The 55,679-nt window shown below is 71.8% G+C and carries 54 protein-coding genes and 2 pseudogenes (1 of these 56 running past the window's edge); 30 read left to right on the top strand and 26 right to left on the bottom strand.

Going from position 1 to position 55,679, the window contains the following annotated elements:
• A protein-coding gene (locus tag AB0G63_RS29120) for an SDR family oxidoreductase (RefSeq protein WP_360756091.1) crosses the window boundary here: on the bottom strand, positions 1-325 show its 5' portion. Its footprint begins 422 nt before the window's first position; the window shows 325 of its 747 coding nt (coding positions 1-325); the start codon lies at positions 323-325; its stop codon lies off the left edge, out of view.
• Positions 326-461: 136 nt separating this feature from the next.
• Between AB0G63_RS29120 and AB0G63_RS29115 the strand changes: the two genes are divergently transcribed.
• The 3 genes from AB0G63_RS29115 (at position 462) to AB0G63_RS29105 (ending at position 2,022) form a co-directional block, all read left to right on the top strand.
• Positions 462-1,415 (top strand): LysR family transcriptional regulator, encoded by a 954-nt coding sequence (locus AB0G63_RS29115; RefSeq protein WP_360756088.1) that lies wholly within the window; start codon positions 462-464, stop codon positions 1,413-1,415.
• 114 nt (positions 1,416-1,529) lie between these two features.
• Positions 1,530-1,805 (top strand): glyoxalase, encoded by a 276-nt coding sequence (locus AB0G63_RS29110; protein ID WP_360756086.1) that lies wholly within the window; start codon positions 1,530-1,532, stop codon positions 1,803-1,805.
• Positions 1,806-1,887: 82 nt separating this feature from the next.
• The gene (locus AB0G63_RS29105; protein ID WP_360756084.1) at positions 1,888-2,022 is read left to right on the top strand and encodes a hypothetical protein; all 135 of its coding nucleotides are present in this window, start codon (positions 1,888-1,890) and stop codon (positions 2,020-2,022) included.
• Positions 2,023-2,057: 35 nt separating this feature from the next.
• Here the strand turns inward: AB0G63_RS29105 and AB0G63_RS29100 are convergent, their stop codons facing one another.
• Positions 2,058-2,534, bottom strand: a complete 477-nt coding sequence (locus AB0G63_RS29100; protein WP_360756082.1) for a putative immunity protein — start codon at positions 2,532-2,534, stop codon at positions 2,058-2,060.
• Positions 2,535-2,658: 124 nt separating this feature from the next.
• On the opposite strand from AB0G63_RS29100, the pseudogene AB0G63_RS29095 reads away from it, so the two are divergent.
• Positions 2,659-2,868, top strand: a pseudogene (locus AB0G63_RS29095) (PaaI family thioesterase); the annotation flags it as partial.
• A 271-nt stretch (positions 2,869-3,139) separates the two neighbouring features.
• Positions 3,140-3,775 carry a hypothetical protein gene (locus AB0G63_RS29090; protein ID WP_360756080.1) on the top strand — a complete coding sequence of 212 codons (636 nt, stop codon included), beginning with the start codon at positions 3,140-3,142 and terminating at the stop codon, positions 3,773-3,775.
• A gap of 110 nt (positions 3,776-3,885) precedes the next feature.
• Here the strand turns inward: AB0G63_RS29090 and AB0G63_RS29085 are convergent, their stop codons facing one another.
• The 4 genes from AB0G63_RS29085 to AB0G63_RS29070 are packed head-to-tail and all read right to left on the bottom strand — an operon-like array spanning position 3,886 to position 7,819.
• The gene (locus AB0G63_RS29085; protein WP_360756078.1) at positions 3,886-5,331 is read right to left on the bottom strand and encodes an aldehyde dehydrogenase family protein; all 1,446 of its coding nucleotides are present in this window, start codon (positions 5,329-5,331) and stop codon (positions 3,886-3,888) included.
• A gap of 24 nt (positions 5,332-5,355) precedes the next feature.
• Positions 5,356-6,873 carry a carotenoid oxygenase family protein gene (locus AB0G63_RS29080; RefSeq protein WP_360756076.1) on the bottom strand — a complete coding sequence of 506 codons (1,518 nt, stop codon included), beginning with the start codon at positions 6,871-6,873 and terminating at the stop codon, positions 5,356-5,358.
• Positions 6,839-7,438 carry a hypothetical protein gene (locus AB0G63_RS29075; RefSeq protein ID WP_360756073.1) on the bottom strand — a complete coding sequence of 200 codons (600 nt, stop codon included), beginning with the start codon at positions 7,436-7,438 and terminating at the stop codon, positions 6,839-6,841. Before AB0G63_RS29075 ends, AB0G63_RS29080 begins: the two co-directional genes overlap by 35 nt.
• 3 nt (positions 7,439-7,441) lie before the next feature.
• Positions 7,442-7,819: a hypothetical protein gene (locus AB0G63_RS29070; RefSeq protein ID WP_360756070.1), complete on the bottom strand. Its 378-nt coding sequence runs from the start codon at positions 7,817-7,819 to the stop codon at positions 7,442-7,444.
• Between the two features lie 189 nt (positions 7,820-8,008).
• On the opposite strand from AB0G63_RS29070, the gene AB0G63_RS29065 reads away from it, so the two are divergent.
• From AB0G63_RS29065 to AB0G63_RS29055, 3 genes are all read left to right on the top strand, one after another.
• Positions 8,009-8,560, top strand: a complete 552-nt coding sequence (locus AB0G63_RS29065) for an EF-hand domain-containing protein (RefSeq protein WP_360756067.1) — start codon at positions 8,009-8,011, stop codon at positions 8,558-8,560.
• Between the two features lie 258 nt (positions 8,561-8,818).
• Complete coding sequence (locus tag AB0G63_RS29060) at positions 8,819-10,177, top strand: GH25 family lysozyme (protein WP_360756064.1); 1,359 nt, start codon at positions 8,819-8,821, stop codon at positions 10,175-10,177.
• A 34-nt stretch (positions 10,178-10,211) separates the two neighbouring features.
• Positions 10,212-10,982, top strand: coding sequence for a D-Ala-D-Ala carboxypeptidase family metallohydrolase (locus AB0G63_RS29055; protein WP_360756061.1), 771 nt, complete (start codon positions 10,212-10,214; stop codon positions 10,980-10,982).
• 4 nt (positions 10,983-10,986) lie between these two features.
• Here the strand turns inward: AB0G63_RS29055 and AB0G63_RS29050 are convergent, their stop codons facing one another.
• The 4 genes from AB0G63_RS29050 to AB0G63_RS29035 form a co-directional block, all read right to left on the bottom strand.
• Positions 10,987-11,931, bottom strand: coding sequence for a 3-carboxyethylcatechol 2,3-dioxygenase (locus AB0G63_RS29050; protein WP_360756058.1), 945 nt, complete (start codon positions 11,929-11,931; stop codon positions 10,987-10,989).
• Complete coding sequence (locus tag AB0G63_RS29045) at positions 11,928-13,634, bottom strand: bifunctional 3-(3-hydroxy-phenyl)propionate/3-hydroxycinnamic acid hydroxylase (RefSeq protein ID WP_360756056.1); 1,707 nt, start codon at positions 13,632-13,634, stop codon at positions 11,928-11,930. The genes AB0G63_RS29050 and AB0G63_RS29045 overlap by 4 nt, the downstream gene beginning before the upstream one ends.
• Before the next feature lie 19 nt (positions 13,635-13,653).
• The gene (locus tag AB0G63_RS29040; protein ID WP_360756053.1) at positions 13,654-14,514 is read right to left on the bottom strand and encodes an alpha/beta hydrolase; all 861 of its coding nucleotides are present in this window, start codon (positions 14,512-14,514) and stop codon (positions 13,654-13,656) included.
• A gap of 112 nt (positions 14,515-14,626) precedes the next feature.
• Positions 14,627-15,307 carry a helix-turn-helix domain-containing protein gene (locus AB0G63_RS29035; protein WP_360756051.1) on the bottom strand — a complete coding sequence of 227 codons (681 nt, stop codon included), beginning with the start codon at positions 15,305-15,307 and terminating at the stop codon, positions 14,627-14,629.
• A 145-nt stretch (positions 15,308-15,452) separates the two neighbouring features.
• On the opposite strand from AB0G63_RS29035, the gene AB0G63_RS29030 reads away from it, so the two are divergent.
• The 5 genes from AB0G63_RS29030 to AB0G63_RS29010 all read left to right on the top strand — a co-directional run bounded on the left by AB0G63_RS29030 (position 15,453) and on the right by AB0G63_RS29010 (position 19,996).
• Positions 15,453-16,175, top strand: coding sequence for a TetR family transcriptional regulator (locus AB0G63_RS29030; RefSeq protein WP_360756048.1), 723 nt, complete (start codon positions 15,453-15,455; stop codon positions 16,173-16,175).
• A gap of 158 nt (positions 16,176-16,333) precedes the next feature.
• Positions 16,334-17,914: an MDR family MFS transporter gene (locus AB0G63_RS29025; RefSeq protein ID WP_360756045.1), complete on the top strand. Its 1,581-nt coding sequence runs from the start codon at positions 16,334-16,336 to the stop codon at positions 17,912-17,914.
• Positions 17,915-18,452: 538 nt separating this feature from the next.
• Positions 18,453-19,079 (top strand): hypothetical protein, encoded by a 627-nt coding sequence (locus AB0G63_RS29020; protein ID WP_360756042.1) that lies wholly within the window; start codon positions 18,453-18,455, stop codon positions 19,077-19,079.
• A 237-nt stretch (positions 19,080-19,316) separates the two neighbouring features.
• On the top strand, positions 19,317-19,493 hold the full coding sequence (locus tag AB0G63_RS29015; protein WP_360756039.1) for a hypothetical protein: 177 nt from the start codon (positions 19,317-19,319) through the stop codon (positions 19,491-19,493).
• A gap of 155 nt (positions 19,494-19,648) precedes the next feature.
• Entirely contained in the window at positions 19,649-19,996 is a 348-nt protein-coding gene (locus AB0G63_RS29010; protein ID WP_360756037.1) for an antibiotic biosynthesis monooxygenase, read from the top strand.
• 14 nt (positions 19,997-20,010) lie between these two features.
• Here AB0G63_RS29010 and AB0G63_RS29005 read toward each other — a convergent pair whose 3' ends face one another.
• The 3 genes from AB0G63_RS29005 to AB0G63_RS28995 all read right to left on the bottom strand — a co-directional run bounded on the left by AB0G63_RS29005 (position 20,011) and on the right by AB0G63_RS28995 (position 22,261).
• Entirely contained in the window at positions 20,011-20,391 is a 381-nt protein-coding gene (locus AB0G63_RS29005; protein WP_360756035.1) for a VOC family protein, read from the bottom strand.
• A 200-nt stretch (positions 20,392-20,591) separates the two neighbouring features.
• On the bottom strand, positions 20,592-21,179 hold the full coding sequence (locus tag AB0G63_RS29000; RefSeq protein ID WP_360756032.1) for an XRE family transcriptional regulator: 588 nt from the start codon (positions 21,177-21,179) through the stop codon (positions 20,592-20,594).
• Between the two features lie 29 nt (positions 21,180-21,208).
• Complete coding sequence (locus AB0G63_RS28995; RefSeq protein ID WP_360756029.1) at positions 21,209-22,261, bottom strand: 2-oxoglutarate and iron-dependent oxygenase domain-containing protein; 1,053 nt, start codon at positions 22,259-22,261, stop codon at positions 21,209-21,211.
• A 458-nt stretch (positions 22,262-22,719) separates the two neighbouring features.
• Here AB0G63_RS28995 and AB0G63_RS28990 point away from each other — a divergent pair, with 458 nt between their 5' ends.
• A complete protein-coding gene (locus tag AB0G63_RS28990; RefSeq protein ID WP_360756027.1) occupies positions 22,720-23,820 on the top strand; it encodes an NADH:flavin oxidoreductase/NADH oxidase in 1,101 nt (366 codons plus the stop codon).
• A 151-nt stretch (positions 23,821-23,971) separates the two neighbouring features.
• Here the strand turns inward: AB0G63_RS28990 and AB0G63_RS28985 are convergent, their stop codons facing one another.
• From AB0G63_RS28985 to AB0G63_RS28970, 4 genes are all read right to left on the bottom strand, one after another.
• The gene (locus tag AB0G63_RS28985) at positions 23,972-25,609 is read right to left on the bottom strand and encodes a hypothetical protein (protein ID WP_360756025.1); all 1,638 of its coding nucleotides are present in this window, start codon (positions 25,607-25,609) and stop codon (positions 23,972-23,974) included.
• 345 nt (positions 25,610-25,954) lie between these two features.
• A complete protein-coding gene (locus AB0G63_RS28980) occupies positions 25,955-26,413 on the bottom strand; it encodes a DUF5709 domain-containing protein (protein ID WP_360756111.1) in 459 nt (152 codons plus the stop codon).
• A 117-nt stretch (positions 26,414-26,530) separates the two neighbouring features.
• Positions 26,531-27,781 (bottom strand): aromatic ring-hydroxylating dioxygenase subunit alpha, encoded by a 1,251-nt coding sequence (locus tag AB0G63_RS28975; protein ID WP_360756023.1) that lies wholly within the window; start codon positions 27,779-27,781, stop codon positions 26,531-26,533.
• A gap of 244 nt (positions 27,782-28,025) precedes the next feature.
• A complete protein-coding gene (locus AB0G63_RS28970) occupies positions 28,026-28,862 on the bottom strand; it encodes an alpha/beta hydrolase (RefSeq protein WP_360756021.1) in 837 nt (278 codons plus the stop codon).
• A 349-nt stretch (positions 28,863-29,211) separates the two neighbouring features.
• Between AB0G63_RS28970 and AB0G63_RS28965 the strand changes: the two genes are divergently transcribed.
• From AB0G63_RS28965 to AB0G63_RS28935, 7 genes and pseudogenes are all read left to right on the top strand, one after another.
• On the top strand, positions 29,212-29,937 hold the full coding sequence (locus AB0G63_RS28965) for an alpha/beta hydrolase (RefSeq protein WP_360756019.1): 726 nt from the start codon (positions 29,212-29,214) through the stop codon (positions 29,935-29,937).
• Between the two features lie 153 nt (positions 29,938-30,090).
• Positions 30,091-30,285 (top strand): annotated as a pseudogene (locus tag AB0G63_RS28960) (pirin family protein); the annotation flags it as partial.
• 430 nt (positions 30,286-30,715) lie between these two features.
• Positions 30,716-31,897: an MFS transporter gene (locus AB0G63_RS28955; protein ID WP_360756108.1), complete on the top strand. Its 1,182-nt coding sequence runs from the start codon at positions 30,716-30,718 to the stop codon at positions 31,895-31,897.
• 183 nt (positions 31,898-32,080) lie between these two features.
• Positions 32,081-34,825 carry an AAA family ATPase gene (locus AB0G63_RS28950; RefSeq protein ID WP_360756017.1) on the top strand — a complete coding sequence of 915 codons (2,745 nt, stop codon included), beginning with the start codon at positions 32,081-32,083 and terminating at the stop codon, positions 34,823-34,825.
• Between the two features lie 88 nt (positions 34,826-34,913).
• Positions 34,914-35,696: an alpha/beta hydrolase gene (locus tag AB0G63_RS28945; protein WP_360756014.1), complete on the top strand. Its 783-nt coding sequence runs from the start codon at positions 34,914-34,916 to the stop codon at positions 35,694-35,696.
• A gap of 117 nt (positions 35,697-35,813) precedes the next feature.
• Positions 35,814-36,113: a hypothetical protein gene (locus AB0G63_RS28940; RefSeq protein WP_360756012.1), complete on the top strand. Its 300-nt coding sequence runs from the start codon at positions 35,814-35,816 to the stop codon at positions 36,111-36,113.
• 113 nt (positions 36,114-36,226) lie between these two features.
• Positions 36,227-37,255 carry a helix-turn-helix domain-containing protein gene (locus tag AB0G63_RS28935; protein ID WP_360756009.1) on the top strand — a complete coding sequence of 343 codons (1,029 nt, stop codon included), beginning with the start codon at positions 36,227-36,229 and terminating at the stop codon, positions 37,253-37,255.
• Between the two features lie 83 nt (positions 37,256-37,338).
• Here the strand turns inward: AB0G63_RS28935 and AB0G63_RS28930 are convergent, their stop codons facing one another.
• Together AB0G63_RS28930 and AB0G63_RS28925 are read right to left on the bottom strand one after the other, a co-directional pair.
• Positions 37,339-38,076, bottom strand: a complete 738-nt coding sequence (locus AB0G63_RS28930; RefSeq protein WP_360756006.1) for a YoaK family protein — start codon at positions 38,074-38,076, stop codon at positions 37,339-37,341.
• Complete coding sequence (locus AB0G63_RS28925; protein ID WP_360756004.1) at positions 38,057-38,263, bottom strand: hypothetical protein; 207 nt, start codon at positions 38,261-38,263, stop codon at positions 38,057-38,059. Before AB0G63_RS28925 ends, AB0G63_RS28930 begins: the two co-directional genes overlap by 20 nt.
• Positions 38,264-38,656: 393 nt before the next feature.
• Between AB0G63_RS28925 and AB0G63_RS28920 the strand changes: the two genes are divergently transcribed.
• Positions 38,657-39,634, top strand: coding sequence for an alpha/beta hydrolase (locus AB0G63_RS28920; protein WP_360756002.1), 978 nt, complete (start codon positions 38,657-38,659; stop codon positions 39,632-39,634).
• Between the two features lie 149 nt (positions 39,635-39,783).
• Here AB0G63_RS28920 and AB0G63_RS28915 read toward each other — a convergent pair whose 3' ends face one another.
• The gene (locus AB0G63_RS28915; RefSeq protein WP_360756000.1) at positions 39,784-40,911 is read right to left on the bottom strand and encodes a low temperature requirement protein A; all 1,128 of its coding nucleotides are present in this window, start codon (positions 40,909-40,911) and stop codon (positions 39,784-39,786) included.
• A 50-nt stretch (positions 40,912-40,961) separates the two neighbouring features.
• Positions 40,962-42,329: an NAD(P)/FAD-dependent oxidoreductase gene (locus tag AB0G63_RS28910; protein ID WP_360755997.1), complete on the bottom strand. Its 1,368-nt coding sequence runs from the start codon at positions 42,327-42,329 to the stop codon at positions 40,962-40,964.
• Positions 42,330-42,629: 300 nt separating this feature from the next.
• On the opposite strand from AB0G63_RS28910, the gene AB0G63_RS28905 reads away from it, so the two are divergent.
• From AB0G63_RS28905 to AB0G63_RS28895, 3 genes are all read left to right on the top strand, one after another.
• Entirely contained in the window at positions 42,630-43,208 is a 579-nt protein-coding gene (locus tag AB0G63_RS28905; RefSeq protein ID WP_360755995.1) for a DNA starvation/stationary phase protection protein, read from the top strand.
• 48 nt (positions 43,209-43,256) lie between these two features.
• The gene (locus tag AB0G63_RS28900) at positions 43,257-44,192 is read left to right on the top strand and encodes a LysR family transcriptional regulator (RefSeq protein WP_360755992.1); all 936 of its coding nucleotides are present in this window, start codon (positions 43,257-43,259) and stop codon (positions 44,190-44,192) included.
• Between the two features lie 203 nt (positions 44,193-44,395).
• Positions 44,396-45,112, top strand: a complete 717-nt coding sequence (locus AB0G63_RS28895; RefSeq protein WP_360755989.1) for a hypothetical protein — start codon at positions 44,396-44,398, stop codon at positions 45,110-45,112.
• A gap of 142 nt (positions 45,113-45,254) precedes the next feature.
• Here AB0G63_RS28895 and AB0G63_RS28890 read toward each other — a convergent pair whose 3' ends face one another.
• The 5 genes from AB0G63_RS28890 to AB0G63_RS28870 all read right to left on the bottom strand — a co-directional run bounded on the left by AB0G63_RS28890 (position 45,255) and on the right by AB0G63_RS28870 (position 50,538).
• On the bottom strand, positions 45,255-45,845 hold the full coding sequence (locus AB0G63_RS28890; RefSeq protein ID WP_360755986.1) for an ATP/GTP-binding protein: 591 nt from the start codon (positions 45,843-45,845) through the stop codon (positions 45,255-45,257).
• Positions 45,826-46,224: a DUF742 domain-containing protein gene (locus tag AB0G63_RS28885; protein ID WP_360755984.1), complete on the bottom strand. Its 399-nt coding sequence runs from the start codon at positions 46,222-46,224 to the stop codon at positions 45,826-45,828. The genes AB0G63_RS28890 and AB0G63_RS28885 overlap by 20 nt, the downstream gene beginning before the upstream one ends.
• Positions 46,221-46,667, bottom strand: coding sequence for a roadblock/LC7 domain-containing protein (locus AB0G63_RS28880; RefSeq protein WP_360755981.1), 447 nt, complete (start codon positions 46,665-46,667; stop codon positions 46,221-46,223). Before AB0G63_RS28880 ends, AB0G63_RS28885 begins: the two co-directional genes overlap by 4 nt.
• Positions 46,664-49,108, bottom strand: a complete 2,445-nt coding sequence (locus tag AB0G63_RS28875) for a nitrate- and nitrite sensing domain-containing protein (protein WP_360755980.1) — start codon at positions 49,106-49,108, stop codon at positions 46,664-46,666. The genes AB0G63_RS28880 and AB0G63_RS28875 overlap by 4 nt, the downstream gene beginning before the upstream one ends.
• A gap of 662 nt (positions 49,109-49,770) precedes the next feature.
• Complete coding sequence (locus tag AB0G63_RS28870; protein WP_360755977.1) at positions 49,771-50,538, bottom strand: FadR/GntR family transcriptional regulator; 768 nt, start codon at positions 50,536-50,538, stop codon at positions 49,771-49,773.
• A 129-nt stretch (positions 50,539-50,667) separates the two neighbouring features.
• On the opposite strand from AB0G63_RS28870, the gene AB0G63_RS28865 reads away from it, so the two are divergent.
• From AB0G63_RS28865 to AB0G63_RS28845, 5 genes are all read left to right on the top strand, one after another.
• Positions 50,668-51,783 carry an enolase C-terminal domain-like protein gene (locus AB0G63_RS28865; RefSeq protein WP_360755975.1) on the top strand — a complete coding sequence of 372 codons (1,116 nt, stop codon included), beginning with the start codon at positions 50,668-50,670 and terminating at the stop codon, positions 51,781-51,783.
• Between the two features lie 86 nt (positions 51,784-51,869).
• A complete protein-coding gene (locus AB0G63_RS28860) occupies positions 51,870-53,237 on the top strand; it encodes an extracellular solute-binding protein (protein WP_360755972.1) in 1,368 nt (455 codons plus the stop codon).
• An 8-nt stretch (positions 53,238-53,245) separates the two neighbouring features.
• A complete protein-coding gene (locus AB0G63_RS28855; protein ID WP_360755970.1) occupies positions 53,246-54,154 on the top strand; it encodes a sugar ABC transporter permease in 909 nt (302 codons plus the stop codon).
• A 151-nt stretch (positions 54,155-54,305) separates the two neighbouring features.
• Positions 54,306-55,133 (top strand): carbohydrate ABC transporter permease, encoded by an 828-nt coding sequence (locus AB0G63_RS28850; protein ID WP_360756105.1) that lies wholly within the window; start codon positions 54,306-54,308, stop codon positions 55,131-55,133.
• Between the two features lie 5 nt (positions 55,134-55,138).
• Entirely contained in the window at positions 55,139-55,471 is a 333-nt protein-coding gene (locus tag AB0G63_RS28845; RefSeq protein ID WP_360755967.1) for an L-rhamnose mutarotase, read from the top strand.
• The last annotated feature ends 208 nt before the right edge of the window (positions 55,472-55,679 follow it).

Below are 55,679 nucleotides of genomic sequence, written 5' to 3'. Positions count from 1 at the left end.
CGGCGAGGTCGAGGTCGGCCAGCGGACCGTTCGCGGGCATCGCCGCCGTGGACACCAGATGGTCGAAGGCGCCGGTCTGCCGGGCGAGCCGGGCGATCGAGTCCTCGTCGGCCAGGTCCACCGGCGCCACCAGGGCGGGGCCGGTCAGTTCGCCGGCGGTCCACTCGAGTTTGCGCGGGTCCGGTCCGGCCAGCACCAGGTCGGCGCCGGCGGCCGAGGCCGCCCGGGCGATCAGGCGGCCGGTACGGGAGCCGGCGCCGATGACGACCAGGCGCCGTCCGTCGAGCGCCGTGGAAGAGGACGTGGGGGTGGAAGTTGCGGACATGCAGGTACTCCGTCGCATGATCGGGGAAAGGATCCGCGGTCCGCCCGCGCCGAGCGCGGCGGCCACGGCACGAGCCTCTCCCACCCCGGCTGATGAGTCCAAGGCTTGCTCTTCAGCCCAGCGATAATATTTGTTCATGGCAACGCTGCGGCAACTCGAGTACCTGGTCACGGTCGTCGACACCGGGTCCTTCACCCGCGCGGCGGAGCTGCTGCACGTCACCCAGCCCGCCCTCTCCCACCAGGTCCGCGCCCTGGAGACCTCCCTGGGAGGCCCGCTGCTCGAACGTCTGCCGCGCACGATCCGCCTGACGCCCCTCGGCCGCGCCGTGCTGCCGCACGCCCGCGCCGCCCTGAAGGACGCCGACCGCCTCCGCTCCGCCGCCCGCCGGGCAGCGGGACTCGACGGCGGCGAACTCGAGGTCGCCACCGTCTACTCCGTCAGCCTCGGCGTGCTGCCCCCGGTCCTGCGCGCCTGGCGCCGCCGGCACCCGGGCGTCCGCATCCGGCTGCGGGAGTTCCCGCACGCCGAACGGCTCCAGGCGGCGATGGCCGCCGGCCAGGCCGATCTCGCCGTCGGCCCGACCCCCCAAGGCTGGGAGGGCCCCGTACGCGATCTCGGCGTCGAGGAGTTCGTCGTCGTACTACCCGCCGACGACCCGCTCGCGACCGGCGCATCGGGGGCCGTCGCCCTCAGCGCGCTCGCCGACCGCGACTGGGTCCACTTCGCCACCGGCAACGGTCTCGCCGACCTCCTCGACCAGGCCTGCTCGAAAGCGGGCTTCCAGCCGAAGGTCGCCATCCGCGCCGAACAGACCTCCGCGGTGCCCCTGCTCGCTGCGGCCGGACTGGGCCCGGCGCTGGTGCCCGCCAACATCGTCCCGCGCGAGTTCGACGGGGTCGCACTGCGCCTCGACCCTCCGCTGCACCGCACCCTCACCGCCTACACCCGCACCCGCCCCGACCCGCTCACCACCGCCTTCGCCGAACTCCTGGCCCAGCAGGCCTGCGTCCTTCCCCGGCACCTCAGCGCACGCGCGGCCCGACTGCCCGCTCCGGCCGAAGTGTCCTCCGAGGAACCTGCGAGCTGACGGCTCTACGTGCAGGGCGTGTATCGAAGTGCGTGCGGTGGTCGACGTGTCGTAGTACTCCTGGGGAGACATAGGCACCTTGGTTCTCGTTCGGAGTCGTCGATGGTGTCGTCGATGTCTGTTCGCCGTGTCGTGCCCAACATCCAGTCGGAGGCCGCGCAGGAGAGCCGGGAGTTCTATGGTCTGCTGGGCTTCGAGGAGGTCATGAACCACGGTTGGATCATGACGCTCGCGTCCCCCTCCGGCCCGGCAGCGCAGATCAGCGTCATGACCAGCGACAAGACCGCGCCTGTCGCCCCCGACATGAGTGTCGACGAGGAGTGGGGAGTGCGGCGGTTCTTCGTCCGTGACCCCAGCGGACGGGTGGTCAACGCGCTGGGTCACCGCTGACCGCCCTCCCGCGCCCCTGGTTGGAGGAGGGCTGCCATAGAGGGGGCAGCCCCGGTCCAGCCCGGTCGTCCAACCTCATCGCGTGATCGACTACGACGATGCCGGTCGCCCTGTGGCGCACGTGGGAAACCCCGGGCCCACGCACCTGCCGCTGTCGGAGCCGACCCGACGATACGGAGCCGCCGAAATCCATACGTTCATGGCGAGCGTCGCATGAGATGACGCCTGAGATCCACATGCGATACGCGCCCCTCAGGTGAGGTGAGCGAGCGAAGGTCGGCGTCCAGTGTGCGGATCAACTCGCCGACCGGTCCGCCGCCGTCCGCCGCCGTCCGGCGCCGCCGGGAAACGTTTGAGTACGTCGACCACGACCGGTGTGGCATGTCGCATCGTCTGTTCAAGGTGTTCGGCGCCGACGCTCGTATCGCCGTCGGCGACGAGTTCGGCCGCTCTTGCCGCGTAGGCGCTCGCTCCGAGGATGTGTTTGACCTGGACCTGTGTGGCCTTGGCCAGCGGATGCAGGTAGGCGGCGCCTGCCGCGGACATCGCCGCCCATGCCGCCTCACGCGCGGCCGCGGTGTGCGCGCTCTTGGCTGCCTTGAGGGCCGCCGACGCCGTGTCGCGCAGGTGTTTCCCTCGCTCGCCGCCCCGGGCGAACGCCCACGCGGCACCGATGGCGTCGCGGGGCCGCGAATCGTCCGGCTGATCGGCCTCGAATATCTCCAGCACCCCCTCCGCACAGGCCGCGGCGAACGCGGTGACCGCACGAAGGCCCTCCCTGCCGGCCGGCTGAGGAACCCAGTCCGCTCCACCCGACATGGACCCGAAGGAGAGCACACACGTGGAAGACCGGATGGGGCAGGGACAGGCGAGCCCCGCGGTGCGAAAGCGCGGCCGCGACAGCTTCGGCCTGCAGGGCCTGATGTCCCACCTCGGCGCGCGCCTCGCGCACATCGGTCCCGGCCGGGTTCACATCGTTCTCCCGGCCCGCCCCGAGGTGACCCAGCAGCACGGCTACGTCCACGCAGGTGCCACCAGCGCCATCGCGGACAGAGCCGGCGGCTGCGCCGCCCCCGGTGCGGGGTCGGGCAGCGGCGGCGTCGGCGCACCGCCTGGTGCACAGCACTGTGGTGTGGACCCTCCCCGCGGCAGACGAGAAGACACAGCGCGGCACGAACAACCGGCGCCGTCAGTCCGTACCATCTGTACACCAAGGCCTCTTGCGGCACTTGCGGCGTTCATGTCGGCGCCGACACCTCACCCCGAGAGGGGCGTCACCCCCCATCCGGTGCTGCCCCGCCGCACGGTCATTCGCCGAGGAAAGGTCAGCACCCATGCCCGGGACAACGACTCCCGCCACCGAACTCACCTCGCAGTACGCCGCACAGGTGAGCGGTGACCTCGAACGCAACGTCAAGGAGCGGGAGCGCATCACCGCGGAGATCGCCTCCCTGCAGGAACAGCTCACGGCCCTGCAGCACGACCACGCTGTGCTGTTGAGCATGCGACAGGCCCTAGGCATCACCGAGGCGCCGGCCGAGCCCGCGGCGCCGTCGTCCGAGAGCGCCGCGGTGCCCGCTCCCCGACGGAAGGCCGGTACCGCGCGCAGCGGGAAGCAGAAGGCCCAGAAGTCGCCCGCCACGCAGGGAAGTCCGGCGGCCAAGAAGCCCGCGGCCAAGACAGCGGGTGCGACGGCGGCCCAGCCCACCCTGGTCGAGCTCATTCGCGACCACCTCGCCGCGTCGAAGGAACCGCGCTCCGCCGCGGAGATCTCCGCGGCGCTCGGCGCGGCCCACCCCGGGCGCCAGATCATCACCAAGGTCGTGCGGGGGACGCTCGAGGGACTCGTCGCCAAGAGCCAGGCCGAGCGCACCCGGCAGGGCAAGTCCGTCTTCTACACCGCTCCCGCGCCGGAGTCGGCTTCCGCGTCCGAGTCAGGGACGCAGCAGTCCGAGGACTCCGGCCATTAGGAACGGAACTCCTTGCTCGGGTGAGGCCCCGGCTCGGTGAATTCAAGGAATTCGCCGATGACCGGGGCCTCACCCGTCGTGGCTGAGATCGTGGCCGGGATCGAATCGGATCAGAACGGGTAGCGCTCGATCTCGGACTGGACGGTCACCCACTGCAGGTCGCAGAAGGTCTCCAGGTTGGCCGACATGCCGAAGTGGCCGCCCGCACCGGAGGCCTTGGTGCCGCCGAACGGTGCCACGGCCTCGTCGTCGACCGTCTGGTCGTTGATGTGGACGGCGCCGGACTTGATCCGGCCGGCGAGTTCGACGGCCCTGAACGGGTCGGACGTGAGGATGGCGACCGACAGGCCGTACTCCGAGGAGTTGATGATCTCGATGGCCTCCTCGATCGTCTCGTAGCCGACCACCGGGGCGACCGGGCCGAAGATCTCCTGGCTGAAGGCCGGGCTGTCGAGGGGGACTTCGGCGAGCACGGTCGGCCGGTAGAAGCGGCCCTCGTGGGTGCCGCCGGCCAGCAGCCTCGCGCCTGCGGCGACGGTCGACTCGACGATCCCGTGGACCTTGTGAAGCTGGTTGTCGTCGATGATCGGGCCGAGCGCGTTGGCCGGGTCGGTCGGGTCGCCGACCGGGATGTTCCGGGCCTTGTCCGCGAGCTTGGCGGCGTACTCCTCGGCCTTGTCCTTGGGCACGAGGTGGCGGCCGGTGGTCATGCAGATCTGTCCCTGGTGCAGGAACGAGCCCCACGCCCCCGCCGAGGCGGCGGCGTCGATGTCGGCGTCCGGCAGGACCAGCAGGGCGTTGTTGCCGCCTAGTTCGAGGTGAACCTTCTTCAGCAGCGGGCCGGCGGCCTCGCCGATCCTGCGGCCGGCGGCGGTGGAGCCGGTGAAGGAGATGCACGGCACGTCCGGGTGGGCGACCAGCGCGGCCCCGACGTCGGCCCCGGCAGGCAGGACGTGAAGCAGGCCCTCTGGCAGGCCGGCCTCGGCGAAGAGCTCCGCCAGCGCCAGGCCGCCGGAGACGGAGGTGCGCGGGTCGGGCTTCAGGATGACCGCGTTGCCCAGGGCGAGCGCGGGGGCGACCGAGCGCATCGACAGGATCGCCGGGAAGTTGAACGGGCTGATCACTCCCACGATGCCGACGGGCACATAGCGGGCGAGGGAGAAGCGCGGCTTCATGCTGCGCAGGATCTGGCCGTGGGGCTGCGCGGCGAGCGCGGCGGCGGCCTGGAGTTCGGAGGTGACCAGAGCGGTCTCGAAGGCCGCCTTGCCCTGGCCCGAGCCCGACTCGGGCACGAGCCAGCGGGTGAGGCGCTCGGGGTCCGCCGCCAGCAGCGCGGCGGCCCTGGTCATCACCGCGGCGCGCTCGGTGTAGGGCAGGGCGGCCCAGGTCGCCTGTGCCGTGGTGGCCGCGGCGACGGACTTGTCGAGGTCGCCGGTGTCGGCCCGGCCGACGGTGGCGATCGTCTGACCGGTGGCCGGGGCGGTGACCTCGAGGGTGCCCGCACCGCCGGCGACGAAAGCGCCGTTGAAGATCTTGTTGTCCCAGGTGTTGCTCATGGTTGTGGGTCTCCTGCCGTTGCTTCAGTCGGTGGGCTGGGCGGCGATGGCGGCGTCGAGTTGCTCCGCCTCGGCCCAGGTGCCGTGGAAGGCGAAGGGGACGCGGACGGGGAGCTTGACCCGGGCCAGCGGCTTGCGGGCGAACTCCACGGTCTCATGCACGAGGAGTTCGGACAGCCCGGTGGCCGGGTTCCACCACAGCGACAGCAGGTAGCCGTCGTTCTCCTCCGCGGCGCCGCGCCGCTGCACGAAGACGGGTTCGGAGGGGTTGGTGAGGCCGTCGACGCCCTCGATCACCAGGGTCTGACCTGTCGTGAAGTCGTAGCGGGCCATACCGTCGGTCATGGTCAGCGGCGACAGGCCGCGGGTGGTGGCGAAGCAGCCGTAGCGCAGCGGCCGGCCGAGCCAGGCGTCGTTGATCTTCGGGAACTCGCCCGCGACACCGCTGAGCACCTCGTTGGATGCCTTCTTGGTGGCACGGTCGAGGGTGAACCGCCAGGCCATCGCCGGCGGGAACCAGGTGTGCGAGCTGACCGGGTCGTCGGCGTGGGTCGCAGGGTTGCCCAGTCGCTCGATGACATGCAGGTCGACGACGAAGCCGGCCGGTGTCTCGTGGGCGTTGAAGAAGTGGGTCGGAGCGAGCATGACGCCGGTGTCGTACCAGGTGACCTCGTGGGTACGGCGGTCGAGCACCGCGAAGCGGGAGCCGTCCGGCACCGCCGCGGGGTCCCACAGCACGCCGGGGCGTCCCTGCATGATTCGGTCGATGCGGAACTGCGTCGGCGAGATCAGAAAGATGGCGTGGTGCTCGCTGACGATGTAGTCGTGCACCATCGCCGGACACCCCATCGAGAAGGTGAACGTGTCGACGACCCGTCCGGTGACCGCGTCGGCCTGGTACCAGGTCAGGTTCGGTCCGACGGCGGCGAAGAACAGCATGTCGCCGGTCTTGGGGTCGATCTTGTGGTGTGCCGTGCACAGCACGTCGATGCCGCCGGCGAAGTCGAAGGAGCCCTTGGTGCCGAGGCTGCCCGGGTGCATCTCGTAGGGCAGGCCGCCCTCGAAGTAGACCAGCAGGTGGTCGGCGAAGATCCCGACGTTGGTGTTGGCGACGTTCTTCGCCGGCGGCGCCCCCTCGGGCAGCGGCCGCGGTTCGTTGCCGTTGACGAAGCCGGGGTAGACCGCCTCGCCGGCCTCGACCTCCACCTTCATGGTGTCGGTCATGACCCACTTCATCCGGAACGACGCCTTGCCGTCGCGGATGTACGTGGCGGCGACACCGCCGTCGCCCTCCCACCAGTGGTACCGCTCGAGGTCGAGCGGCGTGAAGCGCGGGTTGTTGGCGATGCGGAACAGGGCGCCCGCCAGGTCGTCCGGGAGCTTGCCGACGACCGGCAGGTCGAAGGCCTCGGTCTCCTCGTGCCAGCAGCGTCCCGGGTAGCGGTGCCGTCGATCCCGGCGAGCGTGCGCCGTACGAAGGCGGCCGCGCCATCCGGGTCCCTCATCATCAGCGCCAGCGCACCGTGCTCGTCGGCGAGCCACACCCGCGGCCGGACCGTGCCGGCGGCGGCGTGCGCCAGCCCGCGGGCGGCGAGCAGCGTCCGGCGGAAGCCGTCGGCGTCGGGCGCGTCGTACCCGAAGGCGCAACTGAAGCCCTCCGGCAGCGGAATCGTCGCCAGTTCCCTGATCGTCCGGGGATCGGGGCGGCGGAGGTCGACCAGACGACGTCGGTCGACCCGTCGGTGCGGGGGACGATCAGGGTCGAGCCGGCGCCGAGCCACTCCTTCACGGTCTCCGTCCACCGGGCCGAGTCGGAACTCCAGCCGGGGTCGGAGGAGACGTCGAGCGGCCACAGCACGGCGGCGAGATGGTACGAGTGGAGCCGGATGCCCAGTACCTCGTCGGCCGACGGGTCGGCCCGGCCGCTTTCGACGATCTCGTCGACGGCCCGGCGGATGGTCGCGGAACGGTGCCGGCCCCAGGCGGCGCTCTCCCGCTCGAAGACGCGGCTCAGCGCGGCGATGAGTGCGGCGACGAAGTCCAGGAGCCCCGCCGAGACGCGCCGTACCTCGTCCGCGAGCCGATCCGCCGGGACACCCGCGGTCATCGCCTAGACGACCGCGGCCTGCACGCCCGAGTGCGAGCGCCAGACCGTGCGCAGCAAGGCGTCCAGCGCCATGCCCTGCCGGGCGGCCCAGCGCACCTGTGACACCGCCTCCTCCGGGGCGCCGAAGGGACGGCCGGTGACCAGTCCGGTCAGCATCGCCAGGACCGAAGCCTCCAGCGCCGACCGCTCGTGCCCGGTGAGCAGCAGCTCACCGTGTTCCTCGGCGGTCAGGAGGTCCGCGTGGACCTGTTCGGCCGTCTGGACGCCCCAGGCCGTGGCTGCCACCCCCGGGTCGGCGAGCGCGGCGTCCCGTGCCCGCGGCGCCTCCGAACGCGCCAAGGCATCCGCGTCCGACGCGATCGTGACAATCCAGTCCGCCACGTGCGCTCCTTCCCCGCAGCGATCGGGCCCGCCGGTGCGGCCCCAGGCAAGGTACTCGGTGCGACGTGCGGCAAGCCGGGGGCATCGATCACCGATTCGGGTGCCATATGCGTGGCTGAACACGCTTTTGAGTAGCTTTTACCCCATCCTGGGAAAGCCACAAGACAAGATCACGGAAGGAGCCGACCCATGACCGCGGCGGCCCAGGACATCATGACCGTCAAGCTCGAACGCACTTTTGACGCCATGGACGCGAACCACGACGGGTATCTGGACTGGACGGATTACCAGAAGCTCGCCGACCGCTACATCCAGGCCTACCGGCTCGACAGGAACGACCGCCGGGCCAGAGCGCTCCAGACCTTCTGCCAGATCTACTGGCTGGAGCTGCTGCGCCACGCGGGCGTGGACGGGGACCGGCTCACGAAGGACCAGTTCGTGACGGCCAACCGCCTCGCGGTCATCGACACCAGTCGGCTCAACGTGACCGAAGGCGGCGGCCACGCCATCTTCGACATCATCGACGCCGACGGCGACAACGAGATCAGCAAAGCGGAGTTCGCCCGCTTCCTCAAGGACGTGTGGAAGACCGACGCCCCCGACGCGATGGACATGTTCACCAGGATGGACACCGACGGGGACGGCGCGATCGGGCGCTACGAGTTCATCCGCATCATGCGCGAGTACTTCCTCAGCAACGACCCCGACGCACCGGGCAGCCTGTTCTTCGGACACGTCTGACCCACCCGCTCGCCACCCGCTTCCCGGCCCCTTCGCCGCTTTCGGCCGGGAGTCCGCGACGACGGCCGCCCCTGGGCTCCGGTTCCCAGCGGGCGGCCGTCCCGTTGGGGCGGCCCCTGGGCGGCAGGGGCGGTGCGGCGAGTGTTCTCTGCGCGTAGATTTGCAGCGGGCCACCTCTTCCCCCCGGCGTCGGACGACTTCTAGGATCCGCATGTCATGTACATGCAGTGATGGCCGTCCCCCGTGCGGAGATACCCCATGCCCGAGAACAGACCGGCCCCGCTCCCCTGCCCCGTCTCCGGCCCGCGCCGGCGCACAGCCGCGTTACTCGCCCCGCTGTTCGCGGGGCTGCTCCTGCTGTCGGCTCCCGGCGCCGCCCTCGCCTCCGCTCCGGGTACCGACGGCCGAGCGGTGACGTCCGCCGGTTCCGCCGCGGCGCTTGCCGGCCAAGACGCGGACGCGCCGTCGCCCCGGCGGGGCACCGCGCACGCCGGCAGCTCGCTCGACGCCAGCGTCTCCGCGGCGCGGACCGCCTCCACCGTCGCCTCCGTGGAAGCCGCCGCCGCGGTCTCCGCCAGCCCGCTCGGCCTGGACGTCAGCGGCCACCAGGGCAACGTCGACTGGACGTCCGTCGCCGCCGACGGCGCCGCCTTCGCCTACGTCAAGGCCACCGAGGGCGTCAGCTACACCAACCCGTACTACAGCCAGCAGTACAACGGCTCCCGCAGCGCGGGACTGATCCGCGGCGCCTACCACTTCGCGCTGCCCGACGTCTCCGGCGGCGCCGCCCAGGCAGACTGGTTCTTCGCCCACGGCGGCGGCTGGACCGCCGACGGCTTCACGCTCCCGCCGGCCCTGGACATCGAGTACAACCCCTACGGCGCCTCCTGCTACGGGCTCGGCCCCAGCGCGATGGTGTCCTGGATCAAGGCGTTCAGCAACGAGATGTACGCCCTCTCCGGCCGCTACCCGATGATCTACACCACCACCGACTGGTGGAGCACCTGCACCGGCAACACCAGCGCCCTCGCCGCCACCAACCCGCTGTGGATCGCCCGCTACGCCAGCAGCGTCGGCACCCTGCCGGCCGGGTGGAGCGCGCAGAGCATCTGGCAGTACGCGGACTCCGGCACCTTCCCCGGCGACCAGGACGTCTTCAACGGCACCACCGCCCAGCTGCAGGCACTCGCCCTCGGCACCGGCGGCTCCACCACGACCGCGTGGCCGACCGTCAAGAAGGGCGCGAGCGGGCAGACGGTGAAGACGATCCAGTACCTGCTCAACGCGCACGGCGCCTCGCTCACCGTGGACGGCGGCTTCGGCACCAACACCTACAACGCGGTCGTCGCCTTCCAGTCCGCGAACGGACTCGACGCCGACGGCGTCGTGGGCCCGCTGACCTGGGCCGCGCTCGTCGTCACCGTGCAGAAGGGCAGCAGCGGGCCGGCCGTCTCCGCCGTGCAGAGCGAACTCAACGCGAGCGGCGCCTCGTTGACGGTGGACGGCAGTTTCGGCACGAACACCTACAACGCCGTCGTCGCCTTCCAGTCCGCCAAGGGGCTCACCGCGGACGGCATCGTGGGCCCGCTGACCTGGCGCGCCCTTGTCGCCTCCTGAACCCCGACGATCACGACCTCGTGAGGAGACAGCCATGACTTCCGACCCCCGGCCCCGCCCCGGCCGCCGCAGTGTGCTGCGCACCGCCTTCGGCCTCACCGCGGCCGTCGGCACCGCCGGACTGCTGGGCGCGGCCGCGGCCGCCCCGGCCGCCGCCTACAGCTGGTCCAGGACGCTGTCCCAGGGCTCGACCGGCGCCGACGTCGCCGAACTCCAGATCCGGGTGGCCGGCTGGGCCGCCGACAGCGCCAAGCAGACCTACGTCGCCGTCGACGGCGACTTCGGCTCCGGCACCGCCGCCGCGGTCAAGCGGTTCCAGTCCGCGTACGGGCTCAGCGCCGACGGCGTGGCCGGACCGGCGACCCAGTCGGCGCTCAACGCCCTGGAGAGCACGGACGGTTCGACCGCGCACTTCGACTTCGGCGAGTTCACCTCGCACGACGGCGCCGGCTTCACCGGCGGCAACGTCTCCTCCACCCAGGTGAAGGAGAACATCCGGCGCCTGATGTACAAGCTGGAGGCGCTGCGCAAGAAGGCCGGCGACAGTGCCGTCACCATCAACTCCGGTTTCCGCAGCGTCTCGTACAACTCCTCGGTGGGCGGCGCCTCCAACAGCATGCACACCTACGGCGTCGCCGCGGACGTGGTGGTCTCGGGGCTCTCCACGCTCTCCGTCTACCGCATCGCCGAGACCTGCGGCTTCTCCGGCCTGGAGACGTACTCGGTGTCGTGGCAGCACGTGGACAGCCGCGTCGAGTACCCCTACGGGTCGCAGTTCTGGTGGTGGCAGGACGGCGTGGCCTGAACCGTCACGGCGCGGTGCGCGCCGTCATGACGCCGAAGCCGGCGATGTACTCCCGCACGGGCCGGTAGAACTCGTACGTCACCTCGTACGGGCCCGCGGCACCGAGCGCCGCGAAGGCGGCGACCCAGGTGCGGACCTCGTGGGAGGAGTTGCCGGCTTCCTCGGCCATCCGCTCGGCCGTCATCGCGTCGATCGGGGAGAGGTCGCCGGAGGCGAGGGTCGCCATCAGGGCCCGGTCCCATTCGGGGTTGAGGTCCCGGATGGTGGCCGTGCCCGCCGCGAAGGCCTTCGCCGTGTCGATGACCCGTTGCTGCCGGGCGTCGCGGGCGGCGGCCGTGGGGTGCCTGCCGTCGAGGAGCATCGCGCGAGCGGTGTCGTCGGCGGTGGCCCACTGCGGCACGGGCGGGTCGTGGGAGAGGCCGCCGGAGCCGATGACGAGCACGCGCTCGTCCGCCAGCGCGGCGAGGTAGCCGCCGATCGCCTCGCCGAGGCGGCGGACCCGGCGCATCGTCACGAAGGGCTTGGCGACGCCGTTGACGAAGACCGGGACGGTCGGCACGGCGGCGAGTGAGCCGAAGAGGATCTCCAGCGGCTGGACCGTGCCGTGGTCGACCTCCATCCGGCGGGAGATCGCCACGTCGATGTCGCGTTCCGCGACCCACTGGGCCAGTTCCTCGGCGCGCTCGGCCGGCACGTTCAGCGGCCCCTCGGCGGTGCCGTAGTCGCCGACGCCCCGCGCCTGGTAGCCGATGCAGAACGGCGGCATCAGGTCGTAGAAGAAGCCGTTGTAGTGGTCGGGGGCGAAGCAGACGACCAGGGTGGGGTCGTAGTCCTCGACGAAGGCCCGCGCGGCGTCGAAGGCGCCCTGGACGGCGCCGGCCACCTCGGCGGGCGGGTCGGCGTACTCCAGCAGGGGGCTGTGAGACATGGTGACGAGGGCGAGGGTCATGCGTGGGTTCCTTCCCGGACGAGCGACCCCGCGGTGACGACGGCGGCGAGGGCCCGGGAGGCCTGCTGGGTGAGGGAGGCGGCGGCCACGAAGCGGTCGGGGCGCAGCACGACCAGGCCGCAGGCGCGGACGTCGAACCAGTCCTTGAGGGCCCCGGTGCTGTCGCCGACGACGGTGACCGGCGCCGGGGAGCCGGCGTACCGCTTCTCGGCCCAGGCGCGCTGCGTCTCGGGCATGAAGGAGACCAGTCGGAACCGGTGCCGGCGGACGAGCGCGAGGTCCGCGGCGGAGAGGAAGGCCGTCGGATCGGTGCCCCAGGTGGCGAGGGTCCACCAGTCGCCGGTGACCTCGTCGAGGAGGACGTCCGTGGCGTCGCAGGTGTTGACCCGCGGCTGGATGAACTGCATGCCGACCGGCGAGAGTTCGCCGGCGGAGTCGGTGAACGGGGCCAGCCGGCCGCGCTTGAACCCGGCTTCCGCCCTGCCCGGGGCGAGGGTGGCCTGGTCGACGACGACGCCCGCGGCGTAGCGCGGCATGGGCTTGAACCGCAGCTCGGTGAAGTACGACTTCCACTTCGGTACGAGGTTGAGCGCGGAGGCGGACACGTCGCGCAGCCTGCCTCCGAGGCGGCCCATCTTCATGACCGTGCCGGCGGCCATGTTCACGTCGATCATGTCGGAGACGTGCTTGCGGCGCTCCTCGGTGTAGGTGTCCAGGAGGGCGTCGCCGGCATCGCCGTCGAGGACGGCGGTGAGCTTCCAGGCGAGGTTGGTCGCGTCGCGGATGCCGGAGTTCCAGCCCTGGCCGAGCCAGACCGGCATCAGGTGGGCGGCGTCGCCGGCGAGGAAGACGCGGCCCTTGCGGAAGTCGGCGGCCACCCGGCCGTGGTGGGTGAAGGTGCGCTGGTTGATGACGGTCAGCGCCGCCGGGTCGGGGACGTGGCGTGCGAGCAGGGAGTGCAGGAAGGCGGGGTCGTCGACCAGCTCGGTGGGCTCGCCGTCGTGCAGCATGAACTCCCAGCGGCGGATGCCCTGCGGGAGACCGATGGACACGTACGGCCGGCGCGGGTCGGCGCCGAGGTAGACCGACGGGGTGCCGACCGGGTCGTTCTCCACGTCGATGACCACCCAGCGGGTCGAGGGCGACTTGCCCTCGAACGGCACGCCCATCCACCTGCGGGTGAAGGAGCTGCCGCCTTCGCAGCCGACGGCGTACCGGGCGGTCACGGTGACCGTCCCGGTGACCTCGTCGTCGGCGCCGAGCCGCTCGGCGGTGACCTCGACGTGGTCGCCGTGGTCCTCCAGTCCCACCACCCGGTGGCCGAAGCGCAGCGAGGTGCCGGGGAACCGGTCGAGCCCGGCGGCGAGTTCCTGGTCGACGAGCGGCTGGATGAAGCCGTGCTTGCGCGGGTGGCCGAACTCCTGCGTCTTCGGATCGTTGGTGGCGAGGACCTGTCCCGCGCCGTTGACCAGCCGGACCACGTGGTGCGGGACCGTGTAGGGCTGGATCCGCTGCCACAGGCCGGCGGTGCAGAGCGTACGGATGGATTCGTCGTCGAGTCCGACGCCGCGGGGGTAGTCGATCAGCTCGTGGCGGGCCTCGAGCACGGTGGTCCGGTGGCCGCGCACGCCGATCAGGTTGGCGAGGGTGAGGCCGACCGGCCCGGCTCCGATCACGACGACGTCGGTGTCGAAAGTGGTCATGGGCTGTGTCCGCTCCGGGTCAGTTGTGCGTCAGGAAGTCGGTGACGAGGCGGTTGAACTCGGCGGCGTGCTCGATCATCGCCCAGTGGCCGCAGCGGTTGAGCAGCACCAGCCGTGAGTTCGGGATGTTGGCCAGGAGCCAGAGGCTGATCTCGTAGTGCAGGACGCGGTCGTCCTTGCCGTGGATCAGCAGGGTCGGCGCCTGGATGCCGGGGATCTTGTCGCGGTCGACCCTGACCGGGATCGGGGCGCCGTGCGCGAGGCCCTCGACGTAGTTCCGGAGGTGGTCGGGGCGGGCGAGCGCCGCCTCGGAGCGGGCCCGGGTCAGCTCCGGCGTCGCGAAGCGCTCCTTGTCGTAGGTCATGATCTCGACGAGCGCCTTCATGTTCTCCGGGCTCGCGTCCTTGTAGGCCCGGACGAGAACTTTCAGACCTTCGCTCGGCCCGTCGCCCGCGCCGAAGAGGGTGGCGGGACCTCGGCCGAGCGAGGCGCCCATCGTCACCAGGTGGGTGACGCGCTCGGGGTGCAGCGTGGCGAAGCGGATCGCGGTGTGGGCGCCCATCGAGTTGCCGACGAGGGCGGCCTTCGGAAGGCCGAGGGTGTCGAGGAACTCCACGAGCGTCCTGTCGTGGTCCATGTCCCGGGTCGCCTGCGCGTCGGAGTCACCCCATCCCGGCATGTCGGGGGCGATCACGTGGAATCCGGCGTCGGCGATCGCGCCGATGTTGCCCGAGAAGTTCGACCACCCGGTCGCGCCGGGGCCGGAGCCGTGCAGCAGGACGACGGGCGCGGCAGTGGCCTGCCCTGCCTCGTAGTACCGCATGCGCAGGCCCGAGGGCAGGGCGATGTCGCGCGCCGCGGATTCCTTCTTGACTGACATGACCTACCTCTCGTGCACTATGTGCACGCTCTAAATCGATAATTGCACGACCGCGGTCATGGAACGCCTGTTACAGAGCAATGTCAAGAGGCGGCCGCGGCCGCCTCCGGCCTCAGCCGAGGTCGCGGCGCAGCCGCTCGGCCGCCGTCATGAGCGTCGGCGCCGCACCTTCGGCGATCTCGGCGCGCGAGGTGATCAGGTTGAGGCAGGCGGCCGGGAGGCCGTCGACCGCGATCGGCACCGCCACTCCGTAGGCGCCGGGCTCGACCTCACCGAACGTCGCGGCGAAGCCGCGCTCGCGGGCCTCGGTGACGTTCGCGGCCTCACCGGGAGAGGGCGACTGTGCCGCGAGCAGCGCGACGCCCGCCGAGCCGCGCCCCAGCGGGTGCCGGCTGCCCGTCTTGAAGCTGAGCCGGTACGACGCCCCCGGCGGCTCGACCACCGCCAGGGCCACCGCCTGACTGCCCTCGATCACCAGGAGCGAGATCGTGGCGCCGAGACCGGCGGCGAGTTCGTGCAGGACCGGCTCCGCGGTCGCGCGCAGGGTCGCGTGGATGCCGACGGCGAGCGCGGCGAGCCCGGTGCCGGTGCGGTAGCGGCCGTCGCCGCCGCGGGTCACGAGGTGGAAGTCCGCGAGGGTCGACAGCAGCCGGGAGGCGATCGACCGGTGGACGTCCAGTTCCTGGGCGACCTCCTGGATGCTCAGGCCGTCGCCCGCCGTGCTGACGAGCTGCAGGGCGCGCAGTCCGCGGGCGAGCGTCTGGGTACCGGTAGCGCGAGGGGAATCCGCCATACGCCGAAGCCTAGAGCCCCTGCCCGCGCGGGCCGTTCCCGGCCGCGTCCGGGCGCTTCCCGCCGAGGGCCGACAGAACGCCGGCGTTGGGGCCAGGGAAACTTGCAGCTTGTGCAATCTTTGCATGATCTGCAAAAATGAGGGGGTGTCTTCCCCTTCCCGCAGCTCCGCTTCCACGGCGTCCTCCGCCGCACCCGAGGATCTGCGCGCCCGACGCCGGCGCGAGACCCGGCACAAGATCCACGTCGCTGCCGTGCGGCTGGTGGAGCGTGACGGGCTGGCGCAGGTGACCGTCAACATGATCAGCGCCGAGGCAGGTGTCTCACCGCGCACCTTCTTCAACTACTTCCCGACCAAGGAATCCGCCCTCGTCGTGGTTCCGCCGCCGCTCTCCGACGAGCAGCGGCACCGGCTCGCCGCCGGGGACCCGCGACCGCGCCGCGTCCTGCACGACCTGGTGGACGTCCTCACCCAGCAGACGGACGAGGACCTCATGCTCCCGGGCGGACGCCACCACTTCCGGGCCATGGTCCGGATCGCGTCCGCCCACCCCGAGCTGGCCGCCCTTCTGCACGCCCGGTTCGACGCCTTCGAGAGCGAACTGACCGGCGTCGTCGCCGACCGCCTCGGTGTCCCCGCGACGGACCCGCTGCCCGCCCTGCTGACCGCCCTGGCCTTCTCCGTGGTCCGCGTCGGCCTCCACCGGTGGTCCTCCGGCGAGGAGCACCCCGACAGCCACAGCCGCGACGACACGCGCACCGGGGCCGGACTCCGCGACACCGACGAGCCGGAGAGTTCCTCCCTGGCCGCGGAACTGCGGCGTGCCGCAGACCTGCTGCGCACGCTCGTCCCCGAACAGCCCGAGTGAGACACGGCCCTTCCCCTCAGGAACGCCCTTCCCCTCTCCGTGGTCTCCACGGGCCCCGCTCAGACGGCCCCTGGCCCGGAGCCGTCCGCCGCCGCGCATCCGGCCGCCGGCTCGCGCCGGGCTGCCCACACCACCCACCGATTCAGAGAGTTCCGGACATGCCCGCTGCCCCCGCCGCGGCCCGCCCCGACCCCGGCACCCCCGGACAGGGCACGGCCGACGAGCCGTCCACCGAACCCACCCGCGTACCGCGCCACTTCGGGCTGATCTACGCCAGCCTCATGATCGCGATGCTGCTCGGCGCCCTCGACCAGACCATCGTCTCCACGGCCCTGCCCACGATCGTGGGAGAACTCGACGGCGTCAGCCACATGGCCTGGGTGACCACCGCCTACATCCTCGCCGCCACCATCGGCATGCCCGCCTACGGCAAGCTCGGCGACCTGCTGGGCCGCAAGGCCGTCTTCCTCACCGGCATAGCCGTCTTCGTCCTGGGGTCCGTCCTCGCGGGCGCCGCGCAGTCGATGGCCCCGCTCGTCGCCGGACGGGCCGTGCAGGGCCTCGGCGGCGGCGGCCTGATGATCACCTCCCAGGCGATCATCGCCGACCTGGTGCCGCCCCGGCAGCGGGCCAAGTACATGGCGCCGATGGGCGCCGTGTTCGGTCTCGCCTCCGTCGTCGGGCCGCTGCTGGGCGGCTGGTTCACCGACAGCTCCGACTGGCGCTGGTGCTTCTGGATCAACCTGCCGCTGGGCGCCCTCGCCCTCGCCATCTGCGCCTTCGGCATGCGTCTGCCGCGCCGCCCGGTCAAGGTCGTCTTCGACTACGCCGGCTTCGTGCTGATGGCCGCGGCCGTCGCCTGCACGGTGCTCGTCGCCACCTGGGGCGGCAACGACTACGGCTGGACCGACCCGCTGATCCTCGGCCTGGCCGCCGGAGGCGTCGTCGCCTGGGTGCTGTTCCTCGCAGTCGAGGGCCGGGTCGCCGAGCCGATCATCCCGCTGAGCGTCTTCCGCAGCCGGATCTTCAACATCTCCACCCTGATCGGCCTGCTCGTCGTCGGGGTGGGCATGTTCGCCGTGGTCGGCTACCTGCCCACGTACCTGCAGATGGTGTACGGGAAGACCGCCACCGAGGCCGGGCTGCTGATGATGCCGATGGTCGTCGGCATCATGAGCACCGCCATCCCGTCCGGCTTCCTGATCAGCAGGACCGGCCGCTACCGGATCTATCCCATCGCCGGTTCGGTCGTCACCGGTCTCGCCGTCTTCCTGATGTCGACGCTCACCATGGACGACTCGATCGTGCTCGTCAGCGCCTACGTGTTCCTCATGGGCGCCGGCGTCGGCCTGCTGATGCAGACGCTCGTGCTCGCCGTGCAGAACGACTTCCCGGCCGCCGAGGTCGGCACCGCCACCTCGTCCAACAACTTCTTCCGGGAGATCGGCGCCACCCTCGGCACCGCCGCCGTCGGCTCCGTGTTCGCCTCCCGGCTCACCGACCGGCTGGCCTCCACCCTGCCCGGCGACGCCACCGCCTCCGTGGGCAGCTCCCGGTCGCTGACCCCGGCCCTGGTCCACGCCCTCCCGGCACCGACCCGGTCCCTGGTCGTCGACGCCTACCAGCACGCACTGACCCCGGTGTTCCTGTATCTCACTCCGGTCTTCGCCGTCGGCCTGGTGCTCGCGCTGATCCTGCCGGAAAAGCCCCTCGCCGAGACCCGGGCAGACGCCCGGTAGGGCTCCGCGTCCACAAGCCGCACCGCGCGTCACCGCGCGTGCGGCCACCTCGCCGACCAGGTGTGCCGGTGGCGTGTGCCTCGCCCGGGTGTCGCCGGCGGCGCCCCGTTCCCCGAACTCGAAGGGGACGAGGGCCCGTTCGAAGGGCCACTGTTCTCCGTCCGGGTCGGCCACGCCCCGCGCGCGGTGCTCCGGGGCCGCGTGACACGGCCCCGCGCGCCGTGCTCCGGGGCCGTGTCACGCGCCACGCCGCCCCGACGCGCGCTCCGCCACGCATGTCGAGGGTTCGGCCGCACGCGCGGGTCCGCGTGTGGGCGACCACCTCACAGGCCGGTTCTCAGCCCGCTCATGCCGGTTCACACGTCGGGTCGGTGACGGCCCGTGCAGCGCCGCATATCGTCGGCGGACACTGTCGATCGCACATGTGTCCCCGCGACGGGGCGCGTCCGCGTGTATTTGCCGCCCTGCCCGGCCTCGGCAGGCTCCTGCGCTCCCAGTAGCATGCGTCGAGTCATCCACACTGAGGGAGTGAACGGCTGTGCCCACCACATCAGCCACCACCACGATCCGGTCACGGTATGCCGAGCAGGCGATCTCCGATCTGGCGGAGAATCGCCGCCGGCAGAAGGAATTGACGCGTCAGCTGGAGGCTCTGCACCAGGAGGAGTCACTGCTCCTGAACATCCTGAAGCTCGCGGGGGCGTCTGACGCGGACTCCGACGCGGCCCCGGACCAGCCGCCCGTACCGCAGCAGGCGCAGAACGAGGCAGAGGTGTCGGCACCCGTCACCCCTGCCACCTCGCCCGATGCCGCCGAAGCCCCGACCGGGCGTCCGCGCGACGCAGGTGCGAGCCCTGACACCCGTCAGCGCAAGACCCGCGCCGGCAGGACGGGCGCCGGCAGGACCGGCGCCAAGGGTGCCGACAAGCAGGAAGAGCGGCCGGTTCTCCTCCAGGACCTGCTGCTGGAACTGCTCGCCGCGCACAGCGAGCCCCGCCTCGCGGCCGAACTGCGCGAGGAGTTGCTGCGCGCACACCCGGACCGGCAGCCCACGCCGCAGGTCGTGCGCAACACCCTGGAGGCGCTGGTGGCCAAGGGGCGCATCCAGCGGCACAAGCAGAACAGGTCGGTCATGTACACCGTGGTGGAGTCGAACGACACCTGAGCCTCCGAACGCACGTGACGGCGGACCGCCGCAGGCGGTCGGGGGGTGACGCGTCGCGCTCCCCCGTTTTCGCGCTTCGTCGAACGACCGGCTTCGGCGGTGATGCCGCGCCACGGTACGGCGGGCTCGGCTGATCCGGCCGACCGCCGGTGTAGCCCGTTCGGCCTCCACAGGAGGCCGCCCCATGCCGGCCGTGCTCGTATGGGAGTGTTCCCCACATCGACCTGGGAGGTGACCATGCACGAAATGTGGCAGGGCGCGGACCCCTCAGGAGAACCGGTGTGGCATGTCCTGACGGCTGACAAGACCTCCACGTTGTGCGGTGTGGAGAAGCCGGAGCAGCCCAGCCGGCAGGAGCCGACGGACAAGCACTGCTTCGCCTGCATGAAGGCGTTTCAGGCAGCCATGGTGTGACTCCCCCGCGCACACGCATCGCCGCCCCGCACGCGCCGGTGTGTGAGGAACCGTGTGTCGGCCACCCCGGGCGAGCGAAACAGGGTTGTGGGTTCGGGTGGGTGCGCGAGATCGTTTGAGGCGGTACTGCCGGTGTCGTCTGTTGGAGGAATTCCGTGACCGATCCTGCGCCCGCGTCGCTGCCCGCCCCGCCCTACTACGCCGTGGTGTTCACCGCCGTGCGGACCGCCGACGACAACGGCTACGGGGAGGCGGACGAGCGGCTGCTGAAACTGGCTGCCGAGCAGCCGGGATTCCTCGGCATCGATTCCGCTCGCCGCGCGGACGGCCTGGGGATCACGGTGTCGTACTGGAGGGACGAGGACTCGATCGCCCCTTGGCGGGAGCACGCGGAGCACGCCCTGGCCCGTGCGCACGGACGCGAGCGCTGGTATTCCTCGTTCGCGCTCCACGTGGCCAAGGTCGAGCGCGCCTACGGGTTCACCCGCCCGGCGGACTCGTAGGCGCCACCGCGCCGTCAGAGCGGGTTGAGGCGAGCCCTGAGGAGGCAGAACTCGTTGCCCTCGGGGTCGGCGAGCACATGCCATTGCTCCTCGCCGGTCTGGCCGATGTCGGCCGGGCGCGCCCCGAGCTTCAGGAGGCGTTCGAGCTCGGCTTCCTGATCGCGGTCGGTGGGGTTGACGTCGATGTGCAGCCGGGCCTTCCCCGGCTCCGGCTCGTCCCTGCGGCTGAGGATGATCGTCGGCTGCGGACCGCCGAACCCCTCGCGCGGCCCGATCTCGATGCAGTCGTTCCCTTCGCGGTCGAGCACGACGAAGTCCAGGACCCCGCACCAGAACCGGGCCAGCACCTCGGGGTCGCGGCAGCCGAGCACGAGCTCACCGATACGACATGCCATGGACGAAACCTGCTCTCGCAACGGGAACTGTCGGGGGCGGCAGCGCGAAGGCCTCGGGCCCCCACCGTGGGAACACGCTCGCGACCGTACCGGGCGGGGCGAGCGGGCGCGAAGGGTTTTCCGGGCCGGCGACGGGGAGCGCCGCCACGGTGAAGGCGGGCCGTAGTCAGCCGTACCCGGCAGTGCATGCGCGGCCGTACTCAGGAGTGCCGTGCGCGGGCGGTGACGTGGAGGACCCTGACGGGCCCGTCCGGGGTGGCTTCCCAGCGGCAGCGTGCCCTGGCGGGGTAGAAGATCGTGTCACGCGGGCCGAGGTGGTACCTGCCGTCGCCTTCGACGTCCACGTCGAGACGGCCGGCGATCAGGTAGGTCGCGGCCGGGGTGGGGTAGTCGAACCACTCGTCGTTGTTCTGGGTGTGGTCGAACTCCATCTCGGAGAGTTCGAAGGAGTGGTGGGCCATACCGGCCATGAAGCGGACCGGGATGGCTGACTCCTCGGTACTCGCGATCCGGCGGCCCTCGTGGGCCCGTACCACGGTGGCACCGGGTCGCGGCGTCACGACCGGCAGCAGGTCTCCCGGCGTGACGTCGAGCGCTGTCGCGATGCGGTACAGGCTCAGCATGGACGGCGAGGCCTCTCCCCGTTCGATCTTGCTCAGGAACGGCTGCCCGATGTCGGCCATGTCGGCCAGTTGCCGCATCAGGAGGCCGCGTTCGGTGCGCCAGTGGCGAATGCGTTCGCCGACGGCGAGGGCGACGGCGTCGGCCACGGGTTCTTCGGTTTCCATCAGTCGGCCTCCGTCAGAGCGAACGCGGCCTACGAACCCTGCTGGGCCGCTAGGACGCGGGAGGCCTCACGCACGGCGGCGGTGTTGGCCTTGCCCTGCCGCGAGCCGGCCAGCTTGGCCGCGATGTGGTCGCGCACCAGGATCGGCTCGTAGGCCATGCCTGCGTCCGCGTCGAGGTGGCTGGGCAGGGTGGCGACGGTCGCGTCGATGTTGCCGTCGTGGAAGAACGCCACCGACCGGCGCCGCTTGATCGTCCCGTCGATCACCGGCGGCTTCACCCGGTGGAGGGTGGACATCCACCGGTCGTTCGTGAGCCGGGCGGTGAGGTCGCCCAGGTTGATCAGCAGAGCGCCGTCGATGGGCTGGACGTCGTGCCAGACGTTGTCACGGCCGAGGACCTGCAGGCCGGCGACCTGGTCGGCCCACAGGACGGTGACGAAGCCGAAGTCGGTGTGCTCCCCCATGCCGGTCAGATCGCCGTCGAGGGAGACGCCGGTGCCTTCGGGAAGGGCGTAGTTGTTCATCCGCAGCACGTCGACGGAGTGGTCGGTGAGGTGCTCGAAGAAGTCGCCGGGGATTTCGAGCGCGTCGGCGAAGACGGTCATCAGGGTGCGGGCGACCCGCGCGGCATGGTCGTAGTAGGCCTCGGCCCTGGGGCGGAAGGAGTCGACGTCGGGCCAGACGTTGATGCCGTAGTCGGCCTCGGAGAGGTCCGGTTCCTCGAACCAGCGCGCTTCGGAACCGATGTTGAACGCCTCGAAGAAGTCGTTCATGCGCGACGCCGGCTCCACACCGAGGCTGAGGCTGAGCGACTCGCTCTTCGGCGGGCTGTAGCCGCGGTTGCCCGGCACCTGGTAGGCCTTCTTCTCCTCGACGCCGAGCGCGAAGAAGCCGTCGAGCGCTTCGGTCAGGCCGGCGATCACGTCGTCGGGCACGCGATGGCCGAGGATCTGCACGAAGCCGACGGTGGCGCAGGCTTCGTCCATGGCGCGGGCTACGGCCGCCCGCTCCTGGGCGCCGCCCTTCTCCGTGTAGGCGGATATGTCCACGACGGGAACGGTGAACGGGCTGCTGTCGGGCATGGGTTCCTCCGGAGGACGTCTGTCGATCGACGAGGACGGCGGGGCGGGGAAGGCTCCTGGTGAGGAGGCGACGTTCAGAGATTCTCCCGAGGAATGCGTATTCCCTCGATGAATGCGTCGTTACGGTCGCGTTGCCCGGCCGACGTACCCACGGCCGGTCAGCGCGGAGTGCGGCGCGGAGTGCGAGGAGATGCCGAGCTTCGCGTCGACGCGGTGCGGGTGCGCCCCCACCGTGCGCGGCGAGATGAAGAGCGGCGGTCATCCGACTGACGCCGCCGTTCGTCGCGGCGGGCGGGCTCGTGGATTGCAGGCGGCCTCGTAGATGCAAGCGCCGGTAGGCAGCGGGAATAAGAAGCCCGCGTATGCAATTGATTCGCAGGGGAGCGTGTTCCGCGTCCGCGGGGTGCGCCACCCGTCCGCCGTCCGCCGTCCGCTCAGGACACTGACAAGGAGTCCGTGTGACCTCCCTCTTCACGCCCTACGATCTCAGGTCGCTGACCGTCCCCAACCGCATCTGGATGGCCGCGATGTGCCAGTACAGCGCCGCACCCGAGGGCGAGGCGGTCGGTACTCCCACGGACTGGCACTTCACGCACCTGGCGGCACGGGCCACCGGCGGGGCAGGACTGATCATCACCGAGGCCACGGCCGTCAGCCCGGAGGGCCGGATCAGCCCGTACGACCTCGGCATCTGGAACGACACCCAGGCCGCCGCGTTCCGCCGCATCACCTCCTTCCTGACCTCGCAGGGCGCCGTCCCCGGCATCCAGCTGGCGCACGCCGGCCGCAAGGCGTCGACCGAGCGGACCTGGGTCGACCGCGGCCGGCAGATCCGCCCGGACGAGCCCTACGGCTGGCAGCCGGTCGCCCCCAGCGCTCTCCCCTTCGACGCCTCCGCCACCACTCCGGCCGAGCTGACCGCGGACCAGATCCGCGACGTCGTCCGGCAGTTCGCGCAGGCCGCCGAACGCGCGCTGGGTGCGGGGTTCCAGGTCGCCGAGGTCCACGGGGCCCACGGTTACCTGATCCACGAGTTCCTCTCCCCGCACAGCAACCACCGCACCGACGAGTACGGCGGCTCCTTCGAGAACCGGATCCGCTTCGCCCTGGAGGTCGTCGACGCCGTGCGCGCGGTGTGGCCGGAGGAGCTGCCGGTGTTCTTCCGGGTCTCCGCCACCGACTGGCTCAGCGAGAATCCCGAGGACGACCGCGAGGGCTGGACCGCCGACGACACCGTCCGCCTCGCCAAGGAGCTGCAGGCCCGCGGCGTCGACCTGATGGACGTCTCCACCGGCGGCATCGCCCCCGGCGCGCGGATCGAGACCGGTCCCGGCTACCAGGTGCCGTTCGCCGAACGGGTGCGCAACGAGACCGGCATGCCGGTCGCCGCCGTAGGGCTGATCACCGAGCCGGCCCAGGCCCAGGAGATCGTCGCCTCCGGCCGCGCCGACGCCGTTCTCCTGGCCCGCGAGCTGCTCCGCGACCCCTACTGGCCGCGCCACGCCGCCGCCGCGCTCGGCGGCCAGGTGCCCACGCCCGCCCAGTACCACCGGGCCTGACCGGCCGGTGGGCGGGACACCGGTTCCCGCCCACCGGCACGGGCCTGCGCCGCCCGCGTGTCCGCTCGCGGCTCGTCACGGCAACGGCATCGTGCCCCCGTTCAGGCATCCCACACGTGTGTCGCCGGCATTCCTGGTCCCCCGTCGCCCCCTAGAGACCGAATCCGCCGATCACATCGCTCATCGGGTAGCTGTAGATCTCCCGCTTGCACGACGAGCAGGCGCTCGACGCGTGCTCGCTCAGTGACCAGAGCTGAGGCGCGAGACCGGTGCCCCTGCCGTGCGTCAGGTACAGGTCCTCGGGGCCGATGGCCGACTTCAGGACGGTCGAAGCGGCGACCAGGCGGTTGGTGCCGTCGACCGTCTGCACGGTCGCCTGCAACAGGCGGCCGGTGCTGTAGCCGTTGCTGCGGTGGAAGTACCACTTGCCCTCGTACCGCATGACCCCCTGGATCTTGTGCCACAGGGGTTCGCCGTTGAACGTCCCCGTGGCCGGCAGGCCGTAGGCCGCGTCCGCGTCGGCAAGGGTGCCCGCCGCGCCTTCGACGGCTGTCGTCAGCGCGGTCATCGGGTAGGTGGCGACCCGGCCGGGGCTGTCGCCGCCGGCGTTGAGGTTGCAGTACTCGCCGATGACCATGTGGTCGGTGCCGGTGCGGTCCAGGGAGACGTACGACACCTTGGGCCGGCCGGTCGAGTAGCACTGGCTGTTGTCCGTGCTCCCGCCGTTCTTCGCCGTCGTCATCTTCAGCGAGGCGACCTGGGGCATGACGTACCGGTAGCCGAAGCTGTACCAGACGTTGCTCTGGCGGCCGATCAGCTTCTTCTCCGTGACGTCGCTCGTCAGCCCGTCGGGCGTCGGGTCGTTGACCGAGTCGTCGTTGTCCGGGTTCAGGTCCAGGATCTGGCGCATGTCGAACACCCGCAGCCCGTTGGCGGTGTCGGCGACGTACAGGTAGTTGCCGTACCAGGCCATGCCGCCCGCGTGGATGCCGTTCTGCGCCGCGCAGGACGACGTCACGACCGACACGCACGAGCCCTCGCGCGCGTGCAGGGCGTCGAACGAGATGTGGCTCTTGGAGTTGACGTACGGCCAGACCAGCAGCACGTGACGGTACTCGTGCGAGGTCGTGTTGAAGAAGCTGACGCGGACGCCCTTTTCGTTGCAGGCGTCGGCGGCGGTGGACAGCAGACAGTTGTTGAGTCCGCCCGAGGCGTAGTCGCTGCGTCCCGGGTTCTGCGCGTCGTAGGAGGCGACGGCCAGCGGGTTGGAGTCAGAGGTCCCCCAGGTCTCGTCCTCCTGGGCGTCCGAGATACCGGTGATGGCCTGCGGCACCCACTCCGTGGACGTGGCGTCGTCACTCTTCCAGCAGACGCGGTGGTAGGGCGCCAGGTCGGAGTCGTAGATCGTCTTGGTGCCGCATCCGTCGTCCCAGGCGGCGTCCCGGTTGGTGTTCTCCACCTTCATGAGGTCGGTGAGGGTCTCTTTGGGCAGTGCGGCGTCCAGCTGCGACACCAGCCCGCTGAGGTCGCCGCCCTTCTTCAGCTGGAAGTCCCCGGCGCGGCCCGCGACCAGCGTGGAGGTCCCGGTCGAGCCGGCGCCGGCGAAGTCGTCCTGCTCCCCGGCGCCCTCGTCGTCGAAGTTGTCGTCCGGCATACCCGCTTCGTAGGCGGTGGTGGGATCGTCCGCCGCCGCGGCGGGGGCGGCGTTCGACACCGGCACGAGCCCGAGCAGCACGCCGGTCACCAACGCACGGACGACGAAGCGCGCCCTGCGGGAGGGTCTTCCCATCTGGAGCCTTTCCGTCAGGCATGGCTGACACTCCATCAGCCGCATGAGGGAAGAACGTTAGCAATCATGATCGGCGGATTGCATGCACCTGTCAGCCACGCGCGGGGCGGGATCCGGCCGCCGTGCCGCGCACGGTGCGCAGCACGCCCCGGGAAGTGGACGTCCTGGAGCGCCAGGCGCAGTGGCCCGTCCCACAAGTCGGGAGGTCAGGTCAGGACAGGTCATCCGACGGTGGCGTGCTGTCGCGAGCGGACTGTGCGCACACGTGTGCCTCCGGCCGGCCGGTGCCGGACAGGCGGTGACGGCCCGCCCGAGGGCGGACGAGCCGTCACCCGGACGCTCTGCTCAGCCTTCGAGGTACGCGTCGGACTCGACGACGAGGTGCATGGCTGCCTCCTCCGCCGAGGCACCGGCGCCGTCCAGGCCCACGTCGGAGGCGAACAGGTCGGATCTTCCGGTCAGTTCATCGCCCTCGTCGGGCGCGAGGAGACGGCCGGCGCGTTCGTCGCCGACCTCCGCGTCCAGGGGTTCGCCGTCGGTGTCCCAGGTGTCCCCGATGCCGTCGCCCAGCCGTATCGCGACGTCGGGTTCCTCCTCGGCCAGACGCTCGTCCAGGCTCTCCCCGCGCAGTCGCTCGGCCGCCGTGACGCCGGTGTGCTGCACGCCCCACGGCCGCTCCGGAGGCGAGTACCCCTCGTCGAGGGCCTCGTCGCCCGCCCGGTAGTCCAGAGTGTCCGAGGCGTCCAGCAATCCGGCGTCGTCCTGCACCTCGGAACCGTCCGGCTGGTAGACGTCGTCGCCCATCGCTTCGTCGGTCAACTGCACTCCTCGTTCCCGGTTAGGCGCGGCGCGACGGTTCAGCCGTCCCGTCCGCGCCTTCGATCCGCCGGCCCGCTCCGGGCGACGGCGAGCGCCCGGCGTTCACTCTCCGTCGTCCGCCCGGCCGCCGTTCCCACCGGCGGACCCGCCCGGTCCCGGGTGGCTGTGGCCGTCGGTCGACGCCGGGCCGTCACACGCCGGGCCGTCGCACGGCGGGGTGGTCCCGCACGCGGCAGGCCCGCGTTGCCCGCATCGGCCGGGAAGCGGGACGCCATTGGCCCGCAGCACTTCGCGGACGTCCAGGATCAGGGGGAAGACCTCCTGGTTGCGGTCCTCGCCCTGCTCGTCCCACGCCCGCTGTTCGGCTTCGACGGCCATGCGGTCCTCGGCGAACACCCGCTCGGTGAAGCGCCTGATCAACGGCCAGGCCAGATGAAGGACGCCGGGCACCCGGGGCTTCTCGATCATGAGCAGCCCGTAGGCGCGACACGTGCGCTGCTCAGCGTCCTCGGGCACGTACGCCGCCCAGAGGCGGAATGCGGGACGCTCGGCCTTCTCCGGGACCAGGTCCAGCGTCTGGTACGGGTATTCGGTCCGGATGGTCATCACGTCGGCGGAATCCCCGCCGCGCAGGCCCTCGCCGGCCAGCAGACCGGCTCCGAGGTTGCGCCTCCCGCCGGCGTGGGTGAACAGGTACCTGGCCTCCACGGACCGTGCGGACGTCCGGTGTTCCAGCAGTTCGGGGTGGAGTCTGCCGACCACGCCCCGGTGGAGGAACTGGTGGTTCATGTCGAGCAGGTTCTCGTGCATGAACGAGTAGTGGCAGCGTACCGACCGGGAGAAGGTCATGGTCCGGTACCGGGGCGAGCCGAACGCCGGCAGCACGGGCAGCGCGGTGGCCGATGCCTTCCGCGGGTCGCCGGGAAACACGTACACCAGGCCGTAGGCCTCGTGGACGGGGTAGCCGCGCACGCCGCGCGGCGGACGTCGGTCGCCCTTGGACAGGTACGGGATCTGGGAGATCCGGCCGTCTCCTCGGTAGGCCCACGCGTGATAGCAGCAGCGGAGCGCCTCACCGTCCACGACGCCCATGCTCAGCGGCACCTGACGGTGGGCGCACCGGTCCTCCAGCGCGTGGACCGCGCCGCTCTCCCCGCGGTAGAGCGCGATGCGCTCACCGGCGAAGGCGGTCGCGATCACCCGGCCCCTGCGCACGTTTCTCGACAGAGCCACCGGATACCAGTGGTCCGGGTTCGCCCCGAGACGTCTCAGGTCGACGGGACCGGGACCCGGGTCCTGGCGTCCTCGGGGGCGCCGACGTCCACCGGCTGCGTCGACGTCGGTGTCGGTCATACGTCTCCCCTCGCCACGGGACGGCACCCGCCCATGCTGACCGTCGCCCGCCGCCATGGCCCGCCCAGCACGTCCGGACGGGTGAGCGGCACGGCCGCGGCGGCGGCCGCGCACCCGAACGTCCCGGCCGCGCACCCGAACCTCCCGGCCGCCGCCCGGACGCACGCGGGGCAGCGTGCTCCGCCCCGCGGACGAGCGGTACCGCTTCAGCGGCGGCGGTCTCTTCCGGTCGTGCTGCTGCCGGTCACTTCCTCAGGAAGGCGAGGAGCGCGGTGTTGACCTCCTCCGCGTGGGTCCACAGCAGACCGTGCGGAGCTCCCTCGATCTCCACGTAGTCGGCGGACGGGAGCGCCTTGTGGAAGGGGCGCGCGGTTCCCTCGACGGGCAGGATGCGGTCGCCGGTACCGTGCAGGATCAGGGCCGGCACGTCGATGGCCGGGATGTCGGCCCGGAAGTCGGTGTACCAGGTGGACGGCGCTGCGGCGGCCGCGAAGAAGCCGCCGCCCGCCGCGACGTTCCAGCTGTTGCGCACGGCCTCCTCGCTGATCCTGCTGCCGAGGTTCTCGTCGAGGTTGTAGAAGTCCTTGTAGAAGTCCGTGTAGTACGCGTAACGGTCCGCCTTGACCGCCGCGACGACGCCGTCGAAGAACTCCTTCGGGGCGACCCCGTCGGGGTTGTCGTCGGTCTTGAGCAGGCAGGGCTCCAGCGAGGCCAGGAAGGCGACCTTGGAGACCCGGGCGGTGCCGTAGGCGGACACGTAGCGGGCGACCTCTCCGGTGCCCATGGAGAAGCCGACCAGGACGGCGTCGCGCAGGTCGAGGGTCTCCAGCACGGTGTTCAGATCGGCCGCGAAGGTGTCGTAGTCGTATCCGGTCGTCGGCTGGCTGGACCGGCCGAAACCGCGGCGGTCGTAGGTGATCACGCGGTAGCCCGCGTCCAGCAGCACGGCGCTCTGCCGCTCCCAGGAGTGGCCGTCGAGCGGGAAGCCGTGGATGAGGACGACCGGCTGGCCGGCGCCGTGGTCCTCGTAGTACAGGTCGATGGTGGTGGAGTTCTCCTGGCCCACGGTGATGTATGGCACGGGTTACGTTCCTTCGTCCGGAGTGGCTGGCGCGCGCAGGACCACGCTTCGTCTCGGCATGCGCGGCGCGGGATGTCCGCACGCTAGGGCGGGCGTCGCGCCGTCTGTTGTCCTCGGGCGCACCGCTTGTTGCCTGGCAGTGCCAGGACACCGCCCTGCCGAGGCGCCCGAAGTCCACGCCTCCTCGCGGGCGCGGACGGACCACAGGTGATGCACCGGCAGACAAGACACCTTCCCGGCCGCTCCTAATGTGCTGTGCACACCCGCGGTCCGTCCCGGTGAGGCACCTCGGTCGAGGCGGTGGTTCCTCACTCGGCCGATCGCCACGACATCCACAGGGAGCTGCCCCGTGCCCCGTTCCGACCGCGCGACCGTCGTCCTGGTCCACGGCGCCTTCGCCGATGCCTCCGGCTTCGCCCGTGTCATCCCGGGCCTGATCGCCCGCGGCCTGGACGTGGTGGCCCCGGCGGTGCCCAACCGCAGCCTGCTGTGCGACTCCGCCTACGTGGCCTCGGTCGTCCGTCAGACACCCGGGCCGGTCGTCCTGGTCGGGCACTCCTACGGCGGTGCCGTCATCACCGTCGCCGGGGTGGAGGACAACGTCAGAGCGCTGGTCTACCTGGCCGGTTACGCCCTGGAGGAGAACGAGAGCCTGGGCGAGCTGCAGGGCGGCTTCCCGGACTCCGACCTCGCCTCCGCCCTCGTGTACACGCCGTTCCCGGCCGACGGTTCGGCCGCCCCAGGCACCGATGTGTCGGTCGAGATCGACAAGTTCGCCTCTGTCTTCGCCGCCGACATCGACCCCGGCCTCGCCTCCGTGCTCGCCGTCTCCCAGCGGCCGCTGGCCGCGCAGGCCTTCAGCGAGAAGGCGCCGAGCGCGGCCTGGAAGACCAAGCCCTCCTGGGGTCTGGTCGCCACAGCCGACCACACCCTCGACCCGGAGGTGCAGCGGTACGGTTACCACCGCGCCGGCATGACCACCGTGGAGGTCGACTCCTCGCACCTGGTGATGCTCGCCCACCCCGAGCGCGTCGTCGAGCTGATCGAGGAGGCGGTGCGGGCCACCGCCCCCTGATCCGGAGCGGGCCCGCGGCCGACCGCCACGGGGCCCGGACCGCAGGCCCGCGGTCGCTCTTCCGAGCCGCCCGGGAACCCCGAAGCGCCCCGCACGCGCGCCCGTCCCCGTCGGTCCGGGCATGTGCCGCCCGCACCGCCCTGAAGGAACTCGATGAACTCACCGATCCCGCCGCAGGTCGACGTGCTGTCCGCACGGGACGTGCCCCTGGGCGGCCCACGAGCCATGACCGTACGGCGCACGCTGCCGCAGCGCGCCCGGACACTGATCGGCGCCTGGTGCTTCGTCGACCACTACGGCCCGGACGACGTCGCCGACACGGGCGGCCTGGGCGTCCCGCCCCATCCAGCCGGCTCACGGTCTGCAGACCGGTGTGGCTGATGCCGTACCCGCCCGTCATCGGCCGCAGCCACGACTGTGTGGCGAAGTTCCTCGAGAGGCACGACGAGTTCGCCGACATCGCCGACCCCGTGACGCCCGAAGTCCTGCGCTGGCTGGAGACCGTGCCGGAGCGGCGTTCGCCCGGCCGGGCGAACGTCGCGGCGTTCATCTCCGGTCGCGATAACCGATATCCCGAACCATCGCAGCGAGGGAGGAAGAAGCAAGGGGCGGGTCACGCTGAGGCCTGTGTGACGGCATCGAGGAAGCTGCCGGCCATTCCACAGCACTCCCGCCCGCGCCGGTCCCACCGGCCCGCTCCTTCAAGAAGGCGCACATGTCCGCATCGTCCGAGCTCAGGACCCCGCACCGGCCCGCGACCGCACCGGCCCCGCACGGCGTGCCGGGGTGGCTGGTCGCGCTCCTGGCCGTCGCCTCCGGCATGACGGTCGCCAATCTCTACTACGCCCAGCCCCTGCTGTCCTCGCTGAGCGGTGTCTTCCACACCAGCACGGGCACCGCCGGCACACTGATCACGCTCACCCAGGTCGGCTACGTGATCGGCATGCTCTTCCTGGTCCCGCTCGGCGACCGGCTGGAGAAGCGCAGCCTGGTCACCGTCCTGCTGACGGTCACGACGCTCGCCCTCGTGGCGGCTGGGCTCGCCACCAGCTTTCCCATGCTGCTGATCGCCTCGCTGGTCAGCGGTGCCACCTCGGTCGTCGCCCAGATCCTCGTGCCGTTCGCCGCCGGCCTCGCTCCCGACCACGCCCGCGGCCGCGTCGTCGGCCGGGTGATGAGCGGGCTGCTCACCGGAATCCTGCTCTCCCGCACGCTGAGCAGCGTGGTGTCCGACCTCGCCGGCTGGCGCGTCGTCTTCCTCGGCTCCGCCGCCCTGATGGCCGTGCTCGCGCTGGCCCTGCGGCTGGCCCTGCCGCGGCACGCGCCGACCACGGCCCTCCCGTACCACCACGTACTGCGCTCCACCGTCCGGCTGGTGCGCACGCACCCGGCACTGACGCGGCGCGGTCTCTACCAGGCGGCGATGTTCGGCGCCTTCAGTGCCTTCTGGACCACGGTCTCCTTCGTGCTGACCGGCCCCCGCTTCCACTACTCCCCGATCGGGGTCGGCGCGTTCGCCCTCGTCGGCGCGGCCGGCGCGGCCGTGGCCCCGTTCGCCGGCCACTGGGCCGACCGTGGGCTCGTCCGCCCCATGACCGGCGCCGCCTTCCTGGCGGCCGCGCTGGCCTTCGCGCTCGCCGGGTTCGGCGGGCACAGCGTCGTACTGATCGCCCTGGCCGCGATCGTCATCGACATGGCCGTGCAGACCACCCTGATCCTCGGCCAGCACACCGTCTACCAGCTCGACCCCGCCGCGCGAGCCCGCCTCAACAGCGCCTTCATCGCCATGTTCTTCGTCGGTGGCGCGGTCGGCTCCCAGCTCGGCTCCGCCGTCTACCACGCCGGCGGCTGGACCGCCCTGACCGTCCTCGGCACCGCCCTCCCCCTGATCGCGCTCCTCTACTGGACCACCGAGCGCCGACCGCGCACGGCGGCCGAGCCGGACACCGCGAACCTGTGACACCGGCCGGCAGCCGGGAAGCCACGGCAAGGGTTCCGTCACGGTGGGCCGGAACAGGGGTCCACGATCCAAGGTCAAGATCATTGCTACTCCGGCGGCCGGATATGCTGCCGCCTGGTGCGGTCACTCGTCGGCATCGGGCGGCGTCCGGCAGACGAGTGCGGGCCGGAAGGGGCGTAATCAATGGGGTCGGGCGAATCGCTGACCCGTAGCGGTCTGCGCGGCCGAGAGGCCGAACTGGAAAAGGTGCGGACACTGATCGCCTCGGTGGCCCGCACCGGAAGCGGCGGGCTCGCCCTCATCCAGGGGGAGCCGGGCATCGGCAAGACCACGCTCCTCGCGGAAGCCGTCACCAGGGCCGGGGCAGCGGGGTTCTCGACCGGCCTGGGCAAGGCCGACGAGCTGCACCGCATCGTGCCGCTGTCGTCTTTGGCGGCCTGCGTCCTGCACGGCGATCAGCCGCTGCTGTCCGGCGACGCCTTCGCCGATCTCGCCCGCAACCAGGATCAGCGGATCTGGCTGGTGGAGCGCCTCGCGGAGGCGATCGAGGACAGGGCGCGCAGTACTCCGGTGCTGATCGCCCTGGACGACGTGCAGTGGGCCGACCAGCTGAGCCTGTTCGCCCTGAAGCAGCTTCCGGCACGCCTGCGGACCTCGCCGGTTGTGTGGATACTGGCCGGCCGCCCGGATCCCGCCGGGCCGGCGGAGGAGATCGTCACGGCCGCCGCCGACGCGCTTCCGACGGTCACGGTGCCCTTGGGACCGCTGTCCGGCGCGGCCATCAGCCAGCTCGCCGACGACGTGCTCGGGGCGGCCGTCGACGAGCGGGTGCGGGACCTGCTCGAGGGGGCGGGCGGGAACCCGTTCCTCGCGGTCGAGATGCTCACGGGACTGGACAGCACCGACCTCGCGGGCGACTCGGTGCCGTCGACGCTCGTGGTGGGAGTGCGCGGCAGACTCAGATCCCTGCAACCCGGCACCCTGCGCTTCCTCCAGATGGGAGCCGTGCTGGGGCGCGCTTTCGGCTTCCCCGACGCCGCCGCGCTGTGCGGCCGGACGCCCGCCGCGTTGCTCCCGGCGCTCGACGAGGCGATGCGCGCCGGGCTTCTGGACGACGACGGCGACCATCTGGTCTTCCGTCATGATCTGCTGCGCCAGGCGGTCTACGTGGGTATCCCGCCGTCCGCCCGGAAGGTGCTGCACCGGGAGGCCGCCGGTCACCTCGTTGCCGCGGGCCTCCGGCCGATCGAGGCGGTGCCGCACATCCTCAGGGGCGCCCTGCCCGGGGACGAGGAGGCCGTGGCGCTGCTGCGGCGGGCCGCCGAGGACGTGCTGCCGGTCACGCCGTGCCTCGCGGCCGACCTCATGACGCGCGCCCTGGAGCTGGTGCCGCCCGGACGGCCGCTGATGTTCGACGTGGGTGAGCAGGCGATCCTCGTCCTGACGCGGGCCGGCCGGAGCCGGGAGGCCCTGGCGACGGGCGACCGGCTGCTGGCCTGCCGGCCGCCGCTGGAGGCGCTCAGCCGGCTGCAGGCCGCCCTCGGCGGGGCGCTGTGGCAGATGGACCTCGCCGAGGAACTGCGCCGCCGCACCGAATCCGCCCTCGCCGTCGCGGGCGCCGCCCCGGAGGCCGGGGCGAGACTGGCCGCGCTGCGGGCGCTGGCCCTGTCCCGCGGGCCTGATCTCGTCGCGGCGCGTGAGGCCGGCGAGGCCGCGTTGCGTGCCGCCGTCGCGATCGGCGACCGGGAGGCGCACGTCCTGGCTCTCTCCGGGCTCGGCGAGATCGCGCAGAACGCGGGTGAGAACGCGCTCGCGCTGGAGCGCTTCGCCGCGCTCACCACCATCGACGCCGCTTTCCTGCCCGAAGAGATCGTCGCGCACCTGCACACGGACGACTTCGCGTCCGGCGAGCGACTGCTCCTGCGGGCGGCGGAGAGCGCCGGGGCCACGCGTCAGGCGATGCTGCTGTGGGCGCAGGGCCAGCACGATCTGGGGCTCGGCCGGCTCGACGACGCCGACGCCGGCTTCGCGACCATGGAGCGCCTGGAGGACGACGTACAGGTACCCGTGCAGCAGGTGAGCGGCCGCGTGATCCGCTCCCGGATCGCCCTGCTGCGCGGCGACCGGGAGGCGGCGCGGGAACACCTGGTCGCGGCGCGGGACAGACTCGCGGTCAAACCGAACCCGGGCAACACGGCCGCGGTGCGTTTCCTGGAAGCGGTCCACGCCGAGGCGGACGGGGACGTCGAGCGTGCCGTCGCCGGGATCCGGCAGGTGCAGGCGGAAGGTTCCTTCATGCGGTGGCGGCTGTTGCGCGACTGGGTCGACGCCGCGATACGCATCGCCCTGCGCGGCGCGGACCACGAACTCGCCGGGGACCTGGCCGCACAGGCCGGGGACCACGCCCGGCGCAACCCTTCGGTGCCGACCGCCACGGGTATCGCGGCGCAGGCCCTCGGACTCGTGCGGGACGATCTCGCCCTGCTGGAACGCTCCGTGAGCCTGCTCGAGGCGAGCCCCCGCCCGCTGGTACGGGCCGCCGCCTGCGCCGACCTCGGACGGGCGCTCCTCGCGGCGGGCCGGAAACGCCGGGCGGCCGCCGCCCTGACGCACGCCCAGGACATGTTCGCCAGGTCGGGCGCCCACGCGGCAGCGGCCGGCCTGCAGCACGATCTGGACGGTGCGGGGGCCGGCAGCCGCAGGGCAGCGGCCGTGCAGCGCCCCGTTCAGGGCTGGGGCGCCCTCACCGCCTCGGAGCAGAAGGTCGCGCGCCTCATCGCCCAGGGTCACACCAACCGGTCGGCCGCCGACCTGCTCGTCGTCTCCCCGCACACCGTCAACACTCACCTGACCTCCGTCTTCCGGAAGCTGGCGGTCAACTCCCGGGTGCAGCTGGCGAATGTGGTCATGGCCCTGCCCGACGGCTGAGTGGATCATTGGTACGTTCACGCGATGTCCCGCCGGCCCCGCCCGCGCTTGGCTGGGGGATCGCCACACTCGGTCGGAGGTCACCGGCATGCACCAGCTCACCCCCGCGGCACCGCCGACTGTCGTGCTGGTGCACGGGGCGTTCACCGACGCCTCGTGCTGGGCGGGGGTCGTCCGGCTCCTGCACTCCGCCGGAATCACCGTGCGGGCCCTGGCGAACCCGCTGCGCGGGCTGGAGCAGGACGCCGCGTACATCAGGAGCGCGGTGCGCGAGATCGCCGCGCCCGTCGTACTGGTCGGTCACGACTACGGTGGCGCCGTCATCACCCACGCCGCCACCGACGCCGACAACGTCGTGGCGTTGTGCTACGTCGCGGCGTTCGGCCTCGACGCGGGTGAGTGCGTCCTGGACATCACGAACCGCTTCGCCCCCGTGCCGTCGGCCGAGGCGACCCGGATCGCCGCCCTCCCCGTCCGGATCCCCGGCAGTGGGGAGAGCGAGCTCTACATCCGCAGGGAGCGGTTCTCCCAGGTGTACGCCGCCGACCTGCCGTCCGGCGTCGAGGAGGTGCTGTCCGTGGTCCAGCGCCCGATCGCCTGCGGCGCGCTGACCGGCAGATCGGGCCCGCCGGCCTGGGCCTCCAAGCCGTCCTGGTACGCCATCGCGACCGCCGACCGGATGCTCAACCCCACCGCGCAGCGCTTCATGGCGCAGCGCATGGCGGCCACCGAACACCTGCTGGACGGCTCGCACGCCGTGGTGCTGTCGCAGCCCGATGCCGTGGTGGCGATGATCCGGGAGGCGGTCGAGGAGGTCGACGGCCTCGACCCGATAGCATTCGCCCGAACGGACGACACCGGCGTGGGCTGATGACGCCTGCCGGACCCGGGACGCCCTCCCGACAACCGACTCCGGCCGCGGACGCCGCTGGTCACTCGCCGCTCGTCACCTGCCGCTCGTCACTCGTCACTCGGTAAAGGCAGGCCCATGATCTCACCCGCCAGAACGCCGGCGCGGCGGATCGCCGCCCTGACCGGAGCCATCGCCCTGTTGCTGGCCGCCACCGGCTGCGGCGGTGGAACGGCCGCCGGATCCGCGACCGGCGAGGTCACCTCCATCACCGCGCTCGACTACTACACCGACGCACGCGAACACGCCCAATGGGGCGAGCTGCTCACCCGCTGCGGCAGGACCGCCGGTGTGAGGGTCGAGCAGACCGGCGTTCCGGGGGCGTCGCTCGTCCCCCAGGTCCTGCGGCAGGCGTCGTCACGCACCCACGGCAAGTAGGAGGCGTCCCGTCTCCGGCCCGCACCCCTGATCTCACGGATTCACGCGATGTGCCGCCCCGGGGCCCGCTGGCACGGTGTTCCCCAGGACGCGGCGGTTGGAGGACGGAGATCATGACGGCGGATGTCCAGGAGAGAAGCGCCCCCGGCAGCTTCCACACCACCGATTCGCTGCCCGTCGGCCGCAGACGGGCGTACTGGCGCGAGGCTCTGTCCCGGACCTTCGGCGCCGTGGACATGACCGTCCCCGACGAGGTGTACTCCGGCACGATCCGTACCGCGCCGATCGGCCGGCTCCTGGCCGTCACCGTGGACGGCGGCGACTGCCTGTCCGCGCTGCGCACGCACCGGCTCGTCAGGCAGGGCGGCGGCGACGAGTACGTGGTCGTCAAACTGCTGGAAAGAGGAGTCGCCCGGCTGGAGCAGGACGGCCGTGAAGTGCTCCTCGGGCCGGGAGACGTCTTCGTCTACGACATGGCCCGCCCCGTCCTGCTGAATCTGCCCCAGTCCTTCCGGACGAAGTCCCTCGTCCTGCCGAGAGACGTCCTGGGCCTGAGCGAGTCCGAGATGGCTCGTGTCACGGCCTCCCCGCTCGGCCCCGGCACGCCCCTCGGAGCTCTGCTCTCGCCCTTCCTGGCCGGCCTCGTCGACGGCGCCGGAACCTACCCGCCGCGCACCAGCGAACTGATGGCCCGTCACGTCGTCGACCTGCTCGGCGTGCTGGCCGACGAGGTCCTCGGCCGGCCGGACGCGGACACACCCGGCGGGAACCGGGCGCTGCTGCTGCGGATCCAGGAGTTCATCGACCGTCATCTCGCGGACCCCGATCTCACCCCGCAGGCCATCGCCCGGGCCCACCACATCTCGCTGCGCTACCTGCACAAGCTGTTCGAGGGCGAGGACGTCACCGTCGGCCGGTGGATCCAGCGGCGCCGCCTGGAGGAGTGCCGCCGCGAACTGGCACGGCAGGCGGGCGGCTCCACGATCGCCGCGGTGGCGCACCGATGGGGTTTCACCAGCGCCGCGCACTTCAGCCGGGTGTTCCGGGCCGCCTACGGGATGGCTCCCCGCGAATGGCGCGACGCCCAGGCCGCGACGCCGTGCCCCGCCCCGCCCCCGCCCACGGGGCTCGTCGACGCGTGAACCGCTCCGCTCCGCCCCGGCATCCGGCTCGCGTCCGGCGATGTCCCGGGGCGGGAGCCCTGGCTAAGGACGGTGGCCCCGGCTCAGGACGGTGGCCGTGTCCAGGCCGGGTCGGCGGACGAGAGGCGGTGGGTGGTCACCGAGGTGACCCCCAGGAGCAGCAGGGCCAGGCTCAGGGTGAGCACGAGGTGGCCGTACAGCACCAGTTCGGCTCCGACGAAGGCGCCGAGGAGCATCGCCAGCACGGACAGGATCCGGCGGCCGGGCCGTGGCGCCGCGCCGCCGGCCGGAGTGGAGTCCGCGGCCAGCCCCGTCAGGGTCAGGGTCAGCACGGTCGTGGTGAGGTCCGGCACGCCGAGGCGCCGGGCGGCCGCGTTCTGCAGGCCCATGCCGAGCCCGAGGAACACGATCAGCGTGTACTGCACCCCCGTGGTGACGCGGCCGTCGGTGACCGCGGCGGCGACCACGGTGACGGCGACCAGCACCGTCTGCACGGCGGTCGCCGTCTTCAGCAGGTTTCCGCGGTGGGTGGCGAAACGGGTGCCGAGCCTGCCTCCGGCGAGCGCGCCGACGAGGAACGCCGCCAGCGCGACGACGGAGGCGAGCGCGGACAGGTTCGCGGCTCCCACCAGGGCGAACCCCAGGAACACCACGTTGCCGGTCATGTTGGCGACGAAGACGTGCCCGAGCGCCAGATAGCTCACCGCGTCGACCAGGCCGGTGACCACCGTCAGCGTCAGCATCAGGGGAGGCAGCGGGCCGTGGCGGTCCTGTCCGGGCGGTGCGAGCGTGCGTACCGCGTCATTCAGCAGCCTGCGCATACGGCTTCCCTTTCGTTGCGGCGGACGGGCGGTGCAGCACCAGGCGGGTGAGCAGTCCGCTCACCGGGCCGGCCACGACCGCGGCGAGGACGGCCCACAGCGGCCAGGGCGTGACGCCCAGTGCCTGGTCGAGCGACCACCGGCCGGGCCCGGTGAGGGCCGGCGCCGCGGAGACGACGAGGACCATCGGATGTTCGCGCCGGCAGCGGCGGGCGGGAAACAGTGTGACGCATGCGCGTCACCGCGCTCGATGCCGAGCGCTCGAAGGTGAACCGATCCGCATTTCCGGGTGGGCTCTCCGCGCAGTGCACAGGCCCGCACCCGGCGCCCCTCGACTGCTGCGCCGCCAGGCTATTGCGCGCCGGAGCGCGCGTGTTTCCCGGCAGTGCACTGGATGCGTTCCGACAGTGCACTGCCGCTCGGTGCACTGCGGGGTCAGATCCGGTGCGCCCATGGACAATCGCGGGCGCCGGCGCCGCCTAGCGTGGTGACCGGCGACTCCGCGGGATTCCGTGCCTGCCCCGGAGCCGCGTCGTCCCGCCGGGAATTCCGGCGCACCCCATGAACCCGGGAGAACCACATGTCCGACTCCGAAGCCGTCGTACCGGTCCGGCCGGTCCTGGAGCCGGCCGCGGCCGCGTTCGCCGAGGCGACGGCCAACCCGCCCTACCTCTTCGACCTGCCCCCGGCGGAGGGGCGCAAGGCGGTCGACGAGGTGCAGTCCGGCGAGATCGAGAAGCCGCGGATCGACGAGGAGTGGATCACGGTCCCGGGCGGTCCGACGGGCAGCGTCCGGGCCCGCATCGTCAAGCCCGCGGGCGTCGAGGGGACGCTGCCGGTGATCCTGTACATCCACGGCGCGGGCTGGGTGTTCGGCAACGCCCACACGCACGACCGCCTGGTGCGCGAACTCGCCGTCGGAGCGGGCGCCGCCGTGGTGTTCCCCGAGTACGACCTGTCCCCCGAGGCCCGCTACCCGGTCGCCATCGAGCAGAACTACACGGTCGCGAAGTGGGTCGTCGAGGAGGGCGCCGCCAAGGGGCTGGACGCCTCCCGGCTGGCCGTGGCGGGCGACTCCGTCGGCGGCAACATGACGGCCGCGCTCACCCTGATGGCCAAGGAGCGCGGCGACGTCCCGCTGGTGCAGCAGGTGCTGTTCTACCCGGTGACCGACGCGAACTTCGACACCGGCTCGTACCACCAGTTCGCCACCGGCTACTTCCTGCGCCGCGACGGCATGCAGTGGTTCTGGGACCAGTACACGACCGACGAGGCCGAGCGCGCCCAGATCACCGCGTCCCCGCTGCGCGCCACCACCGAGCAGCTCACCGGCCTGCCCCCGGCCCTGGTCATCACCGGCGAGGCCGACGTGCTCCGCGACGAGGGCGAGGCCTACGCCAACAAGCTGCGCGAGGCCGGCGTCCCGGTCACCGCGGTCCGCTTCCAGGGGATCATCCACGACTTCGTGATGCTCAACGCGCTGCGCGAGACCCACGCCGCCGAGGCCGCCATCACGCTGGCGACCGGCGTCCTGCGCGGCGCGCTGCACGCGGGCTGACACACCGGGCCGCACGGGCGGACCTCCCCTACGGCGTCCGTCCGCGCGGCCCCCGTCGTCGGGGCCCGGGGCCGGACACCGGGCCCCGGGCCCGTCACCGGGCGCGGCCCCGTCACCGGGCGCGGCGCGGACACCGCCGCGGCCCGGTCTCACCGGCGCGGGACCGTGACGATCGCGACCAGGCCGGCCAGGAGCGCACCGGCGAGCAGCGCCGGTGCCGGGGACCAGGCGGCCGCCAGGACGCCCACTGCGGCGACGGGAAACACGATCCGCTCCCCCAGGCTCCTTTGATGCGGCCGCAGGTGCACGCCCCAGACCGTGATCAGGAAGACGGCCGCCGGAACGGTGACCGCGGCGCCGGCCGCGATCGGCGAGGCCCCGCCGTGACGCGTGACGTGGTCGGCGTACGCGGCCAGCCCGGCGCCCTCGGCGGCCGCCGAGGCGAAGATCAGGTAGTGGCCGTAGGCCCAGGGGAATCTCCGGTGTCGGACCTGGTACGTCGTGGCGAGCAGCGTGTGCGCGGGACGGGCGAAGTACAGCCACCACATGGCGAAGGCCATGAGCAGGCCGCCGGCCGCAAGCGCGTACAGCGAACCGGTGCCGTGGTGCCGGTCGAAGGCGCCGCGGACGGCGACGGTGGCGGCCGAGACGGACTCACCGAGGACGATGAGGGTGAACAGCTCGTAGCGCTCGGCGATGTGGCGCGGATGCCACGGCGTCATCCCGGCGGTCTGCGCCCACACGGGAACGGACAGTTCGGCGAGGACCATCACCACGATGCCCGGCAGCCGCACCGGCACCGGGACGAAGAGCAACGCCACCCAGCCGAGCTGACACGCCGTCACCCCGGCCGCGAAGCGCAGCGCGGTCCTGCGCCGGGCGGGGTCGGACAGCGCGGCGCGCAGCCAGAGCGTGGCCAGCGCCGTGCGCAGCACGACGTACCCGAGCGTGATGACGTACAGATCCCCGTCCTCGAACGCACGGCGCACCCCGGCGGCGAGCACCAGCGAGCCGGTGATCTGCACCAGGACCGTCAGCCGGTACGCGACGTCGCCGGGGTCGTAGGCGGAGGCGAACCAGGTGAAGTTCATCCACGCCCACCAGATGGCGAAGAAGACCAGCGCGAAGCGCAGCACACCGCCGGCGTGGTGCCCCTCCGTCAGCGCTTCGTGCAGACTCGCGGACGCCTGCGCCACCGCGACGACGAAGCACAGGTCGAAGAAGAGTTCCAGCGAGGTGGCGGCTCGGTGCGGCTCGCCCGGATTGCGGCCCACCATGGCGCGCCACCGCCCGGCACTCGGGGCCGCCTGCGGGGCCGGGACGCCGCTCAGCGGAGGGCTCCCAGGGCCGTCTCGACGGTCCGGTGGAAGGTGGGATACGTGTAGATCATGTGCTGAAGCCGGTCGACGGGCACCTCGGCGTGGACGGCCACGTTCAGCCCGTACAGCACCTCCCCGCCCACCGGCCCCGCCGAGGTCGCACCGACCAGCACACCCCGGTCGGCGTCCTCGACGAGCTTGATGAACCCCTCGTTGCCCGGCCCGTGGATCCAGCCGCGCGCGGAGGAGGCGACGGTCACCACACCGGTGCGCACGCGCAGCCCGCGCTCCCGGGCCTGTCGCTCCGTCAGGCCCACGGCCCCGATCTCCGGATCGGTGAACGTGACGCGGGGCAGCGCACGGTAGTCGGCGTCGGGTCCGGGCTGCCCCAGGATGTCCCGGACGGCGATCTGCGCCTGGTACATCGACACGTGGGTGAAGGCGCCCCGGCCGGTGATGTCGCCGACCGCCCACAGCCCCTCCGCGGCCCGCATCCGCCCGTCCGTGGGAACGGCTCCCGCGGCCGGGTCGAGCCCCACCGTGTCGACCGCCAGCGGGCTCAGGTCGGCCCGCCGTCCGGTGGCGACCAGAAGCCGTTCGGCACGCAGCGGCCGGTCGTCGCCCTCGAGGCGCACGGTGAACCCGGAGCCGTCATGGGCGACCTGCCGGGCCCGCGCGCCGGTGAGAACGGTGACGCCGTCCGCGCGCAGCGCGTCCGCGGCCAGCTCCCCCGCCTCGGGCTCCTCCTGCGACAGCAGCCGGTCCTGCCCCTCGACCACCGTGACCGCGCACTTGAAGCGGGCGAAGACCTGCGCGAGTTCGACACCGATGGCGCCCCCGCCGAGAACCAGCATCGACGCGGGCAGTTCCTCGGCCGCCATGGCGTCCCGGTTGGTCCAGTACGGCGTTCCCTCCAGCCCCGGCACCGGTGGGATCCGGGGCCGGGTACCGGTGGCCAGCACGACACCGCGCCGGGCCTCGAAGGTGCGGTCGCCGACCGTCACACGGCGCGGCCCGGCGAGGCGGCCGGCGCCCCGGACGAGCCGACCGCCCTTCGCCGTGAAGCGGTCCGCGGCGACCTTGTCGTTCCAGTCGTCGGTGGCCTCGTCGCGGATCCGTCCGGCGACCCGGGTCCAGTCCGGAGTCACGGCCGCCGCACCGGCGAGGGCGGGAACCCGGCCCGCCTCGGCGAGCAGGTTCCCGGCCCGGATCATCATCTTGCTGGGCACGCACGCCCAGTACGGGCACTCGCCGCCGACGAGGTCCGCCTCGACCCCCACCACGTCCAGTCCCGCTTCGGCCAGCGTGCCGGCGACGTGCTCGCCGCCCGGCCCCAGCCCGACGACCACCACGTCCGCCTGCTCGTTCGCGCTCATGCCTCTCCTCGTTCCGCCGGCTCTCCACGCACGGACTTCCCGGCCGACGCTAGAACGGCCGGGACGACGGTCCAAGTCCGCCGGCGCACGGATGCTTGCCCGAGAGCGAACGCCGGGCAAGCCGGGATCGCCGGGCACGCCGGGACCGCCGGGACCGCCGGGAACATGGACCGGTCACGGCCGGGCGCGACGGGCACCGTGCGCTGGCGGGCACCACCGCATGCACTGCCGGTCAACACACCCCCCGACCGGGCGCCTACCGTCACCCGGGTAACAGCACGGCACCGCAGGAGGCGGACCATGACCACCAACTCTCCATCCGCGCACGGCAGTCAGCCCTGGCTGCACCAGAAGGGCGAGGTGATCCAGGAGTTCGGGACCGTCAAGCAGTTCCCGGTCGCCCTGTCCTACGAGGCGCGGATGTACTCCTGTCAGCGCATGAACAAGGTCCTCGCGGACACGCAGATCCTCTACGGCCTCTACAAGAAGCACCACTGGCTGATGCGCGGCGCGACCTTCTACCAGCTGCACCTGGTCCTGGACAAGCACGCGGGCGAACAGCTGGAGATCATCGACACCCTCGCCGAACGCGTCCAGTCGCTGGGCGGTGTGGCGGTGGGAGATCCCCGGCACGTCGCTGAGATCACGTCGATCCCGCGTCCCCCGGACGGGGTGGAGGAGGTGCCGGCCATGCTGTCCCGGCTCCTCGAGGCCCACGAGACCATCCTCGTCGACGCCCACGACGCCGCCGCCCGGACCGCCGAGTACGGTGACGACGGCACCATCGACCTGCTGGTCTCCCAGGTGATCCGGACCGGCGAACGGCAGGCGTGGTTCCTGGCCGAGCATCTGGTCGACACACCGCTGGTCCGCGCCTGAGGAACGGCCGCGGACCGGGTCCGCCCGTGCGCGGGCTTTCCTCGTACGATGCAGCGAAGATCGACGCCGGTCGCCCTAGCGCCGGACGGAACGCTGCTGGACCGGGAGCGGATGATGGATCTGCGGCAGATGGAGGTCGTCGTCGCGGTGGCGGACACCGGAGGGTTCACGGCGGCATCACGCCGGCTGCACGTGGTCCAGTCCGCCGTGTCCAGCACGGTCCGCGCCCTCGAACGCGAACTGGGCACCCCCTTGTTCGACCGCACCACGCACCGTGTCGCCCTCACCCCGGCGGGTGAGGCGTTCGTCCCCGCCGCCCGTGCGACGCTCCGGGCCGCCGAACTGGCCCGGGAGGCCGTGGACGCCGTACGGGGGCAGCTGTGCGGGCGGGTGACGGTCGGCACGATGCAGGGGGTGTGGGCGGGGCTCCACCACGCCCTGGCCGCGCTGCGTGCGGAGCATCCCGGCGTGGTCGTGCGGCTGCGGCAGGCGGCCGTCGCCGACATCCGGCAGGCGCTGCGTGAGGGCACCGTGGATCTGGCGGTGGTGGCGCTGGACCGCCAGCAGCAGCGGGGGCTCGCGACCCGGCTGCTGTCCCGCGAGGACATGGTGCTGCTGGCGGCGCCCCGGCGGGTGCTCGCCGGGGCGGCACCGAACGGCGAGGTCCGGCTCGCCGACGTCGCGCGGTTGCCGCTGGTGGACTTCACCCCCGGCTGGGCCATCCGCTACGCGGTCGACCGGGCCTTCCGGGCCGCGGGCGTCGACCGCGGCACCACGTTCGAGGTGAACGACATCGGCGCGGCGGCCGAGCTGGTCCGCAACGACCTGGGCGTCTGCATCATGCCCAAGTCGATCGCGGACCGCTTCCCCGATCTGCCCCAGTACCGGTTCGACCGGCACGCACCGAACTGGAGCATCATGGTGGTACGCCCTCCAGGCGAAGCCCCACCGGCGGTCGCCGCGCTGCTGCGCCACATCACCTGACGTGACCCGGGCCTTCCGTTCCGGCTACGTCATGCCGCCCGCCGAATACCCTGCCCGCGCCCGCCAGGTCGCCGAACTCCCTTCCGCGCGGGCGACGTTGCGGTCGCCGCCCGGATGAGATCCGCGGAGAAGTACGGCATGATCGGCGGCTGAACCACCCGCCCTTGACGACACCAGCCCCGAAGACGGGAAACACGACGACCGTGGCCGACTCACGACACCGCATCCGCCTCACGGCCTGGCCCGCGCTGGCACTGCTCGCCGCGACGACGGCCGCCGGCTGCCAGTCGCCACCAGCCACAGGTGAGAAACCGACGGCACCGGCCACGGCCGGCACAGCCTCCGAGGTGAGCCGCGAAGGCTGCCCGGCCACACGCCCCTCCGGCCGGCACGTCGGCCTGACCGCCCCGCCCGAGGGTGTCTCCTGGGAGATGTTCAACGGTGTCGCCGTACCTGTCTCTTCCGTCCTGGGCCCGATGAGGACCACCGGAGACATCGCGCGCTGCTACGCGCACAGCCCTGCCGGTGCGCTCCTCGCCGCGTTGCAGATAGGCGTCCGCATCCCGTTGGCGACCCGGTGGAAGGCCGTGGTCGAAGAGCAGGCTTACGGCGACGGCCTCGACGGCTACGTCCGCGCACGCACCGAGCGCGATGCGGAGAGAGACAGGCTGTCCTCGTCCGAGCCGGGAGAGCTGCTGCAGCCGGCCGGGTTCCGCTTCGAGAGCTACTCGGATCGACGGGCCGTCGTCTCCCTGGCCTACCGGCAACCCGGCGGCACCCTCATCCAGGCCGCCACCGAAACGGTGCAGTGGCACGGCGGATCCGACGGAGACTGGCGGTACGAGCTTTCCAGGTCCCCAGGCCTCTACCGGAGACTCGGAAACCTCAAGGGCTACACCCTCTGGGAAGCGCGACGATGACTCGCCTTCGCCCGGCGGTATCCCTGCCGCAGGCCGGCCGCGTCGGCAGCGAGGTTCACGCGCGGGGGTGTCAGCCGTCGGGCAGGACGAGCCTGCCCGTGCTGCCCGACGGCTGACGCCCCGGTGAGCCCGCTGGGGCAGTTCAGACGGTCGGCTGAGGTGCCGAGTGCCGGGCCATGAGGTGTTCGATCAGGGCGAGCAGGACCTCCCGGCCGTCGGCCGGTTCGCGGGCGTCACACATCACGAGAGGGACCTGCGGGTCCAGGTCCAGGGCGGTGCGGACCTCCTGGGGCGTGCGGTCGCGGACGTTGTGGAAGCAGTTGACCGCGACGACGAACGGGATGCCGCGGCTCTCGAAGAAGTCGATGGAGGCGAAACTGACCTCCAGGCGGCGGGTGTCGGCCAGTACCACCGCTCCCAGGGCGCCGTGCACCAGGTCGTTCCACATGAACCAGAAGCGTTCCTGGCCGGGGGTGCCGAAGAGGTAGAGCACCAGTTCGTCGCTGATGGTGATGCGTCCGAAGTCCAGCGCGACGGTGGTGGTGGTCTTGGCGCCGACGCCGGCCAGGTCGTCCACTCCGACGCTGGCGCGGGTCAGGTACTCCTCCGTGTGGAGGGGGGCGACCTCGCTGACCGCGCCGACCATGGTGGTCTTGCCGACGCCGAAGCCGCCGGCGACCAGGATCTTCACGGCCTGGGCCGTCTGTGCCGGATCAGAGCCCGCGGAGCCCATTTCTCACCGCCTCAAGGATGGTCATGTCGGGGAGGTTGCCGTTCTGCGCGAAGGCCAGGGGCGGCCGGGCCCGTACTCGCCCGGCGTCGATCAGGTCACCGATGAGGATCTTGGTCACCGAGACCGGCAGGTCCAGTTCGGCGGCGATCTCGGCCACCGCGACCGGCCCGCGCGCGCACAGCCGCAGGACGGTGCGGTGTTCCGGCTGCAGTGCCTGCCGGTCGGCCGCGGTGTCCGCGCCGGTGACGGGCTGTGCCGTGATCAGGGTGATCAGGGTCAGGTCGTCACGGCCGGCGGTGGTACGGCCGCCGGTAATGGTGTAAGGGCGGACCAGCGGTTGGTCGGCGTCGTCGTCGAGCTCCTCCGTCCAATGCCTCATGCGCCGGCCCCGGGACCGGCGGGCGGGGTCGGGGCGGGCTGCGGACTGCGGGCGTCGGTGCCCAGCTTCTGGCCCACCTGCTGGACCAGCGTGTGCATGGCGACCGCCATCACTTCGGCGTCGACCTCCTGGGAGGCGACGACGGCCAGGTGGGTGCCCCGGCCGGCCGCGGTGACGAACAGCCACAGGTCGGCCATCTCGACTATGACCTGGTGGACCGGACCGCCCCGGAAGAGCTGTCCGACGCCACGGGCCAGGCTCTGCTGACCGGTGGCGATCGCGGCCAGGCGCTCGGCCTCGGAGCGCTCGATGGTTTTCGAACGGCTGATCACCAGACCGTCGTCGGACAGCACGACGGCATGCCGGGTGCCGGCGACCTGGTCGACCAGTCCGTCGAGGAGCCAGTCCAGGTCTGCGTCGGTGGCGATGGTTCGCTGAGTCATCCTCGGTCTTCCGTCGTGGAGGGATCGGACTGGTCGGCGCCGGGCGCGGACGGCCGGGCGCCTGCGGCGCGGTTCTTGCGGGACTGCCGCTGGAAGGCGCCGATGGTGGCGCCGGAACGGGCCGGGGCAGTGGGCGGGGCCTGGGAGGCCGGGGGGTCCTGCGGGGTCGGCACACGCAGCTCGGCCACCAGGCTGGCCTGACGCGTCCGGCGGGGCAGCGGGGCGGGCCCGGCCTGCGCGTCCGGCGGGACCGGCGTGCCCGCGGGGGCCGGCGCGGGCGCCGTGACGTCGGCCATCGCCTGTCCCCGCGACCGCACCGGCAGGCCGTACGGGCCGTCCGCGCGCTGCGAGCCGTCCGCGGGACGGGGGTCGACGGGCCGGCGCGGCGGCGGGAGGGCGGCACCGGTGTCGTCCGGCGACGGGCTGTCGGAGGCGTCCGCCACCGACCGGGGCCGCTCGGCCACGAGGTCCTGCGGGACGAGGACGATGACGCGGGTGCCGCCGAACGCCGACGGCCGCAGTTCCACCTGCAGGCCCAGGCCCGCCGACAGGCGGGCCACCACGTACAGGCCCAGGCGCACGTCGTCGGCGCGGGTCATCACGTCCAGCTGCGGGGGCGCCTGCATGAGGGCGTTGACGGCCTCGTACTGCTCGGCGTCCATGCCCAGCCCGCGGTCCTCGATCTCCACCGCGATGCCCCGGCTGACCGGCGCCGCCTTGATCTCGACCGGAGTCGGCGGCTTGGAGAACGCGGTCGCGTTCTCCATCAGCTCGGCCAGGATGTGGATCAGCGGTCCCACCGCCCGCTCGGAGACCCACGGCCGGCCCTCGACGTCGATCGCGATGCGCCGGTAGTCCTGCACCTCGCCCTGCGCGGCGCGCAGGACGTCCAGCAGCGGCACCGGTTTGCGCCAGTGGCGCCGCGGCTGGCCGCCGCCGAGGATCACCAGGTTCTCCTCGTAGCGGCGCAGCCGGGCGGTGAGGTGGTCCAGGTCGAACAGACCCTCCAGCAGCTGCGGGTCCTCGTGCCTGCGCTCCAGCTCGTCCAGCTTCTTCAGCTGCAGGCCGATCAGCAGCTGGGTGCGGCGCGCGATGCGCTGCAGCAGGCGTTCGAAGCCGCGGTGCTGCTCGGCCTGGCGCACCGCCGTCTGCACCGCGCTGCGGCTGGCGGTGTTCAGCGCCCGGACCAGTTCGCCGAACTCGTCCGATGCCGGGGTGAGCGCCGGCACCTCGGCGTCGACGTCCACATCCTCGCCCTGTTCGAGCCGGGCGACCACCTGCGGCAGCCGCTGCCCCAGGTCCTGCGCCAGGTCGCGCAACGCCGTGACCCGTCGGCGCAGTATCGCGGTCAGCCGCCAGGCCACCAGCACGACCAGGGCGATCGCGAACAGGCCCAGGGCGGAGGCGGAGAACAGGAACAGCCGCAGCCGTCCCACTTCGGCGGCGCCGGCGGCGCTGGAGACGCCGAAGTGGACGCGGGTGAGCTCGTTCAGCGCGCTGACCGAGGCGTCCGTCGCGGCCCGCCACTGGTCCCGGGCCCGCGGCAGCGTCACACCGTCACCGCCGCCGGCGGCGGCCTGCAGTCGCTCCTCGATCGCGACCCGGCTCTTCCACGCCTTGCTGCCGGTCATCTCCTCGTACATCCGGCTCTCCGCCGGGGTGAGGTTCGGCTCCACTCGCGAGTCCAGCAGGTACTCGTGGGTGCCGATGGCGTCGGTGACCCGGTCGTAGTCCTCGGCCGACAGCCGGCCCGACGCCCAGCCCCGGGCGAGCAGCGCGTCCTCGCGACCGATCATGTCCATGACCCCGTTGAGGTCGAAGAGGACCTGCGACAGGCCGGTCACCTCGCCGTTGGTGCCGTGGGACAGCACGGCGAAGACCTTGATGCTGGCCTCGACGGCCTCCGTGTAGTAGGCGAACGCGTGGTCCTGGCCGACGGTGCCGGCGTCCACCGCGCGGCGTTCCTGCGCGAGCCGGCCGGTCGCCTTCGCCGTCCGGGCGAGCGCGCCGTGGAGCCCTCGCTGACCGTCGCCGGTGTCCAGCGAGGCCAGCGGCCGGAAGGCCTTGACCGCCCGGTCGGTGACCGTGCGCTGCCGGACCAGGGCCGCCCGGGCCGTCCGGGGCGAGGCCAGCGCCTCCGCGGTCAGCCGTCGTTCCTGCTCCAGCGCGCTGAACAGGGCCGCGTTCACCGGGGCGACGGTCGTGCTCAGGTTCTGCTGGGCGTTCTGTTTGCGGTACTGGTCGCCGAGTTGGTACGTGGCCACGCCCCACAGCGCGACCAGCGCCACGCTCGGCACGAGCAGCAGCACCAGCAGCACCGTGCGCAACGGCAGGCGACGTTCACCGGCCGTCGACGGCTGACTGTCGGTCGGGCCCGTCCGTCGGCGGCCGGCCCGCGAACCGCCCGAGCCGCGGCGTCCGATCCTGCTCGATCCACTCACGCGCGAGACACTCTCCTCGTCACTGTTCAGCCGCACTGTGACGGGATCGCGCCAGGCAGTAGCGGTTGGTGGCCTGATATTAGCCATAGAGCGTCCTGATACCGAAAGTCCATTCGGCGACGCACGCGAACGAAGCGTCGGGAAAGTGGATCTATTGCCTCGTGAGGGGATATCGCTCCCCGTGTTCCCGCCACGACCGTCGACCGGCCCGGGCGGACAGCCGGGTCGTCGACGCCGGCTGCGCGGCGGCGGAAAGGCACTCTTTCCGGGCCGCGAGCCGACGTCGACCGACCTGGTCACGCGGCTGCGCAGACCGTTTGCAGGCGCGCCGGAAACCGCCGCGACCGCATGACCGCGGCGCGGGGCGCCGGGCACGGCGCAGGACACTGGACGCCAGCACGGGACACTGGACGCCGGCACGGGGCACCAGGCACGCGACGCGGGACGCGCCAGGCATGAGACACGGCACGGGGCGCCAGGCACGCGACGCGGGACGCCGGGCACGGCCGCGCCGGGCGTGGTCACAACATCCGCCGAAGCGCGCGGGCCCCGCACGCGACGGCGGGGCATTGCCCCCGGGCACGGGCAGTCCGGACAGGCCCCGGAGGGCAGCGACGGACGAGCCGTCCCCTACCAGGGGCGGTGGGCAGGGGCGGGCGGACCTAGCCGGCCGACGAGCGGGAGGCGGGGAAGCGGCGGCGCTGCCATGCCTGCTCGATGTGGGCGGCCATGGCGCGGGCGGCGCCCTCGGCGTCGCGGGCGGCCAGCCGTTCCACGATGCGCCGGTGTTCGGCGTTCGCGGTCGCGCAGGCTCTCTCGTCGGGGGTGCCGTTGTAGAGGCTGGTGGTCCGTGCCTGGGTGTGCACGATCCGGACGATGGACTGCCCCAGCCGGTTGCCTGACGCCTGCATGACAGCCGCATGGAAGGCCACATCGGTCTCGATGAACAGCTGCGGGGTGCGGGTCTCCTCGTCCATGCGGTCCAGCACCTCCTGGATGGCGCGCAGGTCGGCCTCGTCGGCGACAGCGGCCGCCTGGGCGGCCATCTGCGACTCCAGTGCCGAGCGGATCCCGACCAGCTGGTCGAGGACGACGAGCTCGTCGTCGTGCTGGAAGGTCGCCGCGAGCACCACCGGGTCCAGCAGGTTCCACTCCTCCTGGGCGGCCACCGTGGTTCCCGAGCCCTGGCGGGCGTGGACCAGCCCCTTGGCCTCCAGGGCCTTCACGGCCTCCCGGATGGTGGTGCGGCTGACGCCGAAGGTCTCGCACAGCTCCGGCTCGGACGGCAGCACCGAGCCGGGCGGGAAGAACCCGGCGACCACCCGGTCGGTGAGCGCCTCGACAACGGCGTGCGCGAGCCGGGCCGGCCGCCTGGGCCAGGGCGCGAGCTCGGCGGAACCACGGGCCTCGCCGGTGCTGATCTGCGCCATCATCTGGTCCTTTCGTCGTCGGATCGCCGCCGCTCAGTCTAGCGTGCGCACACCCTTGACAGCAGTCGTATGACGACTTACGTTACCCGAACATTTCGCCGGAGAGACGAATGAATGAGGTACCGCACGGTGCGCATTGCCGAAGTCGAGAGCCACCCCGTCCGCGTCCCCGCGGCCGACCCGCCGTTCGTATGGAGGCAGGGACTGCACGGCAGCCCGGCCGAGGGTGAGGCCGCGGTCCTGCGGATCCGCACCGACGAGGGGGTCGAAGGGGTCGCCATGGCGCCGCGCCGCGGCACCGCCGTCATGCTCGCCGATCTCCTGGACCGCGTATTGCGCGAGGAGCTGGTGGGCCAGGACCCGCTGCAGCGCGAGTGGCTGTGGCACCGGATGTGGGAGCTGGACCGTACCGAGGAACTCCCCCTCTATCTGCTCGGCCTGGTCGACACCGCGCTGTGGGACCTGGCGGGACGGCTCGCCGGCCTGCCCACCTGGCAGCTCCTCGGCGGCTACCGCGACTCCATCCCGGCCTACGCCTCCACGGTCACCTACTCCTCGACCGAGGAATACCTCGACATCGCCGACCAGGCCCTGGAACTCGGCTACCCCGCCATCAAGCTGCACGCCTGGGGGGACGCCCGGCGCGACGCCCGGCTCTGCCTCGCCCTGCGCGAGCACGTCGGCGACGACGTCCCGCTGATGTACGACGGCTCGGCCGGCTTCGACCTGCCCGACGCCATCCACGTCGGGCACGCCCTCGCCGAGGCAGGCTTCCTCTGGTACGAGGAGCCGATGCGGGAGTTCAGCGTCACCGCCTACAAGCGCCTCGCCGACGCGGTGGCCGTCCCGCTCCTGGTCGCCGAGACCTCCGACGGGGCGCACATGAACTCCGCCGACTTCATCCAGGCGGGCGCCGCCACCTTCGGGGTGCGCGCCTCCACCCAGCTGCGCGGCGGCTTCACCGGAGCCATGCGCACCGCCCACCTCGCCGACGCCTACCGGCTGCGCGCGGAGGTGCACGGACCGGAGATCCCCAACCGCCACCTGTGCATGGCGATCTCCAACAACACGTACTACGAGTCCCTGGTACTGGGCAATCCGATCACCCGGGAGAGCGGCATCGACGAGAACGGCCTGGTGCACGCACCCAAGGGACCGGGCGTCGCCCTCCCGGCGGGACTCGACTACCCCGCGGCACTCCAGCCGTACGTCGACGACGAAACGGTAGTGCCACCCAAAGCCTGAGCAATCCGGCCGATCAGCATACTCTCCTTCGAATCAGCGCAGCTCGACGTCCCGATACTCCGCATACTTCGCACAAGAGGTCAGCCATGAACAACGGTGTTCCCTTCGCGCTCTCCCGTTCCCCCAGACGTGTCCTCGGGGTGGCCCTGTCCACCGCGGCCCTGCTGAGCGTCGCGGCCTGCGGCAGCGCGGACCCCACGCCGTCCACCGACGCGGCGTCGGGCGCGTTCAAGCCCGTCGCGCAGAAGGCCGGGAGCGAGATCACCGTCTGGGCGGACGCCACCCGCGTCCCGGGGGTGAAGGCCTACCAGAAGGCGCACCCGGACGTGAAGCTCAAGATCGTCACGTACAGCGGTGACGCCAACGGCGCCAACGACCTCCAGACCAAGGTGCAGCTGTTCGACCGCACCGGGAGCGGCTGGCCGGACGTCGCGTTCAGCACCAACTACAACGACGTCACCTGGGCCGCGCAGGGCAGCAAGGCCTACGCCGCCCCGCTCAACCAGGACATCGTCTCCGACTCCACCATCAAGGGATTCGCCGACCACGCCCTGGCGCCCTGCACGGTCGGCGGCAACACCTACTGTCTGCGCAACGACCTCGCCCAGGGCGTCCTCTGGTACAACAAGAAGCTCATGGACTCCTTCGGGTACTCCGTGCCCACCACCTGGGAGGAGTACCAGGCCCTGGGCAAGAAGGTCGCCAAGGAGCACCCCGGTTACCTGGTCGGCACCGCCGGCGACCCGTGGACTCCCGAGGTGTACTTCTGGGCCTCCCAGTGCCCCGCCAGCACCGTCAGCGGCGCCAAGAAGGTCACCGTGAACCTCCAGGACGCCAAGTGCACCCGCATGGCGAAGCTCCTGGACGGCCTGATCGCCAAGGGCTCGGTGTCCAAGGACAGCGTCTTCGGCGCCGGCTTCATCAAGAACAAGGCGAGCAAGGTCCTGATGCTCCCCGGCCCGTCCTGGTACGGTCAGACGCTCTTCAACTCCACCTTCAAGACCCCCGCCGGGCAGATAGCCGCGGCCTCCCCGCTGAAGTTCGAGGGCGACTTCACCGCCTACACCGGCAACGTCGGCGGCGGCGTGTGGTTCGTCTCCTCGCACAGCCGCAACCTCAAGGCCGCCTCCGACCTGGTCACCTGGATGACCACCTCGGACGACTACCAGGCGACCGCCGGCACCTACCCCGCCTACAAGCAGGCCGCCACCGCCTGGCTGGCCAACCAGAAGAAGACCGGCTACTTCGCCACCGACGTCAGCGACGCCTTCCGCGCGGCGGCCGACGCCGTGTGGCCCGGCTGGTCCGCCACCCAGTACAGCCAGGAGGCCGTCTACGCCTCGACCGTGATCCCCGCCCTGAACTCGGGCAAGACCATCACCGGCACGCTGGGCCCCTGGCAGACCGCCATCACCGACAAGGCCAAGTCGCTCGGCTACACCGTCAACAACTGAGGCACCAGATGACCACCGCACCGGCACAGCGCGTCCGGCGGGGCGGGCGTACCGCCACCAACCCCGCCGGACGGGCCGGATACCTCTTCGCCTCCGGCTACGTCGTCCTGCTGCTCGCCTTCGGCGTCCTGCCCACCTGCTACGCCGTCTGGCTGGCCCTGTCCAACTCCCGCGGCCAGCTCGTCGGCCTCGGCAACTTCACCCGCACCTTCGCCGACTTCCGGTTCGGCTCGGCCTTCGTGCACATCGGGGTGTACCTGCTGATCTGGCTGGCCGTCCTGATGGTCCTGGTCGTGCTGCTGGCGCTGCTGCTGCACGGCCGGATGCGACGCTCCTCGGCCACCCTGCGGTTCCTGTTCTACCTGCCGGGCGCGCTGGCCGGCGTGGCGAGCGTCCTGCTCTGGCTGATCCTCCTCGACCCGGCGGCCAGCCCCGTCGGCTGGCTCCTCGAGGCCTTCGGCTGGCACACCCTCGCCCAGGTCATCGCCCCGGGCCACCTGCCGGTGCTGTTCACCGTCATCGCGTTCTGGACCGGCGCCGGCGGCTGGATCGTCATCATGTACGGGGCGCTGAACAACATCCCCCACGAGGTGCTGGAAGCCGCCCGGATCGACGGGGCGAGTCCCCTGCAGATCGCGCTGCGCATCCAGATCCCCATGCTGACCAAGTGGATCGCCTACATGCTGATCCTCGCGTTCGCCGCGGGCACCCAGCTGTTCGTCGAACCGCAACTGGTCTCCACCGCCAGCTGGGGCATGATCCCCGACAGCTGGTCACCCAACCAGCTCTCCTACCAGTACGCCTTCCAGGCCGGCGACTTCAACGGCGCCGCCGCGCTCTCCGTCGACCTGCTCGTCCTCGGCCTGGGCTGCGCCGCACTCGTGGTCTTCCGCGCCGGCCTGTTCGACCGGGACTGAAAGGCCAGAGGTCACCATGTCCGCCACCACCACCCGCCTCGCCCCGAGCGATCCGGCGCCGGCCCCGTCCGGCGCCGGCCGCCGCACCGCGCCGGCCTTCCGCCGGCTGCGGCCCAGGTCCCTGGCAGCCCGGACGGCCTGGATCGTCGTCATGGGCCTGTTCACCCTCTTCTTCCTGCTGCCGGTGGTCTGGCTGCTGCTGGCGCCGACCAAGACCGACGGACAGATCCTGCGCGACAGCCCGTTCGCGTTCGGATCGTTCGGCGGCCTGTCCCGGGCCTGGCACAACCTGTACGCGTTCCAGGACGGGGTCGTCCTCACCTGGCTCAAGAACTCCGCGCTGTACTCCTTCGGCGCGCTGCTGCTGACCCTGGTCACCAGCATCCCCGCCGGCTACGCCCTGGCCCTCACCCGGTTCGTGGGCCGTCACCTGCTGCTGACCGTCACCCTGCTGGTGATGCTGATGCCCTCGGCGGCCCTGGTGCTGCCGTTGTACCTGGAGGTCAACGCGGTCCACCTGGACGGCACGATCTGGTCGGTGATCCTGCCGTTCTCGTTCTTCCCCTTCGGCGTCTACCTCACCTACATCTACTTCTCCTCCAACGTCCCCGCCGACCTGCTGTCCGCCGCCCGCATGGACGGCTGCTCCGAGTGGCAGGTCTTCCGGCTGGTCGCGATGCCGCTCGCGAAACCGGTCGTCGCCCTGGTCGGGTTCTTCAACTTCGTCGGCAACTGGAACAACTTCTTCCTGCCGTTCGTGATGCTGCCCGACAGCTCGCAGTACCCGGCGCAGGTGGGCCTCAACAACCTGCTCACCTCGTCGTCGGTCTTCAACACCTCCAGCGGGCTCGGGGACCAGATCATGCGGCCCGAACTCGCCCTGGCGACACTGATCACCATCGTGCCGGTGCTGGTGGTGTTCCTGTTCTCACAGCGGGCCCTGGTCTCCGGGATGCTCGCCGGCGCGACCAAGGAGTGACCGCCGTGGCCGAGCCCCGCCGCATCGCCTCCGTCATCCGGCTGCGCCCCGAGCAGGAGGAGCGGTACCGCGCCCTGCACCGGGCCGTCCCGCCCGCCGTGCTGGACACACTCCGGCGCGCGCACATCACCCGCTACTCGATCTTCCTGCGCGACCACACGCTGTTCGCCTACTACGAGTACACCGGTGACGACTACCGGGCCGACATGGCCGCCATCGCCGCCGACCCCGCCACCCAGCAGTGGTGGCAGCTCACCGACCCCTGCCAGCTGCCGCTCGACACGGCCGCCGAGGGTGAGCGCTGGGTCGACGCCGAAGAGGTCTTCCACCTCGACTGAGACCGGACCGTACGTCCCTCCCTCCCCCGCCGGTGCCCGCGGTGGCTCCCCGCTCCGCCGCGGACCACCGCGCCGCGGGCACCGGCGGCGGCCCGTCGCGACGGCCGTTGCGCGCTTGGCCTCCTCCTTCACCCCGACGGGCTCGGGGCTCGGCTCGACGGCGACCGCCAGCTCCTCGACCTCCTCGGCCACGTTCTCGATGCCCTCG

Origin of the sequence: Streptomyces sp. NPDC020996 (assembly GCF_040641355.1) — a bacterium.
GTDB lineage: Bacteria > Actinomycetota > Actinomycetes > Streptomycetales > Streptomycetaceae > Streptomyces.
This window is presented reverse-complemented; position numbering and strand designations above follow the sequence as displayed.

Excerpts from the sequence above, each read along its gene's own strand:
- AB0G63_RS29045 (WP_360756056.1), bottom strand. The coding sequence starts at position 13,634 with ATGACCACTTTCGACACCGACGTCGTCGTGATCGGAGCCGGGCCGGTC.
- AB0G63_RS29050 (WP_360756058.1), bottom strand. The coding sequence starts at position 11,931 with ATGACCCTCGCCCTCGTCACCATGTCTCACAGCCCCCTGCTGGAGTAC.
- AB0G63_RS28890 (WP_360755986.1), bottom strand. The coding sequence starts at position 45,845 with ATGGGCTCCGCGGGCTCTGATCCGGCACAGACGGCCCAGGCCGTGAAG.
- AB0G63_RS28920 (WP_360756002.1), top strand. The coding sequence starts at position 38,657 with ATGTCCGACTCCGAAGCCGTCGTACCGGTCCGGCCGGTCCTGGAGCCG.
- AB0G63_RS28935 (WP_360756009.1), top strand. The coding sequence starts at position 36,227 with ATGACGGCGGATGTCCAGGAGAGAAGCGCCCCCGGCAGCTTCCACACC.
- AB0G63_RS28900 (WP_360755992.1), top strand. The coding sequence starts at position 43,257 with ATGCAGCGAAGATCGACGCCGGTCGCCCTAGCGCCGGACGGAACGCTG.
- AB0G63_RS29085 (WP_360756078.1), bottom strand. The coding sequence starts at position 5,331 with ATGAGCAACACCTGGGACAACAAGATCTTCAACGGCGCTTTCGTCGCC.
- AB0G63_RS28950 (WP_360756017.1), top strand. The coding sequence starts at position 32,081 with ATGGGGTCGGGCGAATCGCTGACCCGTAGCGGTCTGCGCGGCCGAGAG.
- AB0G63_RS28930 (WP_360756006.1), bottom strand. The coding sequence starts at position 38,076 with ATGCGCAGGCTGCTGAATGACGCGGTACGCACGCTCGCACCGCCCGGA.
- AB0G63_RS29015 (WP_360756039.1), top strand. The coding sequence starts at position 19,317 with ATGCACGAAATGTGGCAGGGCGCGGACCCCTCAGGAGAACCGGTGTGG.
- AB0G63_RS28915 (WP_360756000.1), bottom strand. The coding sequence starts at position 40,911 with ATGGTGGGCCGCAATCCGGGCGAGCCGCACCGAGCCGCCACCTCGCTG.
- AB0G63_RS28905 (WP_360755995.1), top strand. The coding sequence starts at position 42,630 with ATGACCACCAACTCTCCATCCGCGCACGGCAGTCAGCCCTGGCTGCAC.
- AB0G63_RS29035 (WP_360756051.1), bottom strand. The coding sequence starts at position 15,307 with ATGGCGGATTCCCCTCGCGCTACCGGTACCCAGACGCTCGCCCGCGGA.
- AB0G63_RS28910 (WP_360755997.1), bottom strand. The coding sequence starts at position 42,329 with ATGAGCGCGAACGAGCAGGCGGACGTGGTGGTCGTCGGGCTGGGGCCG.
- AB0G63_RS29110 (WP_360756086.1), top strand. The coding sequence starts at position 1,530 with ATGTCTGTTCGCCGTGTCGTGCCCAACATCCAGTCGGAGGCCGCGCAG.
- AB0G63_RS29025 (WP_360756045.1), top strand. The coding sequence starts at position 16,334 with ATGCCCGCTGCCCCCGCCGCGGCCCGCCCCGACCCCGGCACCCCCGGA.
- AB0G63_RS28860 (WP_360755972.1), top strand. The coding sequence starts at position 51,870 with ATGAACAACGGTGTTCCCTTCGCGCTCTCCCGTTCCCCCAGACGTGTC.
- AB0G63_RS29060 (WP_360756064.1), top strand. The coding sequence starts at position 8,819 with ATGCCCGAGAACAGACCGGCCCCGCTCCCCTGCCCCGTCTCCGGCCCG.
- AB0G63_RS28945 (WP_360756014.1), top strand. The coding sequence starts at position 34,914 with ATGCACCAGCTCACCCCCGCGGCACCGCCGACTGTCGTGCTGGTGCAC.
- AB0G63_RS29040 (WP_360756053.1), bottom strand. The coding sequence starts at position 14,514 with ATGTCAGTCAAGAAGGAATCCGCGGCGCGCGACATCGCCCTGCCCTCG.
- AB0G63_RS29075 (WP_360756073.1), bottom strand. The coding sequence starts at position 7,438 with ATGACCGCGGGTGTCCCGGCGGATCGGCTCGCGGACGAGGTACGGCGC.
- AB0G63_RS28885 (WP_360755984.1), bottom strand. The coding sequence starts at position 46,224 with ATGAGGCATTGGACGGAGGAGCTCGACGACGACGCCGACCAACCGCTG.
- AB0G63_RS29055 (WP_360756061.1), top strand. The coding sequence starts at position 10,212 with ATGACTTCCGACCCCCGGCCCCGCCCCGGCCGCCGCAGTGTGCTGCGC.
- AB0G63_RS28985 (WP_360756025.1), bottom strand. The coding sequence starts at position 25,609 with ATGGGAAGACCCTCCCGCAGGGCGCGCTTCGTCGTCCGTGCGTTGGTG.
- AB0G63_RS28880 (WP_360755981.1), bottom strand. The coding sequence starts at position 46,667 with ATGACTCAGCGAACCATCGCCACCGACGCAGACCTGGACTGGCTCCTC.
- AB0G63_RS28850 (WP_360756105.1), top strand. The coding sequence starts at position 54,306 with ATGGGCCTGTTCACCCTCTTCTTCCTGCTGCCGGTGGTCTGGCTGCTG.
- AB0G63_RS28975 (WP_360756023.1), bottom strand. The coding sequence starts at position 27,781 with ATGACCGACACCGACGTCGACGCAGCCGGTGGACGTCGGCGCCCCCGA.
- AB0G63_RS29065 (WP_360756067.1), top strand. The coding sequence starts at position 8,009 with ATGACCGCGGCGGCCCAGGACATCATGACCGTCAAGCTCGAACGCACT.
- AB0G63_RS28940 (WP_360756012.1), top strand. The coding sequence starts at position 35,814 with ATGATCTCACCCGCCAGAACGCCGGCGCGGCGGATCGCCGCCCTGACC.
- AB0G63_RS28995 (WP_360756029.1), bottom strand. The coding sequence starts at position 22,261 with ATGCCCGACAGCAGCCCGTTCACCGTTCCCGTCGTGGACATATCCGCC.
- AB0G63_RS28855 (WP_360755970.1), top strand. The coding sequence starts at position 53,246 with ATGACCACCGCACCGGCACAGCGCGTCCGGCGGGGCGGGCGTACCGCC.
- AB0G63_RS29115 (WP_360756088.1), top strand. The coding sequence starts at position 462 with ATGGCAACGCTGCGGCAACTCGAGTACCTGGTCACGGTCGTCGACACC.
- AB0G63_RS28925 (WP_360756004.1), bottom strand. The coding sequence starts at position 38,263 with ATGGTCCTCGTCGTCTCCGCGGCGCCGGCCCTCACCGGGCCCGGCCGG.
- AB0G63_RS28980 (WP_360756111.1), bottom strand. The coding sequence starts at position 26,413 with ATGGGCGACGACGTCTACCAGCCGGACGGTTCCGAGGTGCAGGACGAC.
- AB0G63_RS29090 (WP_360756080.1), top strand. The coding sequence starts at position 3,140 with ATGCCCGGGACAACGACTCCCGCCACCGAACTCACCTCGCAGTACGCC.
- AB0G63_RS28870 (WP_360755977.1), bottom strand. The coding sequence starts at position 50,538 with ATGGCGCAGATCAGCACCGGCGAGGCCCGTGGTTCCGCCGAGCTCGCG.
- AB0G63_RS29000 (WP_360756032.1), bottom strand. The coding sequence starts at position 21,179 with ATGGAAACCGAAGAACCCGTGGCCGACGCCGTCGCCCTCGCCGTCGGC.
- AB0G63_RS29005 (WP_360756035.1), bottom strand. The coding sequence starts at position 20,391 with ATGGCATGTCGTATCGGTGAGCTCGTGCTCGGCTGCCGCGACCCCGAG.